Origin of the sequence: Amycolatopsis sp. NPDC059235 (genome assembly GCF_042754125.1) — a bacterium.
Taxonomy (GTDB): Bacteria; Actinomycetota; Actinomycetes; order Mycobacteriales; family Pseudonocardiaceae; genus Amycolatopsis; species Amycolatopsis albidoflava.
In genome coordinates this window covers 1-56,149 of the sequence record NZ_JBHZAG010000002.1, presented here as the reverse complement: position 1 = coordinate 56,149, position 56,149 = coordinate 1, and the positions used below count along the sequence as shown (strand labels likewise).

Sequence of the window (56,149 nt, the reverse complement as noted above, 5' to 3'; positions counted from 1 at the left end):
CCACTTTGTACAGTGCCCCGCCGTAGTAGCCCAGGTAGATCGAACCGTGGAAGTAGGCCATTCCGTAGTTGTTGAACCCGTTGCCCGATCCCGGCCCGACGACATGCACCGCCTGAGTCGTCGTCCCGGTCGCCGGGTCGAGCCGGTAGACGTAGGTCGAACCGCCGTAGGAAATCCCGTAGTACGCGCCGCCGTCGGCGTCCACGAACAGGTCGGGCACCAGCGATCCGCCGAGGAAAACCGGATCGTTCGACGGCACCGGCGTCAGGTTCGAGCCCCTGGTCCAGACGGTCGTCGCGCCGGTCGCCAGGTTCATCCCGAACAGCTTCGGCGCGCCGCCGTTCTGCGCGCCGAAGAGCATCCCGGTGTTCGGGTCCGCGGTGATGCCGCCCCAGTTCACCCCGGCGGGCAGGTCGCGGGTCTGGCCGGCCGCGATCTCGTCGGTGGCCCGGTCCGTCCCGGAAACGTGTTTGTACAGCTTCCGGTTCGCGCTCGTGTAACTGGAATAGAACGCCGCCGGACGGCCGGTGTCGGGATCCTTGCCGAGCGCCATATTGGTCGACCAATAATCCGGCAGACCGCCGCCGGCCCGTTTGCTGATCACCGTGTTCTGGATCTCGGCGTCCCCGGCAGCGTCGGTGCGGAACTGCATGCCCGAGCGGAAATTGCTGTAATAAAGGTGGTCGCAGTCGAATGCGGACGGACTCTGCTCGCCTTCCACCGGCCACGTCTGCGCCGACGCGGGAGCCGCACCGCCGACCACCACGCCCGATACGGCGACCGCCGTCACGAGAACCTGCACGGCTAACCGCCGGACCGCTTTCCCGCTCCCACCCGCCCAGCGCACCATGATCGCATCGAATCAACGCGCACCCCGGGCGACAACTCGAAAGCGCGGCGGGGCGCACAAGTCACCCGCTTGAGTTCACCCGGAATTGCCCGGCCGCGAAAAACAATCGGGCGGATATTTCCGTTACCGCGAGACGGTCGCCTGGATCAGCTCGTAGGCCAGGTCCATCTGGACGCCGTCGGGATTGGCAAGCCCCTTCTCGTCGTACCAGGAGGCGTCGGCTTCCGGATGCGGCCCGCTGACGCCCACCCGCCCCTTGCCGTACGGGGTGACGGCCACCGCGGGCGCCCCGTTGGTGTAGGTCGCCAACACCGTGGCGTTGGAGCCCTCGTCCAGCCGGAAGGCGGGCCCGTCCTGGAAATACATGTGCCGCGGCTTCCCGCGCCAGCTGACCTCGATGACGGTGTCGCGCTCGTCCGGAACCGTGGAGCCGGGAGAACCCGCGTACCCGTGAGTGTCGCCGGGCAGCAGGCCGAACCCCGGATCGCGGCCCGCGAGATAGCCGCCGAAGCACAGGCCGAGGTAGCTGCCGCCGTTCCGGACCCAGTCGCGGAGCGCGTCGGCGGAGTCGTCAAGGTCCTGCCAGGTCCGGTCGAGATCCTGACCGCCGCCCGGCTGGACGTACAACTGCGCCTCCGCCAGCACCGCCGCGGTGAGCGGCTTCCCGGTGCCCGGCCCGACGTACTCGATCCGGTAATGCTGCGGCGCCCGGCGCAGCAGATCAGCCACCGCGGGCCCGCATTCCGCGCACCCTTGCGGTCCGTTGTAGACCAGCGCGAGCGGCGCTTCCGCATTCCGCGCCGGAGGTTTCGCCACGGCTTCCGGCTGACCGCAGCCCACCGCCAGCACCGCGGCAGCCGAAAGCAGCCCGGCCAGCAGTCGCCGCCGCCCCGGAATCGCTGGACGACGGTCGGAGCTTCGGTCCGTACCGGGCATGGGTTTCTCTCTCCTCGCGGTGGCCGTTGCCGTACCATAGCACTAACGATTAGCTTTTAATTACAGTCACACTTTCGAGCCTGATAGGGTCAGCGCCGACCTTTCGCCCGTAACCGATCGTGCCGCAGGACCCGCTCGTCCTGCCACTCCGCGAGGAACTCCATGCCCGCCTGGCCCGCCACCGAGGCCGACGCTCTTGCCGAACAACACCGCCTGCGCGCCCTGGTCGACCCGACCGGCCCGGCGCTTGCCGACGGCGCGCTGGTCGCGGGCGTCGACGTCGCTTATGACGACGAACGAGACGTGGTCGTCGCGGCCGCCGTGGTCGTCGACTTCGCCTCTCTCGAGACCGTGGAAGAAACGACCGCGGTGGGACGGGTCAGCTTTCCTTACGTGCCCGGCTTGCTGGCCTTCCGCGAACTCCCGCCGGTCCTGGACGCCCTGTCCGCACTCCGCCATCGCCCAGACCTGGTTCTCTGCGACGGTTACGGCCTCGCACACCCGCGCCGTCTCGGTCTGGCCAGCCACCTCGGAGTCCTGACCGGACTCCGCACCGCCGGAGTCGCCAAAACGCCGTTCACCTTCACACACGACCAACCCGGCCCAGCACGCGGCGATTGGTCCCCGCTGCTCGACGGCGCGGAGATCGTCGGCCGCGCCCTGCGCACGCAGGCTGGGGTCAAACCGGTCTTCGTTTCAGTCGGCCACCGGATCGGCTTGGCCGAGGCCAGCGACGCGACGCTGGCGTTGGCACGGAAATACCGGCTCCCGGAGACGACTCGGCGGGCGGATTCCTTGTGCCGTCGGGCGTTGGCGGAGCACAAGGTTTCAGAATGACCGCAGCCACTCGCCGATGACCACCAAATCCTCCTCCGCGAGACCGCGATCCGGAGCGACGCGGTGCAGCAGCGCACGACCGGGGTGACGAGCCCGCACCCACTCCTGATCTCGCTCGGTGATCTCGTCGTCGACCCAGACGAAGGGACGTCCGTCCGCCCATTCGACCAGCGTCCTGGTCTTCCAGTGCACACCGAACCACCGGTCTTCGCGTTCCTCCGCCGCCGAGGGCTCCGGCCAGCGCACGACCGGCAGCGACGGCAAGCCGCGACGCGATCTCGGTGTTGGCTTCGTCCTCCCACGTCGTGGCCCACACCAATTCCGCAGGCAGCGCGGCGAGCCGGATCCCCCACCGCGGATCGAGCCGATCCAGCAGCGGACCCGGCCCGAGCGATTCGCCGCCCGGGGCAGCACCGAACGGCAGCAGCGTTCCGTCGATGTCAAGGAAAACCAGCGGGCGACGGGAAGATCCGGTCGATTCCATTGCGCTGCCAGCATATCGAGTTGAGCCGCCAAGCCCGCGCGAGCTACCTTCACCCGACGCAAGCCTGGAAGGAACCCCGTTGACCGTCATCGACAAGATCGCCTGGATCACGTTCGACAAGGGCCGGGTCCTCAGCACCCGTTCCCGGGGCAAGGACGTCTACTACCTCCCCGGCGGCAAGCGCGAACCCGGCGAGACCGATCTCCAGACGCTCGTCCGCGAGATCGACGAGGAACTCGCCGTCGCCATCGCGCCCGAGAGTGCCCGGCATTTCGGCACCTTCCAGGCCCAAGCCCACGGACACACCGCGGGCGTCGCGGTCCGGATGACCTGCTACACCGCCGACTACCGCGGAACCCTCGCGCCCAGCAGCGAGATCGCGGAAATCGTCTGGCTGACCTACGCCGACCGGGGCCGGGTCTCCCCGGTCGACCAGGTCATCTTCGATCACCTGCGCGAAGCCGGGCTGCTCGCTCAAGCTCCACAGTAGACAGTGGCCTCGCGGAAGCCCGACGACGCGCCGACTTCCGTTACTCCCCAGCAGGTGTCCCGTAGCCCCCTCCCCCGCCGGACTCGCACCGCAGCACATCCCCTCGCCGCACCCGAAGGCTGTTCACCTTCAACATCTCCCGCGCCTGCGGCGTCCCGGGGTTCAACACCACCCGCGGCGGCGCACCGGCCGACCCGCCGAAGAGCCCCCAGGCAGGCGTCACCGAGCGTTCCCACCACAGCGACAGATCCTGGTCCGCCTCCATCACATACTCCCGGACCACCCCGTCGCCCCCGCGCCACCGGCCCGCGCCTCCCGAGCCCGCGCGGATCCGGTATTCGTTCACCCGCACCGGATACAGCGTCTCCACGACCTCGACCGGCAGATCCCGCAGCGACCCGTTGACGTTGTTGATCAGCGCCGTCTCCCCGTCGCCGCCTTCCCAGGCGCCCCAGCCGCCGACGGTCGCCTCCAGGGTCACGAACGGCTCCCCCGTCCGCGGATGATCACCGGCGAACTGCACGATCATCGAATCGCCGTAGCTGGCCGCGGCGACCCGGTCCGGCATCGCGGGCGCGAGGGCGGCCACGACGAGATCGATGAGCATGCCGAGGCTGGAGTAGTAGTACTGGCACGCCGCCGGCTCCCGCGCGCCGAGCATCGACCCGTCGCGGACCTGAACGTCCAGCGGCGCGAACGAACCGCCGTTGAGGCTCACCTGCGGCGAGATCAGCAGCTTGTAGCCGACCCGCGCCGCCGAAATCGCCTGGGAGCGGCCGCAGTTCACCGGACCGGTGGCCTGGTCGGCACAGTCGGTGAGGTCGATCGTCATCGACTCGCCCTCGACGACCACGCGCACGCGCACCTTCAGCGGCGTGTCCGGGTCGATCGCGTCGTTGTCCAGATACCCGGTCGCCTCGTACTCGCCGTCCGGGATCGCCGCGATACGTTCGCGTTCGAGCCGTTCGGTCTGGGCGAAGATCTGCTCGCGCGCGGCGTCGACGGTTTCCGCGCCGTAGCGGGCGAACAGCTCGCCGAGCCGCCGCACGCCCATCCGGGCGCAGGCGATCTGCGCCCGCATGTCGCCGAGGGTCACGTACGGGAACCGCACGTTCGTCTCGATCAGCCGCAGGATGTCGGCGCATTCGACCCCGCCGGCGACGATCCGCGTCGGCCCCATCCGGAGGCCTTCTTGGTAGATGTTCGTGGAATCCATCGAACCGCCGGGATCCTTGGAACCCATGTCGATCCAATGCGCGCGCGAAGCCGCGAAACCGACCAGTTCGTCGCCGACGAAAATCGGCGCGTACACCGTGCAGTCGTTGAGGTGCGTGCCGCCGATGTAGGAATCGTTGAGCACCCAGACGTCGCCCGGCCGCCAGACGTCCGCGCCGAACAGGTCCTCGGTGTGGCTCGTGCAAATCTCCAGGTTCCCCAGGAAAATCGGCAGCCCGGACGACTGGCCGAGGACGCGATGGCGACGGTCCAGCAGCGCGACGGCGCAGTCTTTGCCCTCGTAGATCGTCGGCGTGTAGGACGACCGGATCAGGGTCATGTTCATGTCCTCGGCCGCCTGGATCAGCGCCGAGCGGATGATTTCGGTGGTGACGGGGCTGATGCTCACGCGTGCTCCTCCTGCAGGTGGCCGGCGGCCGCGAGGGTGACGACCAGGAAGCCGTGGTCGTCGACGGCGAGTTCGGCGTCCGGCGGGACGACCGTGGTGGCGGTTTCCTCGTGCACGATCGCGGGTCCGGACAACCGGCTGCCGAGGGCGAGCGAGGCGCGCGCCACGATCGTGGTGGGCACGGCCTGTCCGGAGAAAACGACGTCGCGGACAACAGGCTCGGGTCGTTCGACGATCGCCTCGGCAGAAGCTGCGGCGCGGTCGACGACGCCGTGGCCGGTGGTGCGCAGCGCGACGAACTGCACTGGCGCGCCGGGGGTGGCGTGCCCGTAGCGCTGGTGATGGATTTCGGCGAAACGCGCCTCGACGGCGGGCAGGAAATCAGGACTGTCGACGGGATCGGAGTCCAGGATCGGCACGGTCAGGGTGTAGTCCTGGCTTTCGTACCGCATGTCGACGCCATGGGTCACCGACTGGCGGTCCTCGGCGATTCCCTGTTCCCGCAACGCTTCCAGCGCCTGATCGCGCAGCGAGTCGAGCGCCGTGCGCAGGGCACGGGTGTCGAGTTCGGCTCCATCGGCGAAGAACTGCATGGTGAAGTCCCGGCGGACGTCGGCTTCGAGCATGCCCCACGCCGAGAACGCGCCCGGGAACCGCGGCACGATCACCTCGGTGATGCCGATTTCCTGTGCGATGAACGCCGCGTGCATCGGTCCCGCGCCGCCGAACGCGAGCAGCGCGAACTGGCCCGGCTCGCGGCCGTGCTCGACGGTCAGCGTGCGGATCGCCTGTGCCATCTTGGCATTGCCCACGTCGCAGATGCCGGACGCCAGCTCGACCGGGTCCATGCTGAGCTGGTCAGCCAACGTCGAGACGGCCGTCCGCGCGGCGTCGAGGTCGAGCGGCATGCCCCCGCCGGCGAACGACTCGGGATCGACGCGGCCGAGCACGCAGTTCGCGTCGGTGACCGTCGCCTGCGTACCGCCGCGGCCGTAGCACGCCGGGCCGGGCACCGCGCCCGCCGATTCGGGGCCGACCCGCAGCGCGTCGCCCTCGGCGTAGGCGAGCGAACCGCCGCCCGCGCCGACCGTGTGCAGGTTGACCAGCGGCATCAGCAGCGGGAAGCCCTCCGCCTCGCCGTCCGGTGACACGTCGGCGGCGTAGTCCATCACCAGCGAGACGTCGAACGAGGTCCCGCCCATGTCGACGCAGATCAGGTCGGGACGGCCGAGCAGCTTCGCCGCCGCGACGCCGCCCATCGTGCCGCCGACCGGGCCGGACAACAGCGTCTGCAACGGATGCCGCCGCGCGAATCCGGCGTTGACCAGACCGCCGGAAGACTGCATGACGTGCACCGGGACGTGCAGGCCCTTCTCCGTGAACCGCGCTTCGATCCGGTCGAGGTAGCGGTGCACGGACGGGCCGGTGTAGGCCTCGAGTACCGCGGTCGACGTCCGCTCGTACTCCCGCCATTCCGGCGCGACCTCGTGCGACAGCACGACCAGCGCGTCGTCGCCAAGCTCGTCCCGCAAGATCTCCCCCGCACGGCGTTCGTGCCCGGAACCCAAGTAGGAGAACAGGAAACACACCGCGACGGCCTCGAAACCCTCTTCGCGCACGCGTTTCGCGACCAGCCGCACCGCGTCCTCGTCGAGCGGTTCGAGTTCGGCACCGGTGGCATCCAGTCGTCCGGCGACCTCCGCGACCGCTTCCGGCCCGACGAGCGGCTCGGGCTTGCGGTAGTGCAGGTCGAACAGCCGGTTCCGGTTGCCGCGCGCGATCCGGTAGACGTCGCCGATCCCCCGCGTGGTGAGGATCAGCACCTTCGCGCCGCGCCGTTCGAGCAGCGCGTTCAGGCCCTGCGTGGTGCCGTGCACGAAGAACTCGATCTCGGCGAACGGCAGGTCGAATCCTTCGAGCGCGCCGAAAACGCCGCGCGCGAGGTCGTCGGGGGTGGTGAGCACCTTGCCCGCGCGCAGCCGCTGCGTCGCGCCGTCGTGGACGACCACGTCGGTGAAGGTGCCGCCGATGTCCATGGCGACCCGGTAGGTCATGGGAACTCCTTGTCCGATAAGGGAAATCAGGTGAGCGCGCGACCCTCGGTCTCGGGCAGCGGAAGGACGGCGAGAAGCGCGACGACGAGGAAGGCGACGATCGACGCGACAGTCAGCGAGGACGCGACGCCGTGGTCCATCATCGCGCCGATCACCGGCACCGAAACGGTGTTGGCCAGCAGGATCGCCGACGTGGACCACGAGTAGCCGACGCCGCGCAGCCCGGTCGGCAGCACCTCAGCCGACCAGGTGTTCCAGATGCCCCAGGCGCCGAGCGAGAAGAACGCGAGGATCAGATTGCCCGCGTACAGCTGCGTGGAACCGGTGGCGAGGCCGAACAGCACGCCGCCGATCGCCGAAGCGAGCGCGAACAGCAGGAAGATCCGCTTGCGGCCGTGGCGGCGGGTCAGCCACGCGGCGAGCAGGTAGCCGGGGACGGACACGACCTGGGTCACCGCGACGAACCACAGCGCTCCGGACACGCTCAGCCCCCGGTTCTGCAGCAGCACGGGCAGCCAAGTCTGCAAACCCCAGTAGCCCCAGCTGAACGTGAACGACGTGAGCAGCAGCGGCAGGAACCGCCGCCGCACCGGCGACCGGAACAGGTTCCGCACCGCGCCTGCCTTGCGGTCGGCGTCCTCGACGGAAAACGTGGTGTCAGAAGGAATCTCCGCGCCAAGACCACGAAGCACAGTGGCAGCTTCCGCGTGCCGACCGCGCCGCGCGAGCCAGTACGGCGACTCAGGGACCCAGCGCAGCACGGCGAATGCCCACAGCCCGGCCAGCGCGGCGACCACGGCGACGGCGCGCCAGCTGATCATCCCGAGCGACTGACTCACGCCGATGCAGAGCAGCGTGCCGATCGGAAACCCGATGCTGAGCGCCACGGCGCCTTGGCCGCGCCGGGCGGTGGGGAGCAGCTCGAGAAAATACGGGAACGTGACCGCGTAGACCCCGCCGAACGCGACGCCGGAGAGGAACCGCAGCACGACGAACGGCCAGAACGCCGGCGACAGGCCCGCGGCCAGCGCGAGCACCGCGTAAATCAGCAGGCTCGCGACCGTGACGCGGCGGCGGCCGAGCCGGTCGATCAGCCCGCCCCACAGCAGCGCGCCGGGCACCATGCCGAACGCGACCGCGGACAGCGCCCAGCCGAGTTTCGTGTTGTCCACGCCGAATTCGTCCGCGATCCCGTTCGAGACGTAGACCAGCCCGACCTGTTCCCAGGCCTCGACGACGAACGCGAAGAACAGCACCGAGCCGGCCAGCCAATGCCGTCGGGTCAGCCGCATGCCGGTGCAGACGTCGCCGACTGTCGGCGCGGCGGCGGAGGTGGGCGGGGCGGGCTCGTGCGGGGCGGCCATGGCGCCTCCTATCATCATCAAAACGTTTTGATGAGCTTTCGCGGCATCAAACCCGCGCGCCGGTGCGGTGTCAAGCCCTCCTCCGCCGGCCGGTGGGCGATACTGGGCCGTCCGGAGGCAGGGCGAAGGGGTACGAGGAGTGGACACGGCGAGCGGCAAACGGCCGGTGACGATCCGGGAGGTCGCCGAACGCGCCGGAGTCTCGATCAGCACGGTTTCGCACGCGCTTTCCGGCCGCAGGCCCATTTCGGCGGCGACGAAGGCGCGGGTGCGCGAGGCCGCCGCCGAGCTGGGCTACGACCCGAACCCGAACGCCCGCTCGCTGCGCACCGGCCGGTCCGGGCTGGTCGGGCTCATCCTCCGGCCGCGCTACGCGGTGGCCGGCACGCCCGACCGGGCCGAGACGTTCAACCGGCTCGTCGGGTCGATCGCGACCGAGATGCTGCGGCACAAGACCGGCCTGATCCACGTGCCCGACCTGCACGACCCCGCGGTCGCGAGCGTGCCGATGGACGGCTGCATCGTGGCCCACCCCTACGGCGGCGACACGGCGCTGGCCGAATTGCTCGGGCGGGGCCTCCCCGTGGTGACCGTCGAGGAGGACCCGGAACAGCCGGACCTGCCGTGGGCGGTGCGGCTGGACTACCCGCCGGTGGTCGAGGCGCTGCTGGAGCACCTCTACGACCAGGGCGCGCGCGACGTGCTTCTGCTGTCCGGCACCGAGGACAACGCCTGGAACCGGCGGCCGCGCGAGACCTATCTGGCGTGGTGCGAACGACGCGGGCTGCCGGCGCGGACCGCCTTGCTCAGCGAAGGCCTGACCCCGCACGATGTGCCCGAACTGGTGCAGCCCCTGCTTTCCGGCCCAGACCGGCCAGACGCGATCGTCGTCGCGACCAGCGATTTCGCCCCGCTGATCGCCGAAGCCGCTGCCGCGCAAGGCCTGCGTATTCCGGACGACCTGCTGCTCGCCGCCTTGACTGACAGCGAACATGCCCGCACGAGCGCCCCGCCGATCACCGCGATGGACCTGACGCACGAAGCGCTGGCCGAGCAGGCGGTGGAGTTGATGCTGGCGCGGCTGTCCGGAGCCGAGACACCCGAGGGGCCGGTGTTTCTCGCGCCGGAGCTCCGCTTGCGGGAGTCGACTCAGCGGGGAAGGTAACTCGCTCGGTCAGAGATCTTCCGCGGACAACGCCAGCCACAGTTCCAGCCGATCCCTCGGCCGGTCGAGCCGCCGCCGCGAAACCCGCTCCGCGGTCCGCAGCCGGGTCCGCACCGTGTTCCGATGCACGCCCAGCTCCCGCGCGGTGGTTTCCAGATTGCCGTCCGCGTCGAGGTAGCAGCGCAGCGTCGGCACCAGCTCGCCGCCGGTGCGGCTGTCGTGTTCGCGCAACGGCCCGAGCACCGCGGCGGTGAACGGGGCCAGCGCCGCCGGGCGCAACGCCTCCCGCAGCAGACCCCACGACGACGCCTCGTCAGCGTCCACATAGGACGAATCGGCGGGCACGACGCCGGCGGCTCGCTGGATCGCCGCCGGGATTCCCGCGACGTCCGAAGCCCGGCTCGCGCCGCAGCCGACGGGGACGCCGGCCAGTTCCGCGGCCCTGGCCCGGATCCGCGCGCCCAGCCCGGCCGCCGCGGGCAGCACCGCCGCGAGACCGCCGGGGCGCGGGGTCAGCAGGAGCCGGTCCTGGTCGGTTTTCCCGGCCACGTCGGCGATCGCGTCGAGCACCGCGGCGAGCGGATCGTCGAGCGCCATCGCGAAAACCGCGACCTCGAACGGCGGCTCCGGCATCAGCGACGCGTCCGGTTCCGCGATCGAGGGCAGCAACCGCGCCCGCTGTTCGTGCAAAGTGCGGCGGAGCGCGCGGATGCCCAGCAAGGTCATGCCCAGCAACACCGCCGCGTGGCTGACCAGCAGCCGCTGGTGCGCGGGATCGCCCGCAGGGCAGTCGAGCGCGAGCCAGCCGCGCGGATGTCCGGACAGGCCGATGCTGTGCACGACCAAATACCGGCCCTCGTGCTCCTCCGCGCCCGCGGCCTGCCCTGGTCCGGCCATCGCGGCGACCAGGTCGCGCGCCCGGCCGTGCCACGGGCGCTCCCCCGCCGGATGCGCCGCGCGCGCCCTGCCCTCGACGTCCAGCAGCAGCGCCTCCCCGTCGACGCCCTTCGCCAGTTCGGCCAGGATCCCGCGGTCGCCGGAGCGCAGCGCCGCCCGCGCGATCGCTTCCTGCACCGCGATCGCGTGCCGTTCCGCGCGCAGCGCCGCCTCCGCGTGCCAGCGCGCGACGGCTTGGCCGACCGCGATGAACGGCGTCGTCCCCAGCACTCCCACCACCGGCAACCCGCAGGCCTCGGCTTCTTCGAGCACCTCCGGTGGCAACGCGTCGAGCACCTCCGCGGCGAATCCCAGCCCGGCCGCGCCCGCCTCGGCCAGCCGCCGCACGTACGCCCGCCGTCCCGGTTCGTCCGCGGGCAGCCCGAGCCCGATCGTCAGCACCAGCTCGCCGCCGCGCAGCCACGGGACCGGGTCCGCGACCTCGATCGCGTGCGCCCAGGACACCTCGCGGCCCAGCCCGGCCCGCCCGGCGAGCAAGCCCAGCTCAAGCCCTTCGAACCGGAGCACGCCGGCCACGGTCAGCACAGCTTGCCTCCCAGTGCGGTTCGCACAAAACGATCTTCGGCGAAGGACACATCGTACAGCGGGTTCCGGCCGCTCCCGCGGTTAGCGTTGCCCGAACCGATCCCCCGGAGCAGTGGGAGCCCCCATGACCGCATCCGTCTCGAGCGCCCGCCGCGCGGCCGCCGCGGCGTTCGTCGGCACCACCATCGAGTGGTACGACTTCTACGCCTATTCGACCGCCGCGAGCCTCGTGTTCGGGAAGCTCTTCTTCCCCGAAGGCACCAGTCCGCTGGTCGGGCTCATGGCGTCGTTCGCGACCTACGCGGTCGGCTTCCTGGCCCGTCCGCTCGGCGGCATCGTGTTCGGGCATTTCGGCGACCGCGTCGGGCGCAAGGCCGCGCTCGTCACGACGTTGCTGATCATGGGGATCGCGACGTTCGCCACCGGGCTGCTGCCCACCTACGCCACCGCCGGGGTGCTCGCGCCGCTGCTGCTCGTCGTGCTGCGGTTCGCCCAAGGGCTCGCGGTCGGCGGCGAATGGGGCGGCGCGGTGCTGATGGCCGTGGAGCACGCGCCCGCCGGGCGCAAGACGTTCTACGGTTCGTTCGCGCAGCTCGGAAACCCGGCCGGGGCGCTGCTCGCGTCCGGGCTGTTCGGCCTGCTCGCCGGACAGGGCGACGGGGCGCTCGCCGCCGGCGGCTGGCGGGTGCCGTTCCTGCTGTCGGCGGTGCTCGTGATCGTCGGGCTGGTGATCCGGCTGAAGGTCGAGGAATCGCCGGTGTTCAAGCAGGCGGAACCGGTCGCCGAACTGCCGGTGCGGCTCGCGCTGCGCACGTCGTGGCGGCAGATCCTGCGCGGGATCGGCGCGCTGCCGGTGGCCGTGGGCGGCTACTACATCGTCACCACCTTCCTGCTCGGCTACTCCACGACCGATCTGCACGTGAGCGAGGAACTCGTGCTGACCGGGCTGAGCATCGCGTCTTTCGTGGAACTCGTCGCGACCGTCGGCGTCGCCTGGCTCGGCGACCGCGTCGGCGGACGGCGCGTCGTGATCGCCGGGCTGATCGGCGTCGCGGTGCTGGCCGCGCCGCAGTTCCTCGTGATGGGCAGCGGCAGCGCCGGGCTGATTTTCCTGACCCTGTCGCTGATGCGGCTCGTCATGGCCGCCACCTACGGGCCGATCGCGGCGATCCTCGCGCAGATGTTCCCCGCCCGCGCCCGCTACACCAGCATCTCGCTGTCCTACCAGGTCGCCGGCGCCGTCTTCGGCGGGTTCTCGCCGCTGGCCTGCACCGCGCTCGTCGCCGGGTTCGGCGGCGTCGCGCCGGTGATCGTCCTGCTCGTCGTGATGTGCCTGGTCAGCATCGCCTGCCTGCGCGGTGCGCCGCAGCTGTCCGACGACGTCCCCCAGCCCCACCGAACGGAGATCGCCCGTGGCTGACGTCCTGATCCACCGAGCCCGCGTCCTGACCATGGACCCGGACCTCGCCGGCACCGACGCGGTGCTCGTCCGCGACGGCCGCGTCGCCGCCCTCGGCGCGGCGGCGGTCGCGCAGGCCGCCCCGGAGGCCGAACGCGTGGACGCGCGCGGCGCGACGGTGCTGCCCGGTTTCGTGGACCCGCACAACCACCTGCTGTCCACCGCGGAATCCCTCGCCGCGGAAGACGCGAGCTACCCCGCAGTGTCCACTGTGGACGATCTGGTCGAGATGGTCGCCAAGGCCGCCGCTCGCACGCCGGCCGGACAATGGATCCGGGCGTTCGGCATGGACGACGCGAAATATCCGGAAGGCCGTCCGACCCGGCAGCGGCTCGACGAAGCGACGACCGAGCATCCGGTGATCGTCTACCACGTGTCCGGCCACCACGCCGTCGTCAACTCCGCGGCGCTGCAATGGCGGGGCATCGGCAGCGACGTCGCCGACCCGGCGGGCGGGCAGTTCCTCCGCGACGCGGCCGGGCGGCTGACCGGAATGGTCCTCGACTCCGCGATGCAGCTGCTGTTGCCGGTCGCGGTCGAAATCGGCTGCCACGGCCCGAATTTCCACACCGACCTGCCGTTCGAACAGCTGTCCGGCTGGCTCGGCGACGCGGGCAGGCACTACGTCGAAGCCGGCTTGACGACCATCGCCGACCCGCAGGTGTCGGCGCGGGAACTCCGCGTGTACCGGGCGGCCCGCGCGGCCGGACGGCTTCCGGTGCGGACAGTCGCGATGCCGTTGTCACACCAGCTCGACGCCCTCGCCGCGGTCGGCCTCGGCGATCCGTTCGGCGACGACTGGCTGAGCCTCGGCGCGATGAAGTTCTACTCCGACGGCACGCTCATCGGCGGCACCGCGGTGTTCAGCGAACCCTACGGCGAACACGGCGAATTCACCGGCAGCCTCTACTGGCCCGCCGACGACCTCACCGCGCTCGTCGAACGCGCCGCCCGCGCCGGGTGGCGGGTCGCCGTCCACACGCAGGGCGACCTGGCGATGGAGAACACGCTGCGGGCGCTCGAAGCGGGTTCCCGCGCGTACGGCGACGACTTCCGCCCCCGCATCGAACACTGCGGCTACCCGACCCGCGAGCACGTCCGCCGGTTCGCCGGGCTGGGCGTGATCCCGGTGAACCAGCCGAACTTCCTGCACGACAGCGGCGGAGACTTCCTGCGCCGCCTGGGCGACCGCGCACACCGCCTCCAGCCGGTCCGCGAGGAACTCGACGCGGGGCTGCGGCCCGCGCTGTCCAGCGATTCGTTCGTCTCGTCGTTCAAGCCGCTGCACACGATCGCGAACGCGATGCTCCGGCAGACCCGCGAAGGCGCGGACATCGGTGCGGAGCAAGCGATTTCGCTGCACGAGGCACTGCGCGCGCACACGCTCGACGCGGCGTACACACTCGGCATGGAGGACCGGATCGGCTCGCTGACGCCGGGCAAACTGGGCGATGTCGTGGTGCTGGACGCCGACCTCGAACAGACCCGCCCGGAGAACTTCGGCGACGTGCACGTCACGACCACGGTGCTCGACGGGCGGATCGTGCACCAGCGGTGAAGGGAACGGCCGGCCGCGACCGGCCGTCCCCCAACCCGCGCTGCTGCTAATCGACCGGCGTGACCTCGGCCATTTCCGACCAGGCCGCGCCGTCGAGGTTCTGGTAGTTGATCTCGGGCTTCTTCGCCACGACCGTCGACATGAACGGGAAGAACTCCTGCGCGTGCGCGGTCGCGACGTGCGCGTCCCCGGCGGCGCTGTCGGCGAAGACCTCGACCATCACGAATTCGTTCTCGTCGCCGCCGTTCTGGTAATAGTCGAACGACACATTGCCCGGTTCGCTCCGCACCTGCGCGGTGTAGCGCTCGATGCCTTCCAGCCATTCGGTTCGCTTCTCGGGGCGGATCTGTGCTTTGAGGACGATCAAAATCATGCGTCGAGTATCGCAGCTCAGGTCCCGCTCGGCACCGCGGCGAGCGCCGGTACGCCAGCGAGTTCGCGCGAGAACTTCCGCAGCAGCAACACCGCTGTCGCGCCGAACCCGACGCACAGCCCGAGCCAGATTCCGGGCCCGCGCAGATCCAGTGCGAAGCCGCACAACACCATCACCGGGGTTCCGATCAGCCAGTAGCCGAGCAGCGTCGCGCGGAAGCCGCTTTTGGTGTTGCCGAGACCGCGCAGCAGGCCGACGCACACGTTCTGCGCTCCCTTGACGTATTGCTGCGCGATCCCGAAGAACAGCAGGGTGTGCGCCAGCGCCAGCACTTCCGGCGGCGGGTTCCTTTCGAGGAACAGGCCCAGCACCCAGCCCGGCACCGCGAGATACAGCAAGCCCGCCGCGGTCATCGCGGTCGCCGACAGCGTCAGCGCCTGCCGCGCGGTTCTGGTCACCGCGGGCCGGTCGCGCTGGCTCACCGCGCGGCTGATCAGGATCGAGGATCCTTGCGACAGGCCGATGTTGACCTGGTACACGATGTAGGCGAGCTGGTTGACCATGCTCTGCGCGGCCAGCGTCGCCGGTCCGAAGCCGCCCATCAGCACGGTGGCGACGGACGTGATGCCCGCTTCGGAGCCGTAGGTCAGGCTGATCGGGATCCCCAGCCGGAGGATCTCGCGCGCCGCGGGCAGTTCGCCGCGCCCGAAGCCCGCCGACAGCAGCGGCGCGAGGTGCTCGTCGCGGCGCAGGATCAGCAGGAACGCGAAGCAGTTGAGGAACTGCACGATCGTGGTGGCCAGCCCGATGCCCGGGGCGCCGAGTTCCGGGAACCCGAACCAGCCGTAGCCGAATCCGCCGTCCAGCAGGATGTTGACGCCGACCGACCCGATGGTCACCCACAGCAGGGAGCCGGGTCTGCGCATGCCGACGGCGAACTGCCGCAGCACGTTGAGCCACAGCATCGGGATCAGTCCGGGCGCGAGCGCGAGCATCGTGGGACGGGCGAGCGCGAGAACCTCGGGATCCTGGCCGAACCAGGCCAGCAGGTAGCCCAGGCCGATCAGGATCAGCGCGGCGCCCAGCCCGACCGCTGTCGCCACCAGGAACGAAGCCCGCACCAGGTCGCGGACTTCGCCGCGCGCCCGCTCGTCCAACTGGTCGCCGCCGGTACGCGATTCGCCGCGACCGGCGGTGCTGGCGACCAGGTTGCCCACAGCCGTGACCGTGCCGACGCACATCGTGCGGACCTGGTTGTACAGGGTCAGCGCCAGCCCGCCCGCCGCGATCGCCCGCACGCTCATCCCGCCGAGCATCGCCAGGTCGGTCGTGGTGAGCGCGACTTGCGCGAGCTGGATTCCGGCGATCGGGGCCGACACCGCGAGCAGCGGACGGTACCCGGCGAGCCACCGCCTCACGACACCCACCGCAGGCCGATGTCCTCGTGCCGGCCGAGCCGTTTCCCGACCTCGGCTTCGATCTCCGGCGCGTGCAGCCCGTGGCGGCGCAGCCATTCGTCGTCGAACACGGTGTCGAGGTACTTCTCCCCCGCGTCGCAGACCAGGACGACCGCGGTGCTGCCCGGCCGCATCGTGTCGATCCGGTTCAGCGCCGCGTGGATCGCCCCGCCGGCCGATCCGCCGACCATCAGCCCGGTGTGCCGGGCCAGCGCCCGCGCGGTCGCGAAAGCGTCCACATCGGACGCCTGCACGCCCTCGTCGATCAACTCCCGGCACACGTTGGCGCCGACCGGGAATCCTTCCGGGCTGCCGCTGCCGGTCTGCCGGTACGGCCCCGGCGGCGCGCCGAAGATGATCGACCCCGCCGGCTCCACCGCGAGCGTCCGCGCCGGGCAGCGCAGCCGGCGCAGCTCGCGGACCGTCCCGCACAGCGAGCCGCCGGTGCCGATCGCACCGATCAGCCAGTCGACCTGGCCCGCGTCGGCGAGCAGTTCCCTGGCCAGTTCGCGGTAGCCGCCGCCGTTGCCGGGGTTGTTGTGCTGGTCGGGCCAGTACGCCTCGCGATCCGCCGCGACCAGCTCGGCCGCGACCCGGCGGCGTTCGACCGAACGGAGTTCCCCGCCGCCCTCCCCGCCGACGTAGACGAGCTCGGCCCCGAGCGCCGCCATCGCGCGCAGCTTGTCCTTGCTCGCGTGGTGGTCCACCACCGCGGTGAACCGGTAGCCCCGTTCGAGCGCGGCCAGCGCGAGGCCAAGGCCGGTGTTGCCCGACGTCGGCTCGACGATCCGCCCGCCGGGCCGGAGCTTCCCCTCGCGCTCGGCGTCGGCGATCATCTGCTCGGCCATGCGCACCTTCGCCGACCCGGTCGGGTTGAACTGCTCCAGCTTCAGCAGCAACCGGACGCCCGAACCGGTCACGCACACCTCGAACAACGGCGTCCGGCCGATCAGTTCCGACACGTGCGACACGATTCCGCGCCCCCGACGCGGGATGAAATCCCTCATCGGCCGTCCCCTCCTTCGATCCGCCAGCCCGCGCCGTCCACCACGACCCTGGCCGGGAGCGGGAGGCCGTGGAAGCGGGTTTCGTTCTTGTCCATCTGGTATCCGGCGGTGTTCGGGTACACGAGAAGGTCGCCGTGGCGCGGCGGACGGGGGAACGGGATCTTGCGCCAGCTGAGCATGTCGTATTCGAGGCAGCTCGAACCGCCCACGCACGCGGCCACCGGTTCCCCCGGCCCCGCGGCGGGCCACAGCAGCGGATCCGGCAGGAATTCGCTGCCCTTCCATTGTTCGGACACGCTCATGCTCAGCCCCGCGACCGTCACGATCCCGTAGCCGTCGCGCATTTTGAACCCCTGCACCGGAAACACCGTGAACCCGGCCTGGTCCAGCAGCGCCCGTCCCGGTTCCAGCAGCAGCCGTGTGCCGGTGCGCGCGAATTCGGAGGCGACTGTGCCGCCGCGCAGCGGGCTCGCCAGCACGTCGGCCAGCATGTCCGCGCCGGTCGGGGCCTGGTGGTAGGGATAGAAATGGGTGAAGTTCTTGCCGTTGTGGAACCACGAGGGCCGGTACTCCTCGGTGAACCTCGTCCAGTCCGCCTCGTCCAGGTAGCTGGCCGCGAACCCGCCGCCGATCGACACCGACTCCGCGGGCAGCCCCGCCTCGCGCGCCCGCAGGCACTGCTCCAGCGCGACCTCCGCCATCCGGGCGCGCGACTGGACCTCGTAACCGCCGAGGTGGAAGGAAAACCCCTCCATCCGCACCGCGGCGCCCGCGCACCGGCGAAGCGCCTCGTCCACCTCGTCCGGGTTGAGCCCGAACCGGCTCCCCTGGTCCTTTTCCGGCAGCAGCCGCAGCAGAATCCGGATCGGCGGCGTCTGCCCGATCGCGAGCACCCGGTCGAGTTCGTCGAGCGCGTCGACGGCCACCACGCACCGGTGCCGCGCCGACAACCACAACAGATCCGCGCTTTTCGCCGCCCCGGTGACCATCACGTCCTCGCCGCGGACACCGCCCGCGAGCGCACCCACCAACTCGGGAACGCTCGCCACGTCCACACCGGCGCCGGCGCTCGCGCATTCCGGCACCCAGCACGCCGACCGGTTGGCCTTCTTGCCGAAATACACCTGCCCGGACACGCCCGCCGTCACCAGCGCGTCGGTGAACGCCACGAGGTTGTCCGCGAACTGGCGCGGATTCAGGACGTGGAACGGACCGCCGACCGCACGGGCGAGGTCGCCGAGCAGCCGGGGATCGGACTGCGTTTCACTGGCCCAGTCCGCCTGGCGGGCCGGCAGGGAAATGGTCGACGCCGTCAGCTCCACAGCCGCACCCGCTGTCCTCGGCCGGCCTCGATCGCCCGGGTCGCCAGCAGATGCGCCACCGGGATGTCGGTGATCACCATTCCGCTGCTGAACGCGAACACCCGATCCGAATCGCCGCGGCGGGCCGGCTTGCGCCCGGCAAGCACGTCCGGGAATTCCGCGTCGATGGTCGCTTTCCCTTCTCCATCGTCGAAACGGGAACCCGTCACACCCAACTGGCCCTCGCTCGTCGCGAGCGCGTAATCCGCGTCCCGCAGCGAGGAGGAGTCAACTCCCTTGCTGGACACCGAAATCAATAATCCGCCCGGTTTCAGCCAGCTCGTTTTCACCTTCGGATGCGCCGCCCGCCCCGACGCCGCCACCGCGATGTCCGCCTCGGCGACCGCTTCCGGAACGTCGTCGACGATTTCGACCTCCCGGTCCGGGAAATACCGGTGGAAGGTGTCCACGCAAGCCCGCAGGCCCTCTTTCGCGGTGCCGAAAAGCATCAGCCGCTCGAGACCGGGCAGCACGGTGAGCAGGTACGGAAGCGTGAGCTGCCCTTGCACGCCGGTGCCGATCAGCAACGCCGAGCGCGCGTCCGGCTTCGCGCACTCCTGCGCGATCAACGCGGTCGTCGCCGGGGTCCGGGACGCGCCGACGCGGTCGCAGTCCATCAGCGCGAACGGCATTCCGGTCGTGTCGTCGTAAAGGCTGAGCACGGTGTAGTACTTGTCCCGATTGTCGTTCCCCTGCCGGTAGGAGGTCTTGAACCCGACGTGTTGTGCGTTCGCGTCGAATCCCAGCATCGAATACGCCACCGCGTCCCGCGACTGGTCCGGCAGCGGCATCATCAGTTTCGTCGGACAGCGCGAATCCCCGGCGGCCAGCGCGAGATATCCCTGCCGGACCGCGGAAATCACCTCCTCCGGCGCCAGTTCGACACCGGCGAGATCGCTTCGGGTGAACACATGGAACTCTGGCTCCGCCATCTGAAGAAATCCTCACGAGAGAGAACGGGGAATCGCGCACTGGATCGGTTTTCGCGGCCGGAACGCGCCTGCCGGATGTTTCGGCCGCTGTCGCGCACCCGAGTCGGCCGCGTTGCCGAAACCGTAACGGAATCCGAAGACTTAGGCAAGGCTTGCCTTATTCATTCCCCGACGCGGGGGAGAAACCTCCTTGCCGGCCGACCCGGCGGCGAGCAGAACGTGAAAACCTTTGCAGCACAACGGGTCGGACGACCGCTCGAAGAGTCAGATCCGGTCGGCGATCGCGACGGTCAGCACGCCGTTGCCCGCCCGCTGCACGGTGCCGTCCACCTGGTAGACCTCGCTGAGCATCGCCGTCGTCAGCACCTCGGCGGGAGACCCGTGCGAATGCACTGTTCCGTTGTGCAGCACCACGATCCGGTCCGCGATCCGCGCCGCGAGCGACAGGTCGTGCACCACCGCCAGCACCGCGGCCGGCTGGTTCCGCGCGAGATCGCGCACCGACCGCAGCACCCGGAACTGGTTGCGCAGGTCGAGATTGCTGGTCGGCTCGTCCAGCAGCAGCACGCCGGGTCTCCGGATCATCGCCTGCGCGAGCCCGACCATCTGCCGCTGCCCGCCGGAAAGCTCGGACAGCCGCCGTCCGGCCAGCCCGTCCAGGTCCAGCGCCGCCAGGGTCTCCGCCACCCGCGCCTCGTGCTCCCGCCTGCCGCTGCCGGAGGCCCCGACCCGCCGGGCGACCAGCACCGCCTCGAACACCGTCAGCGAACTCGGCGGAGGAGGATCCTGTGGCAGGTAAAGGATCTCGCCGTCGCCCGACACTCGGACCCGCCCGCGCGCCCGGTGAAAACCCGCGACGCACCGCAGCAGCGTCGACTTGCCCGAACCGTTCGGCCCGATGACCGCCGTCACCTCCGCCGCCCGCACTTCCGGCAGCGTCACCTCGCGCAGCACCGGCGTCCGGCCGTACTCGAACCCGAGTCTCTCCACTCGCAGCGTCAAGTCCACAGTGTCCTCCGGGTCCTCCGGCGCGACAGGATCAGAGCGAGGAAAACCGGCACCCCGACAATCGAGGTGATGATCCCGACCGGAACGACCACGCCCGGCACGATCAGCTTCGCCGCCAGCGACGACGCGCACAGCAGGAACGCCCCGCCGGACAACGACGCCGCGACGAAATACCGGTGGTCCTCCCCCACCAGCATCCGCGCGACGTGCGGCCCGACCAGCCCGACGAAACCGATGCTCCCGGCGATCGACACCGCGGTCGCCGCCACCAGCGAAATCCCCGCCAGCACCACGATCCGCATCCGGGCGACCGGCACGCCGAGCGCCCGCGCACGATCGTCGCCGAGCCGCATCGCCGTCAGTTTCCACGACGCGCGCAGCACCAACGGGACCGCGGCGAGCACGACGACCGCGAGCATCCCGACCTGCGGCCAGGTCGCGCGGGTCAGGCTGCCCAGCGTCCAGAACACCACCTGTTGCAGCTGCGCTTCGGACGCGACGTACTGCATCAGCGAAAGCAGCGCGGTGAACAGGAACACCATCGCGATCCCCAGCAGCACCATCGTTTCCGTGTCCGGCCCGCGTGCCGCGCTGAACCCGATGATCACCGCGCTGGCCAGCAAGGCGAATACCCAGGCCGTCCCGGCCGTGCCGAGCACACCCAGCACCGGCACCGCCGAGACCCCGACCACCAGGCTCAACGCCGCACCGAAACTCGCCGCCGCCGAGACGCCGAGCGTGTACGGCTCGGCCAGCGGATTGTTCAGGATCGTCTGCATTTCCGCGCCCGCCAGCGACAACGCCGCGCCGACCAGAATGCCCGTCACGGTCATCGGCATCCGGATGTGCCAGACGATCTCCGTGTCCGCCGCCGGCGCGTTCCACGGCGCGAAAATCGCCCGCACTGTCTCCACAATGGACAGAGACTCGCCGCCGACCACCACGTCAGCGACGGCCACCACCAGCGCCAGCAACGCCAGCGCCGTCACGGTCAGCCGTTTTCGCCGCATCCGGCCGCGATGCGCCCGAACGACGTCGTGCGTACTCGGCTCGGCGAGGACGGGCGCGGCGGTCACGGAAGCTCCGCCCAGAACGTGCCCTCATACGGGATCGGCAGGAACTTCGCGTGCAGCTCCCGGATCGTCGCGTCCGGATCGACGTCCTGGAACAGGCTGGGATGCAGCCATTTGGCGAACCATTCCACCGCCAGGAAGTTGTACGGCGAGTCGTAGAAGTGGTGCCACGCCGCGTACACCCGATGCTCGCGAACCGCCTTGAGCCCGGAGAAACCCGCCTGCTTCTGCACGATCGCCTGCAACCGGGCCCGGGCGTCCGGCCCCTTTTCGCTGTACCCGAGCGGAATGAACTCCCCCGGTTTGGCCGACGTCCCTGGAGCCCAGTCCGCACCGGTCGCGATGACCACGTCCGGGTCCCGGCTCAGGACCGCCTCCGGGGAGACGGTCCCCTGCCGGGTTTTCAGGACGTCGTCGGCGAGGTTCTTCCCGCCCGCGAGGTCCACGAGCGCGGCGAGATTGGACTTCGCGAAACTGGAACAGCATTCGAAATACCCCGGGGCCCGCCACAGAAACGCCGAGGTCGGCGGTTCGTGCGCCGCCGCCAGCCGCGAACGGACCCGGTCCACCGCGGCCTGGTAATACGAGGCGAACGCCTCCGCCTCGGCCGTCTTGCCGGTCAACGCGCCCATCAGCCGCACCGACGGAACCGTGTTCTTCACCGGATCCACGAAATAGTCCAGCACGACGGTCGGGACCCCGACCCGGCTGAGCCGATCGACGATTCCGGAATCCTGCGCGGCTTTGTAGTTCGCGGCGCTGACGACATATACGTCCGGCCGGAGCTGGATCGCCGCCTCGATCGAAAACGACCCGTCGTACGCCTGCCCGGTGCGCTTGATCTTGTCGATCCCCGGGAACTTCGCCCGGTACTGCTCCAGCGAATCCGGGTCGTTCTGCTCGAGGTCGTTCGGCAGCCCGACGATCCCCGCCAGCGGATCCCGCTTGTCCAGCAACGCGGTCGTGTACAGCATCCGCGCCCCGTCGAGCAGAATTCTCTTGGCCGGCAACGGAACCTCGACCGTTCGCCCCAGCACGTCGGTGACCGGCCGCTTGGCCGCGCCCGGCTGTTCCCCTTGCGGCGCCGAACACGCCCCCGCCGCCAGCACCGCCACGACCGCGGCCGCACCCCATCGGCGACGGAGCGGACGCGAGCGGCGACGCTCCGCGAAGTTAGGCATGCCTCACCTTAGCAGCCGACCGGATTCACGCCAGGACAAGAATTGTGACTACGGCCACCGGGGCATACCGCAGCCCGACATTAATGCGTGGCCATTAATATGCCGCCAAACCGGACATTCCACCGCACTCGGAGCTGGACTGGAGTCCATTCGGAAATGGCGCGGTCGGCATTCACCCCCGGTGACCGCTGACTGCCGCGGAACGGATCACGCGTGCCCCGGCCACATACGTCACCGCCAACGCCACCCCTCCCCCGAAAACCGCGCTCCCCACGAACGGCCAGACACCGAACGCGGCAGCCGGGCTCCCTGTCTTGACAATCGAAAACGGCAGGACGGCCACCACCGAACCCATCACTGCGACGACAATCGCCAGCAGCGTCGCGGCCGCCGTTTCGCGCAGGAGCACGCCGCGGACCTGCCGGACAGTCGAGCCGATCAGTGACAACGTCGCGAACTCCGTCCGGCGGTCGCCGATCGCGGCGACCAGGTTGTTGGTCAGCGCGATCGCCATGAACAGCGAGATCAGGACGACGACCAGATAGTTGATCGACGCCAGCACCTCGGCCGTGCTGCCCGCGACGCTGTGCTGGTTTTCGATGCCCTGCATGGCCAACGTGCCCGCGGAGACGCCGACCAGCAGCGTAAGAAAGGTGACGATCGGACGGGCACGCTCCGGTGCCGCGCGCAGGTTCACGCCCGCCAGATGCGCCTCCGCATTCTTCGCACCGCGCGAAAGACGGCCGACGATCCGGTTCGCCGCGGCGATCAGTTCCGGAGCCAGGATCGCGAACCCGATCGAGCACAGCACCACGGCCGGCCCGGTCATCCCCGTCGTCGCGATGCTGTCCGCGGGCAAGGCAAGCACCGCGCTCGCCGAGCCGAAACCCGCCGCCAGCAACACAATCGCCGCGATCCGACGCGGCCGCGCCGACCTGACCCGGCGCGGTCCGGACTCTTCTTCGACCGGACTGCGCCGAGCCGGACCGCGACTGCCGATCCACGCCGCGAGCACTCCGGCCAGCAGCACGACCGCGACGCCGACCAGCGGCAGCACAATCCCAGGCGCGAACGACGTGCTCGGCGCGGTGAGCCCGGCGGAACGCACTCCGGTCAGGAGCAGGAGCCCGAGCAGGTAGCCGAGCCCCAGGCCGGGCAGTGCCGCCACGGCGGTGATCGCGAGGGTTTCCATCGAGACGAGCACCCGGATTTGCCGCGGCGCCGCACCGATCAGCCGCAACCCGCCGATCTCGCCGGACCGCGCGGCGAGCGTGACGCCGATCGTCGACACCATCGCGAACACCACGATCGCCACCACCCAGCCGCCCAGGATGAGCGGGAACTGAGTGAGGAATCCCCGATCGGCCGGTGCGGTGCTCCCGGAGCGGCCGGTGCCGAGCAGGGCGGTCATCGCGACCACCAGCGCCATCCCGACGAGCGCGACCAGGCCGGTGGCCACGGCGGCGGCGCGATGGTGGCCGAAGAGCCGCAGCGCGAGTTTCAGCATGTCAATTCCCCTTCCGCGGCCGCAGCAACGGCACCCGCACGGCAACCGCCGCCAACCGTCCACAATGCACGCTTCCCCATGTCACTTCCCTCTCCGCAGCCGCGGCAACAACACGCGCGACAGCAGCCGCCTACCGTCCACAAAGTGCACTTCCCCTCGGTCTTGTTGTCCGGTCCCAAGCGCGCCAGCTCACCGGGCACCCACCGCATTCGCCGCCCGCTCCGCCGATTCGACAAGCACCGTCATCCGGTTCGCCACCGCCGCGGCGGTCGGCCGGGCCAGCTGATCGACCACCAGCCCGTCCGCCAGGAACAACACCGCGTCGGCGTAGGACGCGGCCACCGGATCGTGCGTCACCATCACGATCGTCTGACCGCGATCGGCCAAGGACCGCAGCAAGCCCAGCACTTCCCGCGCGCTGCGGATGTCCAGTGCGCCAGTCGGTTCATCCGCGAAAACCACCTCCGGATCCGTGACCAGCGCCCGGGCCACGGCCACCCGCTGCTGCTGCCCGCCGGAAAGCTGACCCGGCCGGTGTCCCCCGCGCTGCGCCAGGCCGACCTGCGCCAGCAAGGCCGCGGTGCGCCGCGGGTCCGGGTTGCGGCCGTCCAACCGCAGCGGCAGTTCGATGTTCTCCTCCGCGGTCAGCGCGGGCAGCAGATTGAACTGCTGGAACACAAAACCGATCCGCTGACGTCGCAGCTCGGCCAGGCGCGGTTCGTCCAAAGCAGACAGATCGGCACCGTCCAGTTCGACGGTGCCTTCGGTCGGGGTGCGCAGACCAGCCGCGCAGTGCAACAACGTCGTCTTCCCTGAGCCCGACGGACCCATGATCGCGGCGAAAGCGCCGCGCGGGACGTCCAGGTCCACTCCGCGCAGTGCGTCGACCGGGCCGCCCTCTCCTTCGAAACGGCAGCGCAGCCGTCTGGTGCGGATCGCGGGTGCGGTCATCTTCCAGTCCTTCCAGTGATGTGAATGAACGTTTAAAACGAACGTTTACATGATACGGTAGCACGTGTGGGACACCGCGAGAACTTGATCACCGCCGCCCGGGAATGCCTCCTCAAAGCCGGTTACGCGCGCACGACGGTGCGCGACCTCGTCGCCGCCTCCGGGGCCAACCAGGCGTCGATCAACTACCACTTCGGGTCGAAGGAACAGCTGCTCACACAGGCGTTGTTCGACCTCAACACGGAGTGGGGCGACATGCTGTTCGCCGTCCTCACCGACCCGGCCGACGAGGAGGCCGGGCCCGAGCGGCGCTGGGCGCGGATCATCGAGTCCATCCAGCAGCATCGCGAGCTGTGGTTCGTGAACTTCGAGAGCGTCAGCTACCTGCAGCACGACGAGACGATCCGGAAGATCAACGCGGAAGGCCAGCGACAGGCGCGCGTCGCGCTCGCGAACGCTTTCGGCGACCTGGGGCCGGACGCCGACCCGAAGGACGTCCACGCGATCGGCGCGCACTACTACTCGCTGCTGGTCGGGACCGCACTGCAGTGGCTGACCGATCCGGACAACGCTCCCTCGGCGGCGGACGTCGTCCGAGCCGACTGGCGATCCCTCTGAGCCGGTACCGAACCAGCGCCCCACCAGCACTGGGCCAGCACACGTCACGCTGAAGTCACAGATCCCCGGACCCCGCGACAGCTCCGTTGACACGTCCACCATCCGGGTGACATGATCCCGGCACCGCTTGGAAACGTTTCCAAGCCATCCAGTCCGCAGACTGGAAACGTTTCCAACAGCGGTATCCGCACCGTTGCCCGCTGTGTCCGACTGGGAGGGACGATGACGTCAACCCGAGCCACGCTGATCCAGGTGGCCGAGCGCGCCGGCGTGTCGCTGGCTTCGACCTCGCGCGCGCTGCACGGGACCGGCGCGAGCAAAGCGATGGTCGAGCGCGTGCGGGCGGCCGCGGCGGAACTCGGGTACAGCGCGGACGCGATCGGGCGGTCGTTGCGGCTGAAGAAGACTTCGCAGATCGCGTTCGCGGTGGCCGACATCGGCAACCCGGTCTACGTCGAGATCATGCGCGGCATCCACGAAGTCCTGGCACCGCACGGATATCGGGTCGTGGTGATGTCCACTGGGGACACCGCGGCGTCGACGACCGAGCTCATGCACAGCCTGCACGGCGGGTTCGTCGACGGCATGATCGTCATCCCGCTGCGCACCGACGACGAGCTGATCGAGCAGATCGGCCGCGCTCCCGTGCCCGTCGTGGTGATCGGCCGCGCGATGAGCGACCGCGGGATCAGCTCGGTCTCCACGGATTCCGCCGCCGGGATCGGCGCGGCGATGCAGCACGTCGTTTCGCTGGGCCGCCGCCGGATCGGCTTCCTCAACGGGCCGCTCGACACCACACCGGGCTCCTCGCGACAGCGCGGATTCGATGAAGCGGTGTCCGCCAAGGACTTTGCCGCCAAGACCGACGTCGAGGTCGCGGCCGATTTCACCGTCGCGGCGGGGATCGAGGCCGCCAGGAAGCTGCTCGACCGTCCGCAACGGCCGGACGCCATCGTGGCGGCCAACGACCTGCTCGCCATCGGGGCCATCCGCGCCGCTCGGGAGCTGGGGCTGAGCATCCCGCGCGACGTCGCCGTCACCGGGATGGACGACACCGAACTCGGGCAGGTTTTCCTGCCCCGGCTGACCAGCGTGTCCCTCGGCTCGGCCGAACGCGGGCGCGCCGCCGCCCGGCTGATGCTCGGGCTCGCCGACGACGCGGACGCCCCGGCGCGGCAGATTTCGGTCGGCACCGAGCTGTTCGTCCGGGAATCCACTGTGGACCAGGACGCGGAGGACACGGAATGACCACCGCGACGCAGCCGAGGCGAGCCGCCCCCGCTCCACCGCCGCGCCCGAAGAAGACCACGCAGGCCCGCACGCGCCGGCGCGAGGCGATCGCGCTGGTGATGCCGTCGCTGATCCCGATCCTGGTGCTGTCGGTGGCCCCGCTGGTCATCGGCATCGTGCTAGCGTTCACCGACACGCGGCTGGTGCGGCATCCGGACTTCGGCTTCGCCGGGATCGACAATTTCGTCCGCCTCGGCGGGAACTCGCTGTTCTGGGACTCGCTGCGGATCGGTCTGATTTGGACAGTCGGGGTGACCGTCCTGCAACTGGCCGCTGCGATGGGGCTGGCGCTGCTGCTCAACTCCGGCCTCAAACTGCAGGGCCTCACCCGGGTGCTCGCGCTCATTCCGTGGGCGATGCCACCGGTCGTCGTCGCGATCATGTGGCAAATGATCTACTCCGCCAACGGCGGACCGCTCAACGCTTTCCTCGGCAGCATCGGGCTGCCGGACGGAATCAACTGGCTCGGCGATTTCAACACCGCTTTGCCCGCGGTGATCGTGGTCGGCGTCTGGGTCGGCATGCCGCAGACCACCGTGACGCTTCTTGCTGGCCTGCAACAGATCCCGGCCGAACTGCACGAAGCCGCGGCCGTGGACGGAGCCGGAGCCTGGCGGCGCTTCACCGCGGTGACCTGGCCGAGCATGCGCCCGATCGTCAGCTCCATTACTTCGCTCAACTTCATCTGGAATTTCAATTCCTTCTCGCTCGTGTACGTGCTCACCGCGGGCGGCCCGGGCGGCAAGACCATGGTCCCGGTGCTGTTCGTGTACCTCGAAGCGTTCAAGAACCGCGAGATCGGCTACGCCGCCGCGATGGGGCTGGTCCTCGTCATCGTGGTCGTCGCGCTGCTCGCGATCTACCTGCGGTCGCAGTTCCGCGGCGACCGCCCGGAAAGGGGGCGGTGATCGATGCGCTGGTCCGTGCGCCCCGCGCAATACCTGGCTCTCGTGCTGTACCTGCTGTTCCTCGGTTTCCCGCTGCTGTGGCTGATTTCCGCGTCGGTGAAGTCTTCGGCGGAGCTGAACTCGCTGTCGGTCAACCTGATCCCGAGCGAATGGCATTGGGACAACTACGGCGAGGCGCTCTCCCGGCAAGGCCTGCTGCATTCGGCGTTCAACAGCCTGCTGGTCGCGCTTGCCAGCACCGTGCTCGCGATCCTGATCTCGGTGCCCGCCGCCTACGTGCTGGCCCGGCTCAAGGGCAAGCTGCGCGTCGCGGGCGTCACCTGGATCCTGGTCAGCCAGGTGTTCCCGGTGGTGCTGGTGATCCTGCCGCTGTTCCTCGTGCTGCGGACGCTCGGCCTCGCCGACAGCCTCGTCGGGCTGACGCTCGTGCACACCACCTACATCCTCCCGTTCGCGCTGTGGATGCTGCAGGGCTACGTCGCGGCGATCCCGGTCGAGCTGGAGGAGGCCGGGGCGATGGACGGCGCGACCCGGTTCACCGTGCTGCGCACCATCGTGTTCCCGCTGCTGGCCCCCGGCGTGGTGGCGACCGCGATGTTCAGCTTCGTGTCGTCGTGGAACGAGTTCTTCTTCGCGCTGGTGCTGCTGCAGTCGCCGGAGAACTACACGCTGCCGATCACGCTCACCATGTTCATCGGCGGCGAGGGCAAGGTCGCCCTCGGTCCGCTGGCCGCGGGCGCCGTGCTCGCGGCGATCCCGAGCATCGCCTTCTTCAGCCTCCTGCGGAAGAAACTCACCGGCGGCCTCATGGCCGGGGCGGTGAAGGGATGAGCCCCACCCCATCGGAAACACCCTCGAAAGGTCGGTCGATGAAGACACGACGCGCGGCCATCGCCGCCAGCCTCGCCCTCACCAGCCTGCTCGCCGCGGCGTGCGGCAGCGGCGCGGACGCCGGCAGCGGGGACGCCGGACCGGTCACCCTCACCTTCCAGTCGCTGTCGGACCAGCCCGCCGCGATCGCCGCCACGAACAAGATCGTCGGGGCGTGGAACCAGGCGCATCCGGACACGCAGGTGAAGGTCGTCCAAGCAGGCTGGGACAGCGCCTACGACAAGCTGATCACCCAGTTCAACGCGGGCACCGCGCCGGACATCGTGCACTACGAGGCGGCCGGGATCGGCCCGTTCGCCGCCGACGGCTACCTCGCCGACCTCTCCTCTTACCTGTCCGAGCAGAAGCGCGCCGACATCCCGAAGGGCGTGCTCGACTCGGTGACCGTGGACAGCAAGGTCGTCGCCTACCCGACCGAACTGCAGTCCTATGTGGTCTTCGCGAACAAGAAGCTGCTGGAGCAGTCCGGCGCGCAGGTCCCGACCGGCGAGACGACGACCTGGGACCAGCTGCGCCAGCTGGCCAAGACCGCCACGAAGGACGGCAAATACGGCCTCGGCTGGGGCCTGTCGAGCCCGACCGCGACGTTCGTGGCGATGGCCCCGGCGTTCGGCGGCAAGTACTTCGAGGGCACCGGCGACCAGGCGCAGATCAGCGTCGGCCAGGGCGAAATGGCGCTGCCGCAGCTGGTGCACGACATGAACGCGACCGACCACTCGATCCTGCCGGTGACGCTGACCCAGTCCGGCGGCAAGGCGCTGGCCCCGTTCTACGCGGGCCAGGTCGCGATGACCGTGCAGGGCTCGTACCAGGCGGCGAACATCGAGAAGGACGCGCCGAAGGACCTCGACTGGGTCGCGCTGCCCCCGATCGCCGGCCCGGCCGGACCGGCGCAGGCCGCCAACCCGCAGACGCTGTCGGTCAACAAGGACTCCAAGCACGTCGAGCAGGCCGCGAAGTTCCTGGACTACTTCACGAACACCGAGAACCTGGCCGCGCTCAACGAGGCCGACACGCTGATCCCGGCGAGCAACTCCGCTCGCGACGCGCTGGACAAGAAGCTCGGCGCGAAGAAGGGCTGGAGCACCATCCTCGCCTCGGGCAAGTACCTGACCTCGGCGCCGTATCTGTTCGCCGGCAAGTACGCGCAGTGGAAGGACACTGTCGCGACGCCTGCCTACCAGCGCTTCCTGGCGAACCAGATCGACGCGAACACGCTGGCGCAGCAGCTGAAGGACGGCTGGAAGAGCGTCGGCAAGTGACCGCCGCGCCGGGGTCGTCGCGACCCCGGCGCGCACAACAGGCGCGGGCACGCTGCCCGCGGAACGAAGGGACGCAAGCCGGTGACCTGGCTGGAGGACCGCGCGGTGGCAGTAATCACCGGCGCGGCAGTGGGGGACGCGCTCGGCGGCGCGACCGAAGGGTGGACGCCCGAGCAGATCGAGGAGCGCCACGGCGGCCGGGTGACCGGCATCGTCGGCCCCTGGTACCCGAACTGGCGGGACGCGCGCCCGATCGCGCCGTACCACAAGGGCGACGGGCACATCACCGACGACACCTTGATGACCCGCGCGATCGTGGAGGTGTACGCGAAGCGCCGGGCGCATCTCGACGCGTACTCGATGGCCGAGGACCTGGTGCCGCTGATGATCGGCGAGCCGCGCTGGGTGCCGGAGCTGGAGTCGACGGCGTTGTTGCTGCAGCGGGTGTTCCTCGCCGAGAAGTGGATCGTCGCGAAGCTGCACTACGGGCATGTGGACCCGCGCGAGGCGGGCGTCGGCAACATCGTGAACTGCGGTGCGGCGATGTACATCGCACCGGTCGGCGTCGTGAACCCGGGCGATCCGCAGGCGGCGTACGCGGAGGCGATCGATCTGACCGCGCCGCATCAGTCCAGCTACGGCCGCGAAGCCGCCGGGGTGCTGGCCGCGATGGTCGCCGCGTCGGTCACGCCCGGCGCTGGGCTGGACGACATCGTGCAGGCCGCGCTCGCGGTGTCCCACGACGGGACTTTGGCGGCGCTGCAGGCTGTGGTCGAAGCCTTCGAGGGGTGGAATGCCGCGCCCAAGACCGACGACGAAGAACGGGCGCTCGCGCGGAAGATCCGCGAGGTCGTCGCGCCGTTCGATTCGGTCGGGCCGGAGTACCGGCAGATGTCGATGGACGCACGGCGGCCGTCGCGGACCAAGGCGATCGAGGAATTGCCTGCCGCGCTGGGGTTTGTGCTGGGACATCAGGGCGATTACCGAGGTGCGGTGCTGGGTTCGGTGAACTACGGCCGGGACGCGGACTCGATCGCGTCGATGGCGGGCGCGCTCTGCGCGGGTTTGGGCGGGGCGGCTTCCGTGCCGGACGAGTGGATCGATCCGATCGGCGAGGCCAGCAAGATGGATCTGCGCGAGACCGGGCTGCTGCTCGCGTCCGCCGCGACGGACATCGTGAAGGCCGACCGGGCGCGGACCCAGGCGCGGCTCGCCGCTCTCGACGCGCTGGCCGCCGCATGAGGCTGACCTGGGCTCAACCCGAAGACCTGCTCGCGCACGAGTTCGTCCAGTCCGCAGTGGAGGGCAAGGACGTCGCCTCGGTGCGGGAGCGCTGGATCGCCGCCGGCGGCGATCCGGTACCCGCCGTGAGCGGGGCAGGACCGCGGCCGGCGCCCCCAGCGTTGCGGGCGCTGGCCCGGACGCTGCTGGAGGAACTGGCCGCGCTCCCCGGTCCGGCCGCGCCGCACGAGCCGGACGACTGGGACGCGATCGCCGCGCTGCTTCCGGCCGCGCCGGTCCTCCCCCGGCCCGCCGCGGACCGCACGCTCGGCGCGTGGACCGGGCGGGCGGCGGGATGCCTGCTCGGGAAGCCGGTCGAGAAGATCCCGCGCGAGGGCATCGAGGAGATCCTGCGCGCGACCGGACGCTGGCCGCTCGACCGGTGGTTCACCGAGGTCGGGCTGCCCGAGGACGTCGCGGCGCGGTGGCCGTGGAACCGGCGTTCGCGGCCGACGTCCCTGGAGGAGAACATCTCCGGGATGCCGGAGGACGACGACCTCAACTACCCGATCCTCGCGCTGACGCTGCTGGAACGGCACGGCCGCGAGTTCACCACCGACGACGTCGCGCAGCTGTGGCTGGAGCAGCTGCCCGCCGGGCGGGTGTTCACCGCCGAGCGCGCCGCGTACCGGAATCTGCTGGACGCGCGGCCGGTGCCGGAAACCGCGACGCATCTCAACCCGTTCCGCGAGTGGATCGGCGCGTTGATCCGCACCGACGTCTTCGGCTGGGTCTCCCCCGGTGACGTCCGCGGCGCCGCACGGCTGGCATGGATCGACGCGCGGCTCAGCCATACTCGCAACGGCATTTACGGTGCGATGTGGGCGGCTGCGCTGGCGTCGGCGGCGATGGTGTGCGACTCCGTCCACAGTGTCCTCGACGCTGCGGAAACTGTTCTGCCGCCTTCGAGTCGTATTGCCTCGGCGGTGCGGTTCGGGCGGGAAGCCGCTGCTTACGACGACGGTCTGGACCGGTTGCATGCCCGATACGGCGACCTGCATTGGGTGCACGTGCTCAACAACGCGGCGGTGATCGCGTACGCGCTGACTCGCGGCGATGGTGACTTCGGGCAGAGCATCTCGCTCGCAGTCACGGCCGGCTGGGACACGGATTCCGCGGCCGCGACGGTCGGCGGGGTTGCCGGTGCGCTGCTGGGGGTGGACGGGATCGGCGAGCAGTGGACTAAGCCGCTGGACAACCGGATCGCGACGTCGTTGCCGGGCGGCGAGCAGCGCATCACCGACCTCGCCGCGCGGACGGCCGGGGTGGCGCGATGACCGGGCGAGTTGCTGTCGTCGGGTCGGCGAATGTCGATCTGGTGGTCGACGTACCGCGGCAACCTCACGGGGGCGAGACCGTTCTCGGCGGGGACGTACGGCGCAGTCCCGGTGGCAAGGGGGCCAATCAGGCCGTTGCCGCATCGCTCGCCGGCGGGGCGGAGACGACGTTCCTCGGGGCGTTCGGGGACGACGACGGTGCCGAATTTCTGTTGGCGTCGTTGACCAATGCCGGGGTGCGGACAGACCTTGTGTCGCGAGTGGACAGTGCGACCGGGACCGCGTTCATCATGGTGTCGCCGGACGGCGAGAACTCCATTGTGGTCGCGCCTGGGGCCAACTCGCGGCTCCAGCTGGGGCAGACACAGCTGGAGCGGATCGCCGCCGCGGACGTCGTGCTCGCTCAGCTGGAAGTTCCGCTGGAGGCCGTAACGGCTGCCGCGGCGGCCCGGCGGACTGGCGCGCGGATGGTGCTCAACGCCGCGCCGTCCCGGCCGCTGCCTGATCTTGATCTTGACGTGCTGATCGTCAATGAGCATGAAGCCGCGGACCTGGCCGGGACGTCCGGCACTCCCGAAGAGCTGGCTCGGATCCTGCAGCGACGCGCACCCGCTGTGGTGATCACGCTCGGGGCGGCCGGTTGCGTAGTCGCTGAGCGGGAAATCGAGCACCTTCCTGGTTTCCGAGTGTCCCCTGTGGACACAACCGGAGCCGGGGACACGTTCTGCGGCGTGCTCGCGGCGGCGCTCGCCGCGGGTCGTCCGCTCCGCGAAGCCGCCGAACGCGCCGGGGCCGCCGCCGCGCTCGCTGTCACCCGTCCCGGCGCGCAGTCCGCCGTGCCGACCGCTGTGGAGGTCGCCGAGTTCGCTGAGTTCGCGACCGGAGGAAACGCCTGATGACGTACGTGTTCGACCCGCTCGTCCCGCGCCCGATCGACCGGCCGACCGAGATCCCGCTCGACGCTCCGCTGTCGGCTGAGCAGCTCGTCGCGCTGGACGAGGCCAAGATCTTCGTCGGCCCGGCGGATCCCGCCGACCGTCCGGAGTGGCGGGCGCGGCTGCGGCAATGGCGCGCCGACGCGCACGAACGGCACGGCTATCACGGCCGCGCCTACGACCGGCCGGAAGCCGCGTGGGCCGCCGGATGCCACACGGTCGCGCAGGTCTGGCTGTGGGACGAATTGCTGTATTCGTTCGAGGAGCACCGGTTCACGCCGGAGCGGTTCCTCGCCGACGCGCACCAGCGATTCGGCGGCCTCGACGCGGTCGTGCTGTGGCACGCGTATCCGGTGATCGGCCTCGACGACCGCAACCAGTGGGATTTCTACCGCGATGTGCCCGGCCTCCGCGAGCTGGTCGAGACGTTCCATTCGGCGGGCGTGCGGGTGTTCGTGGACTACAACCCGTGGGACGTCGGCACGCGCCGGGGCGAGGACGACGCCGCGGAATTGTCCGCGGTGCTGGCGGATTTCGGTGCGGACGGCGTCTTCCTGGACACGTTGAAGAAGGCCGATCCGGCGCTGGTCGAGCAGCTCGAACGCGCGCGGCCCGGGGTCGTGCTGGAGGGCGAGTCGAAGCTGCCGGTCGAGCGGATCGAGGACCATTCAGCTTCGTGGGCGCAGTTTTTCGCCGATTCGCCGGTGCCGGGCGTGCTGCGTTCCCACTGGTACGAGCGCCGGCACATGCAGCACCACGTGCGGCGATGGCACCGCGACCACACCGAGGAACTGCAGTCGGCGTGGCTGAACGGCGTCGGCGTGATGGTGTGGGAAGTCGTGTTCGGCGTGTGGGTCGGCTGGTCGCAGCGCGACGCCGCGACGGTGCGGCGGATGGTGACGGTGCAACGGGCGGCCGGTGACCTGCTGCGCGAGGGCGAGTGGACGCCGTTGGCTCCGCTCGCGCCGGAAGCCGAGGCGGCTGGGGTTTACGCGTCGCGCTGGGAACTGGGTGACTGGACACTGTGGACGGTCGTCAACCGCGGCTCCGTGGATTATGTCGGTCCGGTCGTTGACGGGCCGGTGATCGATCTTTTCGCCGACGGGCGGGTACCCGCGCACGGGATCTCGGCGCTGCTGCGGGTCGCCGAGGGTGCGGCGGAGCCGTCGTGGCTGTCCCGGGTGGCGACTCTCCCCCACGATCCGGACGCTCGTTTCCCGCACCGGCTCGCCGTGCGCCGGCAGCCGGAACCGTCGCACGGTCAGCCGGAAAGCGACGCGGTCGTGGTGCCTGCCGGACCGTACGTGCTGACGGTGCGCTACCGCGGGCGCGAGACCGGGATGTACCAGGGCGCGCCGTATGTCGACGAGTGGAAGCCGTTGCCGCCACGACTGCACGACGCCCGGACGCTGCAGCGAGACGGTTCGCTGGCATCGCCGGTCGCGGTCGCCGCTGCCGAGGTGACGAACGGCCAGTTCGCGGAATTCCTTGCCGCTGCTGGATATCAGCCGGTCGAGCCCCGTCGGTTCCTCGCGCATTGGGCCGATGGCCTGGTCGAGGACGAGCCGGTGACCTTTGTGGACCTCGACGACGCCCGTGCGTACTGCGCGTGGCGCGGCGGCCGGTTGCCGACCGAGGACGAATGGCAGCTCGCCGGGGAGACCGGCGGGCTGCGGCGCGGCACGCCCGCGGTGTGGAACTGGACCGAAAGCGAACACTCCGACGGGAGGACCCGGTTCGTGATGCTCAAGGGCGGCAGCGATTACCGCGCCGAGGGTTCGGAATGGTACGTCGAGGGAGGCCGGCACGAGCCGGACTACAGCGTGAAGCTGCTGTTGCCCGGGCTCGGGCTGGCGCGCGGCGCGACTGTCGGGTTCCGGTGCGCGTGGGATGTGACGCGATGACTGTGGCGAGGGAAGCGTCCGCTGGGGCGCTGGCCGGGCTGCGGGTGGTGGACGCGTCGACGTTGTTCGCCGGGCCGATGGCCGCGATGCATCTGGGCGACATGGGCGCCGAGGTGATCAAGGTCGAGCACCCGTCGCGGCCTGACCCGTCGCGCACGCACGGGGTGGCCAAGGGCGACGTCAACCTGTGGTGGAAGACGTTGGGGCGCAACAAACGCACCGTCACCGCGAACCTCAGCAGCGACGGCGGGCGCGAGGTGTTCCTGGCGCTCGCCGAGACCGCGGACGTGGTGATCGAGAACTTCCGCCCGGGCACGCTCGAACGCTGGGGCCTCGGTTACGAGGAGCTGTCCGCGCGCAATCCTGGGCTGGTCCTGGCGCGGGTGACCGGGTTCGGCCAGCTCGGCCCGTACCGCTCGCGGCCCGGCTTCGGCACGCTCGCCGAGGCGATGAGCGGCTTCGCGGCCGCGACCGGCGAACCGGACGGGCCGCCGACGCTGCCGCCGTTCGGGCTCGCCGACGGGGTCGCGTCGCTGGCCACCGCGTACGCGATCATGGTCGCGCTCGCCGGGCGGACCGCCGGCGGACGCGGCCAGGTGGTGGACGTCGCGATCATCGAGCCGATTCTCGCCATGCTCGGACCGCAGATCACGCGCTGGGACCAGCTCGGCACGGTCCAGCCGCGCACCGGCAACCGGTCCACGAACAACGCGCCGCGCAACACCTACCGCACGTGCGACGGGCAGTGGGTGGCGGTGTCGACGTCGGCGCAGTCGATCGCGGAACGCGTGGTGCGGCTGGTCGGCCGTCCGGAACTGGCCGCCGAACCGTGGTTCGCGACTGGCGCGGACCGGGCGGCCCACGCGGACGAACTGGACGAGGCCGTCGGCGGATGGATCGCCCGGCACACGCGGGACGAGGTCGTGGCCGCGTTCGAGGAAGCGCAGGCCGCGGTCGCGCCGATCTACGACGGGGCCGACATCGTGGCCGACCCGCAGTTCCGCGCGCTGGGCACGATTCACGAGATCGAGGACCCCGAACTGGGCACGACGTTGATGCAGGGACCGCTCTTTCGGTTGTCGGACAACGACGGCGTCATCGGCTTCACCGGACGACCGCACGGCGCGGACACCGACGACGTGCTCGGCTCGCTGGGCTTCACTCCGGCGCGGATCGCTGAGCTTCGTGCGGAGGGAGCGGTATGACGCCCGCGCTGACCCTGCTCTACGTCCCAGCGGACCGGCCCGACCGCGTCGCCAAGGCGCTCGCCTCGGACGCCGACGTCGTGCTGGTCGATCTAGAGGACGCCGTCGCGCCCGCGCAGAAGGACGCCGCGCGGGACAACGCGATACGGCTGTTGGCGGAGGTGCCCGCGTCCCGTCCGGTGCAGGTGCGGATCAACCATCCGGACACGCCGTGGCACGAGGCGGACGCGGCCGCGGTCGCCGCGCTTCCGGCGTGGGTGGGCGCGCGGTTGCCGAAGGTCGAGAGTTCGGTCGACGTCCGGTCGCACGCCGATGCGTTGCCGGGCCGGGAATTGCACCCGCTGATCGAATCGGCGCTCGGGGTGGAACGGGCGCTGGAGATCGCGCTCGCTTCCCCGCTAACGGCGTCGCTCGGGCTTGGCGAGGCGGATCTGCGGTCCGACCTGCGGCTCGCCGACGAAGCCGGGCTCACCTGGGCGCGCAGCCGGATCGTGAACGCCGCCCGCGCCGCGCGCCTGCCGCCGCCGGCGATGTCGGTGTACGCGAATGTCCGGGATCTCGACGGGCTCGCGGAAAGCTGCCGGGTCGGGCGAGCACTCGGGTTCCGGGGCCGGACGGCGATTCATCCGGTGCAGCTGCCGACGATCCGCGCGGCTTTTCTGCCGACCGCGGAGGAAATCGCCCGGGCGCGGGAGGTGCTGTCCCGAATGGACGGTGCTACGGAGGCCGGAGTGGGCGCGATCGCTCTTGCCGACGGGACGTTCCTGGACGTCGCGATGCGGGACCAGGCGTTGGCGGTGCTGGCGCTCGTCTCCGATTAAGCCCTGTCCGCGGAAACCAAGCGCAGCAACGGATCGAAGCGAACCGGGCCTTCCTCCGTCAGCTGCACCGGACCCGCGACCGGCTGATATCCGGTCACGACGACGGTGTACTCGCCGGGGAACAGATCGTCGACGGTGTAGTGCCCCGCCTCGTCCGTGACGGTCACCCGCTGGACTTGGCCCTCGGCGTCCAGCACCGCGACCTGCGCGCCCGGGAACGGGCCCCGGATCGCGTGCACGGTGCCGGTGAGCCGGACCGACCGCGCCAGCTCGACGTCCTCGCGCACCGGCTCGGCGCCCACCCGCACGTGCCGGGCCACCGGCTCGCGGCCGCCCGCTTGGACCAGCAGCAGATACGTGCCCGCCGGGGCGTCCAGGGCGAAGCTGCTGTCCGCGCCGGTGGTGGTGCGGCGAACTTCATGGGTTTCCAGGGACGTCAGGGACACTGCGGCGGTTTCGTCGGGAGCGAGACCGCTCACCGCGCCGGAAATCGCCGCAGGCTTGCTTTGCGTGGTGCTGCGGCTTTTCCGGGTCCGCGACAGCAGCACGTCGACGACCCCGAACAGCAGCGCGAGCACGACCAGCGCGGTCGAGCCGATCAGCCCGAGCGCGGTCGCGGAGTGGTAGTCCCCGTGCGAACGGCCGAGCTCACCGAAGAACAGCGACCCGCCGAGGGCCGTGCCGACCGCCGAGCCGATCCGCTGCCCGGTCTGCAGCACTCCGGCCGCGGTGCCGCCTTCCGCGGGCGGGACTTCTTCCAGGGCGAGCGTCGAGTTCGGCGAAATCACCAGCCCGCTGCCGAACCCGCCGACGAACAACGGCGCGGCCAGCACGAACGCGGTGTTCGCGCCGGAGTAGTCGCGCACGAGCCACGCGGTGGCGGCGAGCCCGATCGCCACGAGCAGCGTGCCGAGGACGACCATCGGCCTGCCGAACCGGTGCACGAGCCGCCCGCCGATGGTCGGCGAGATCGCCGAGCCGATCGCGAACGCGAGCATCGCCGCGCCGGCCTGCAGCGCCGTGTAGCCGAGGCCTTGCTGGAAAAACAGTGTCAGGACAAGGAAAATCCCGGTGAATCCGGCGAAATAGACCATGCCGAGCGCGGAACCCATGGAGTAGCTGCGCACGGTCAGCAGCTTGAGGTTCACCAGCGGCTGCTTGCCGCGGTTGCCGAGCCAGCGTTCCCACAGCACGAACAGCACGAGCAGCCCGGCCGCGACGCCCATCAGCCACCAGCGCGGCGACGTCGCCTGTTCCTCTTCCTCGATCAACGGCAGCATCACCAGCACGACCGCCACGCCGAGCAGCACACTGCCCACCAGGTCCGGCGTCCGCTTCCGGCCGCTGCGCGCGTCCTTCGGCAGCAACCGCAGCCCGAACAGGATCGCGAGAATCCCGATCGGCAGGTTGACGTAAAACACCCAGCGCCACCCTTGGTCGACGCCGATGCCCTGGATCAGCAACCCGCCCAGCACCGGCCCGATCGCGGTGGACAGCCCGACCGTCGCCCCGAACGCGCCGAACGCCTTGCCCCGCTCGCGGCCGGAGAAGAGCTGCTGCATCAGCCCGATGATCTGCGGATTCAGCAGCCCGCCCGCGACGCCCTGCCCCAGCCGGGCCACGACGAGCCAGGTCGCGTTCGGCGCCGCACCGCACAACACGCTGGTCGCGACGAACAACGCCAACCCGAGCAGAAACATCCGGCGGCGTCCGTAGTCGTCGCCGAGCCTCCCCGACGGCACCAGCGCGAGACCGAACGTGAGCGCGTACCCGGAGACGACCCACGAGACGTCCGCGGGCGTCGCGCCGATCCCGTGCTCCATCGAGGGCAGGGCGACGTTGACGATGCTGACGTCGAGCAGCGTCATGAACCCGGCGATGAGGCACACCCACAAGGCGCGCCAGCGCTGCGGATCGGGCTCGGGGGTAGCGGAAGCGTGCACAGACCGTCCTGAGATTCGAGACCGGTAAGATAATTACTGGTGTTAGAATACTCGCCCATGCCAGCGGAGCGGGACCACGTCGACGGAGTCATGGCGCAGATCACCGGCGTGCGCGAGGAAGACCGGGTCAGCAAGGCGCTGAGCTTCCGTTTGCTGCGCGCGGCTCGGCTGCTGGAAACGGAACTGCGCCGGGAGTTCGACGCTTTCGGGGTGGGTTTGTGGGAAGTCGAGCTGCTGGGCGCGCTCAAGCGGGCCGGTCCTCCGTACCGCCTGTCGGCCGGGCAACTGCTGGACAGCATGCGCCTGACGTCCGGCGGAGTGACCAAACGGGTGGCCGGACTGGAACGCAAAGGCTGGGTCCGCCGCGACATCGACCCGGACGACCGCCGGCAGATCCTGGTGAGCCTGACCGAGGAAGGGCTGGCCCGGGCGCTTGAGGTATTCGGAATGAAGACGCAAACCGAGGCGCGGCTGCTGGGGGTTTTGTCGCATGCGGAACAGGACCGGATGAACGCCGACCTGCGGGAGCTGCTGCTGGAGTGGGAGGGGCCGGACGGGCGGGCTTGAGGTTCTGGTGTTTTCGGAGCGCTGCTGGGGCGGCCGAACGCCTGTCGAGACCGATCCCGCGCCAGGCTGGACGATCGCGCCGCGGCTCAGGATTATCCAGCAGACGGTGCCACAGCCCGTTGTGGCAATTCCGAGGACGGGCTCGACAGCCGCGCACAACTACCCCGGCAACCCGCGCTGTCCGGCGACCTCCCCCGCGCGGTGGCAGGCGATTCCGCCGTGGCGGATCCTGCGGCAGGCCGCACTCACCGTGGGCGAGCTCCCGACAATAGTTCCGCCACCGCCGCCCATCGCAGAACCGGACCACCGCGCTCAACCCCCGGCCGACTCCCAGCAGGTTTGGGCCGCCACTGCGCGCCGGACCAAACCTGGCCGCCGCACTCAAACTCCAGCCGACTCCCAGCAGCCAATCCCGTCACAGCCACCACGCACCGAGCCGGTCTACCGCAGCCAATCCCCGGCAGACTCCCAGCACGCAAGTCCCGCCACGGCCACCCCGCGCCAAAACCAGGCCACCGCGATCAATCCCTGGCGAACTCCCAGCACGTCGCCCCGTGCGGTTCCTCCGACGCGACTCCCACCGCACGTCGCAGGGTGAGGCGGTACAGGTGCCACGGCGGCGGGCCCGCGCTCGGTGCGCTGAACGGTGCCGTCAAGGCGTCCCCAGCCGCTTCCGCTGGCCAGCCGCCGGAGCGGTAGACCTCGGCCAGGTGCGCCACGGTGTCGACGTCCGTGACTCGGTGCGCATCGCCCTCCAGCACCAGGTCCAGGCCGCGCAGCCGGACCGAGATGCTGCATGCCGGGTTGGCCGCGAGGTTGCGGGAGCGGCGCGTGTCCGGTCCACCGACGAAGTACAGGGCGTCGTCCACCCAGACTGCGCCTACGCCCGCCGAGTGCGGGCGTCCGTCTGGGCGGACGGTCGCCACGAAGAACGTCAGGTCGGCGGTCGGGGTGTCGGCTGCGAGGACGTCGCGGGCACGGTCCCACGGCAGCGGGGCGTTTCCGTAGCGGTCGAGGTTGCGGGTGGTGGTCGGTTCGTAGTCAGTCATACCCATACGTCGAACGGGGTGCCGCCGAATCGACACTGCACCCAGAAGACGACGGGTCAGGCGCCTCCTGTCGAGGTCGGGCGGTAGCGGAAACCGTCGCCGTGCGGGGTGATTCGCCCGATCGGGAAGTGCGCGGGAAGGAGGAGCGCGTCCCGTTCGACGGCCAGTTCGCACAGGGTCCGCCGGGATTCCGCGGCGGCTACGGGGTCTGCGTCGCCGCCTTGGGCCAGGGTCAGGTTCGCGAACTGGAACGGGTGGTGCAGCACATCCCCGCTCACCAAGGCGTGCTGATCGCCGCTGCTGAGTTCCGCGATCAGGTGGCCGGTGGTGTGGCCGGGCAGAGCGCGCAGGGTAATGCCGTCCGCCACCTCGTACGGGAGGTCGATCAACTCGACCAGGCCTGCCTCGACGACCGGCAGCACGCTGTCTTCGAACGTCCTGGCCAGGTCGCCCGCGACGCCGCCGTCCGGTGCCGACGCGTGGACCTGCTGGAGCCAGGCGTATTCCTCGCTCGGGATCAGGTACCGGGCGCGCGGGAAGGTCGGATCCCAGGAACCGTCGACCAGGGTGGTGAAGCCGCCGCAGTGGTCGGGGTGCAGGTGGGTCGCCACTACGACGTCGACGTCCTCCGGCACGACGCCGGCCGCGGCCAGGCGGTCGAGGTACGGCGCGTCGAAGTGGTGGTGCGCCAGCAGGACCGGGCGTTCCTTGGCGTTGCCGTTCCCGGCGTCGAGGAGCACGGTCTGGTCCGGCGTGCGCACCAGGTACGTGGTGATCGACAGGTCGAGGTCGCCACGGTGCTCCCCCAGGTGTTCCGGCATGACCGCCGGGAACAGGTCGGCTGGGGCGAACGGCCAGTGGTCCAGTTCGGCTACCGGGTCGATCCGCAGCTGTCCGAGAGTGATGGTCATCGGGCTTCCTGTCGTTCCGAGAGCAGGTTCATCGGGGCACCGCCGCCATCGCTTCGATTTCCACGAAGAGCTCCGGTTTCGCCAGCGCGGACACGACGATCAGCGATTGCGTCGGCCAGTCGCTCCCCGGGAACCACCGGCTGAACACGTCGCCGGTCGCCGCGCGGAAACCGGGCAGGTGCTCGGTGCCCGCGACCATGCTGAAGACCTTGACCAGATGCTCCGGCCCGGCGCCCGCCGCCGCGAGCACGCGTTCGATGTTCGCCAGCACCTCGCGCGTCTGCGCTTCCGCGTCCGGGCCGGCGAGCGTGCCGTCCGGCCGGGCGCCGATCTGACCGGCCACCACGAGCAGCTCGTGGCCGGCGGGAATCTGCGCGAGGTGGCTGTAGCGGCCGACCGGCGCCGCGACCGTCCCGGGATTCCAGCGCTTGCTCATCAGGTGTTCCCCTCCCTTGGTTCGTGTCCACAGTTCACCACGAGGCACCGACAAAAAATCACCGGCCGGGTCAGCCGATCGCGACCACCAGCTTGCCGAACTGGTCCCCCGACGCCAGTTCGGCCAGCCCGCGCGGCCCGTCCGCGAGGTCGTAGACGTGGTGCACCACCGGCCGCAGCCGGTGTTCCGTGACCAGCTCGACCATCCGCGAGAACTCCCGCGCGCTGCCCATCGACGTGCCCAGCAGGCTGATCTGCCGGAAGAAGAGGTTGCGCAGCGACAGCTCGACGTCCGGGCCGGTGGTCGCGCCGAGCGTCACCATCCGGCCGCCGGAGCGAAGCACGGAGAGACACGCGTCGAAGGTCGCCGAGCCGATGCTGTCGACGACCAGGTCCACCGGTTCGCCGAGTTCAGCGGCCCAGTCGCCGCTGCTGCCGATCGCCCGGTCGGCGCCCAGTTCCGTTGCCCTGGCGAGCTTTTCGGGGCTGCGCGAGGTGACGCTGACCGTCGCGCCCACGGCTTTGGCCATGGCGAGGGCGAACGTCGCGACCCCGCTGCCGATGCCGGGCAGCAGCACGTGTTCCCCGGCGGTCAGCCCGCCGCGAGTGAACAGCGCCCGGTACGCGGTGAGCGCGGCCAGCGGCAGCGCGGCGGCCTCGGTCCAGCTCAGGTGCGCGGGCTTCGGCAGGACATTGCCCGCCGGGACCACCACGTACTCAGCCAGCGTGCCGTTCGTCGGCACCCCGAGGATGGCGGGGACTTCCGGCACCACGTCCGGCTCCGCCCACTCGAGGGACGGGTTGATGACGACCTCGGCACCCACCTCGACAGACGTGTCCGCGCCCGTCGCCACGACAACTCCGGCGCCGTCCGAGCCCAGCACGGCCAAGGGACCGGCCGGATCGCGACTGTCCACGATGAACAGATCCCGGTGGTTCAACCCGGCCGCTTTCAGCTGGACCAGCACTTCGCCCGGCCCCGGTTGCGGCACCGGGACCTCCGCGACCCGCACCCCGCCGACTCCCGCCGCGCCTTCGTGGACCACTGCCCGCATCGCTTTTGTTGTCACGTCCGCGAACCTAACAGCCGGGACCGTCCGCTGCCGCGCCCGGGCGAATCCCGTCACAGCGGGGAATTTTCGCGCCGGACCCCGTCGCGCTGACCAGAGCTGAGCCGATATTTTTCACTAGATAGTTTGGATATATGATTCCTCGATTCGCCGCCGCGACGCCGTTCGCCGCTCTCGGCATCGGGTGCACGGTCACCGGCGGTCTCGCGTCCGCGGTCATCGCCCCGCATCCGACCCCGCACGGCGCGTGGGCGGTCGCCTATCTGGTGCTGGTCGGCGGGATCGCGCAGATCGGCCTCGGGGTCGGACAGGCACTGCTCTCCCCGGCACCGCCCGCCCGGCTGCTGGTCGTCGCTCAAGTCGCGGCTTGGAACGCCGGAAATGCCGCCGTACTGGGCGGAACGCTCTCCGGCGCAACGCCCGTCGTCGACCTCGGCGGCGCGGTTCTGGTCGTTGGCCTGGCACTGCTGGTCCTGGGTGTGCGCGGCGGATCGCCGGGCGGCCGCGCGCGCTGGGTGCGCCACGGTTTCCAGGCCTTGGTCGTACTGCTGCTGGTCAGCATCCCAGTCGGACTCGTCCTCGCGCGGATCGGCCCGCGCTGAGTCCCACGTCACGTCCACCAGCCCGCTCTTTTACACTATTATTCTCGGAAATACTCTTTCCGGGAGGTTCCCGTGACCGGCGCGTCCGAGGTATACATCAGCGGCACCAGCACCGACCCGGCGCTCCGGGCCAGCCAGGCCCTCCGCGCCGAAGCCGGCCGGATTCTCACCGAGTACCGGGAAAAAGCCGCTGTGGTCACGGAACTTCAGCTCGACGGCAGCGCTCGCGCGGAGGCCAACGCGCGGCTGACCGCGTTCGCCACAGGCCCGCTGACCGGGTACCTGTCCGCCGCGGACCGCGCCCTCAACGCGACCGCCGCCGGAGCCCCCGCGACCCGGCTGCTGGTCCGGGCCCTGCGCCGGATCCAGGACTCCGTGCTCCACTCGGTCGACGAGCTGCGGCAAGCCGACACCTCAGCCCAGGTCAGCCATGCCGCACAGGCATTGGACGCGCTTCTCGCCGCCTACCTGGACGCCGAGACGAATGTCCTCCTGCCCGCACTCGCCGACCTGCCCGGAGCCGACCTCCCCGTCCTCGTCGACGACCTCCGCACCCTCCTCGACGGCGGCGAACTGGAGAGCCTGGAAATCCTCGACGTCCGCGAAATCCCGCACGGCACCCGGCATCCGCGCATCTTCGGCCGCTACGCGCGGCTCGCGCCCGGGGAATCGTTCGTGCTCGTCAACAACCACGACCCGAAGCCGCTGCGCCGCGAGTTCGCCGCCGCGCACGGCGAGGGTTTCACCTGGGAGTACGTGGAATCCGGGCCGGAGAAGTGGCAGGTCCGGATCGGGCGCGCCGCGGTCCCGGCCTGACCCCTGTGCCCGCGCCGACCCCCTTCGGCGCGTCCCCCGCGGCGGCCGGTCTCCCCCGCCCCGGCCGCCGCGGACCGGGTTCACGCCCCTGCCGCCGATCGATCGCGCGCGGCGGAGTCCGTGCTTCGGGTTTCGCCGCAGTGTCCGTCCACATCAGACAACTGGCGAGTACTCGGCGATCAGCTCGGTTCCGCATCCTGCAAGGTGAGGATCACTGCCGACAGAAGGTGATCCGCGTGCTCGATGACCTCGCCCCGCGCGAGCCACCCGGGAGCATGCGGCCACGGCAAGAGCCTAGCGACGACGTTTCCCCGCCGGTTTCAAGTGCGCCAAACACAACGACGGCTCTACAAACGCCTCCAGCCTCTCCGCGGTCAACGGCGCGCGCACCTCGGCCAGCACTCCGCGCATCAGCCCGAGATGCAAACCGCACACCACGTCGCGGCGTTCCTCGGCGATCTCCCGGAACGGGCAGTGCCGCAACCGGATCACCGGACGCTCCGAGTCGTCCACTGCGTCCGGGGCGAAGCCGGCGTCACTGAGCACAGTGGACAGTCGCCGGAGGCCCTCGGCCTCGTCGACGCGCCGGGTCGGGGGCGGGCGGTCGGCCAGGTAGCGGCCCCACGCTTCGCCTGCGGATTCCGCGGCTTTGCCGGGGTCGGCGACGTTTTCCGCGATCAGACCGGTGAGCATCTCCGCGAGCAACCGGTAGCTGCGCCGTCCCTCGGCGGCTTCCTCGGCGACCGCGACGTAGACCGTCCGCGGGCGGCCGGGGCGGGCGCGGTCTTCGATGCGGCGTTCGGCGAGGCCGGAGTCGACGAGGCCGTCCAGGTGGAATCGCGCGGTGTTGGGGTGCAGTCCTACCTGCACGGCGACGTCCTGCACCGCGACCGGACCGCCCTCCGAGCGCAGCGCGTGCAGCACCCGTGCCCGGCTCTCGCCCAGCGTGCGGGAGCCGGGCGGATCGGTCAGCGTCTGCTCGCTCATGCGAAACAGTTTAACTGAGTGGACTAGGGCAAACTACTGCTGCGCGGAAAGGTCCGGACGCGGCTGCCCGGCGACCAAGGGCGTGTCCACCCCGAGGTCGCCGAGTTTCGCCGCGCCGCCAGGACTGTCCAGCGGGGCGTCGCGGCCAGGCAGGGTTTCGCTGAAGAACCGGGCGTTGTCCCCGGCGTAGCCGCGCCAGCGCTCCGGAAGGTCGTCCTCGTAATAGATGGCCTCGACCGGGCACACCGGTTCGCAGGCGCCGCAGTCGACGCATTCGTCCGGGTGGATGTAGAGCGAGCGTTCGCCGACGTAGATGCAGTCCACCGGGCATTCGTCCACGCACGCCCGGTCCGTCACGTCCACGCACGGCTCCGCGATCACATACGCCACGGCCCGCTCCTTTCACCCTGGCTTTTTCACCAATGTACTCGGTAAAAGGGTCAAGCCAGCGGGATGGCGCGGAAAACTCCGTCCGGGTCGTAGCGGTGCTTGATGTCCCGCAGCCGGGCGGTGTGGGGGCCGAAGGGCTCGGCGGACGGCACGTCCGGGCCGAGCAGGTTCGCGTACGCGCCAGGCAGGGCGTAGGGGGCCAGCGCGGCGGACGTGGCATCCGCCCAGGACCGGTCGTCGGTGCCCTCTCCCAATCCGAGCACCTCGACCATCACATGGTCCTCCCGCAGCGGGAAAGGCGTGCTCGCCGCCGGGATCCGGGCGGCGACGCCGTGGAAGTGGTGGATCGACAGTCCGGACAACGGCGAGGTCCGGGATTCCGCCTGCGTGACCAGCACCGAGACGATCTCGGGGGTGAACGCCGGGAACGACCGCGTCCGGATGGTGACCGACCGGCCGCCGGGGAACATCGCGTCCCGGCGAGCGATCTCCTCCGCGTACGACGACACCGGCGCTATCTCCGCCGCGAGCGGCGTCCCGAGCCGGGCGAGGAAGCTGTCGGGATCGGCATTGCCACACCACGTCGGCCAGACCATGACGCACAGCGAACCGTCGGCACCGGCGAGCACACCGGTCTGCACGGTCAACTCGTCGGGCGCGCTGGCCTGGATTTCCGCTACCGCGGCGAAGACCCGGGCGGCGTCGGCCGCCGGGTACCAGACTGGGCCGGTGGTGATCTGCGGTGGCGCGTGCAATCGCACGCCCAGCGACGTCACCACGCCGAAGTTTCCGCCGCCGCCCCGCAGCGCCCACCACAGATCCGGCAGCCGCGAAGCATTGGCGAGCACCACTTCGCCGTCCGCGAGGACGATCTCGGCACCGAGCAGATTGTCCGCGGCGAGCCCGTATTTCCCCAGAAAAGGACCGTATCCGCCGCCGAGCGCGAGCCCGGCGAAGCCGACCGTGCCGATGGTGCCGACAGCCGCCGTCAGGCCGTGGACCTCAGCCGCGGCAAGCACATCGTTGGACTGCGCCCCGCCGCCGACCACCGCGGCTCGCCGTCCGGCATCGACCGCGACCCGGTTCAACGGACGCAGATCGAGCGTGATCCCGCCGTCCGCCAGCGCGCGTCCGGCCCAGTCGTGGCCGCCGCTGCGCACGGACAACGGCAGGCCCAATTCGCGTGCGACCCGCACCGAGGCTTGGACATCCGCTGTGCTCCGGCATTCCACGACCACGTCCGGCCGCGCGGCGACGGCGGCGTTCCAGACCGTCGCCGCCGATTGGTATTGAGGACCGGAGGTGTGCACTTGCCCGGCGGGCAATCGAGCCCGCAAAGCACGGGCGGCATCCTCGGCAGTCATGGGCGGCTCCCCTGCTCGTCGATTCCGACTCTAGGGCCGAACGAGCCGGAAAAGGCAGCCGCGCAAGGAAATTCAGTGATTCACATAAGTCGCCGACGCCTCGCTGAGCGCCTCCAGCGCCGCCCGGACCCCGCCGTGCGCCTCCTCGCCCGACCGGCACGCGGCGATGATCGTGCGGTTCAGCACCGGCCGGGTCGCGAGCATCCGGACGCCTTCGGGCACCGGTCCGCGCGCGAGCCGAGGGACGAGCGCGGCGCCGACGTTGCCCGCGACGAGCGCCAGCTGCGTCACGTAACTCCCGATGGTGCAACTGATCCGCGGCTCCAGATCCTGCGAACGGAGCACGTGCACGAGCCATTCGTAGCAGCCGGACCGGCCGGTCCAGCTGATCCACGACACGTCGTCCACCTCGGAGAGATCGACCGTGCGCCGGTGCGCGAGCCGGTGCCCGGCGGGCAGCGCCAGATCGGCGACGTCGGAGAACAGCGTGACCTGCGTGATCCCGGGCGGCACCACGGTCGGCCGGTCCGCCCAGCTTTCGAACACCGCGACGTCGAGGTCGCCGGCGAGCACCTTCGGCAACGTCTGTTCGGCTTCGCCCTCGCCCAGCGTCACGTTCAGCCGCGGGTGCTGTTCGGTGAGCGTCGCGAGCGCGGGCGGGAGCAGGGCGTGCACGCAGGTCGCGATCGAACCGATCCGCAACGGCCCGAAGACGTCCTCGCGCAGCCGTTCGAGATCCGTGCGCGCCTCGGCGAGTTGCGCCAGCACGCGCTCGGCGTGTCCGACCAGCACCTGCCCGGCGCGCGTGAGCCGCACGGTCCGGCCGCGCGGCTCCAGCAGCGCCAAGCCCGCCTCCCGCTCGAGCTTCGCCAGTTGCTGCGACACCCCGGACGGCGTGACGTGCAGCGCAGCCGCCGCGCGGGCGACCGAGCCGTGCTGCGCGACGGCATGCAGGGCGCGCATTCGCTCCACACTAAACACGGTAGTGATGCTACTGGATTTTCCGCAGGAACATTCACTTGTCCTTGATAGTTAGCGCCCCCACCATAGAAGGCATGACCACCGAATCCGCCCCGTTGCCGACCGCCGGTCCGATCGCCGCGCTCACCGGCCGCGCCGACCCTCGGCTGCTGGCCGCGGCCGGCTGCCTCTGCATCGCGCTGACCTCGGTGCTCATCAAGGTTTCCGGGGCCAGCGGGGCGACCAGCGCGTTCTGGCGCTGCGCCCTCGCGCTGCCGCTGCTCGCGATCCTGGCGTTCAGCGAGGCGCGGCGGACCCGCGTCGGCGCGAAGATCCTGCTGCCGCTGCTGGCCGGGCTCGGCCTCGGCCTCGACTTCGTCCTGTGGGGCGAGGCGATCCCGCGCGTCGGCGCGGGCGTCGCGACCATGCTGCTTTCGGTGCAGGTCGTGATCGTGCCGCTGCTCGCGTTCGTCTTCCTCAAGGAGCGCCCGGACCCGCGGTTCAAGTTCGTCGCGCCGACGCTGATCGTCGGCATCGTGCTCGCCGGCGGCGTGTTCGGCTCGTCGATGAGCGGCTCGTCGATGAGCGGCTCGAACCCGGTGCTGGGCATGGTTTTCGCGCTCGCCGCGGGCGCGGGCTACTCGGGGTACCTGCTGTTGCTCCGGCTCAGCAGCAGCCCCGCGACGCAGGTCCGCTCGCTGTCGCTGGCCACCGTGTCGGCGGGCTTCGTGTCAGTCGCGCTCGGACTGCCGTTCGGCCGCCTCGACCTCGCGCCCAGCCTCCCCTCGCTCGGCTGGTTCGCCGCGCTGGCCCTGGTCGGCCAGGTCATCGGGTGGCTGCTGATCGCCGGTGCGCTGCCTCGGCTGGCGGCCTCGACCGGCGCGACGATGATGCTGCTGCAACCGGTCGGCGCGGTCGCCTTCGGGTTCCTGCTGCTCAGCGAACGACCCGGCGCACTGCAACTCGCCGGGTGCGTGATCGTGCTCGGCGCGGTCTGCTTCGCCGGTCGCGGCGCGACAAAGCGGCCCGCGGGTCAGCCGTCGGCCAAGCTCAACCCGGCCGAGTCGAGCAGCCCCCGCGCCATGTCCCTGAACTCGTCCCGGCGGTGATCGACCAGGCCGTCCCCGCCGAGCAGCTCCGCGGCCAGTTCGCCGACCGGCCAGCGGACCAGCTTTCCGTGCCGTCCGAGCAGCAGTCCGACCTCGCGGATCCGGTACAGGTCGGCGACGTCCAGCCAGGCGTACAGCAGGATCTGCCACAGCCAGCGCCCGGCGCGGTCCGGGTCGCCGACGGTCAGCACGGTCTTCACGTCCAGCAGCGTGCCCTCGGCGATCCCCGCTTCCGGGTCGAGCTTCCCGAGCAGGAGGTCGCCGTCCGCCCAGCCGGGCACGATGGTCGGCCCGGCGACGCCGAGCGGATAGCCCTCGGGCGGCGCACCGGCGAGGCGGCGCAGTTCCCACAGCGCACCGTTGTCGTGTAAGCGTTTCGCGAGTTCCGCCAGCTCGGTCACCGCCGCGTCGGCGGGCAGGGCGCGCAGGTTCGCGATGGTGCCGCCGCCGTCGACGACTCGGGCGAGCCGGGGATCGATCTTGCCGGAGCGGTAGATGTCCTCGCACGCCGACAGCACCCAGTTCGTCCGCGCCAGTCCCGCTTCCGCGCCCGGCCCGCCGAGCACGCCGGGCGGGGCGTGCTGCGCTTGGTAGCGACGAGCGCGTCCCAGCAGTTCGCCCCACAGCTCCTCGGCGCCCGGAAGTGCTTCGCCGTGCGGCATTCCGTCGCCGAGGTCGAGCCAGGTCGCCGCCGCTGGACGGATGCCGAGCGCCCGTGCCCGGTATTCCGGCGGGAGCTCGTCGTGCGTCGGGTACTCCGCGGCTTGCGCGTGCGCCCACGGGCCGCTGCCCCACTGCGCACGCACCATGCCGAGCAGCGCGTAATACGGCGGCGCGGGCTGCACGAGGTCCGCGATCCGCTGGCCGAACGCGCCGCCGATCTCGGCCCAGTGCTGACGCGGAGGGCGCGCGAGCGTCGGGCGGATCGGGCGTACCCCGTTCGTCGCCTCCTCGACCCGGCGCGCGGCCGCGGCCGTGCCGGTGAACACCCGCGCACACCAGCGCGCGAGTGTCCCTCGCGGGTCGGCAAGCTCGGACGTCAACGACACCCGGCCAGTATCTCCCGGGACAGGAACGGCAGCAGGAGACCGAGGAATTCGCGCGGGCGGTCCAGCGGGATCAGGTGCCCGCAGTCCGGCAGCACGTGCCCGGTGAGGTCGTCGGCGATCGGGCGCAGCTGCTGCTCCAGGGCTTCGCCCACGGGATTCGCGCCGATCGCCATCGTCGGGACGGTCAGCCGCTTCTCCGCCGCTTCGGTCAGCTGACGGGCGCTTTCCGGCAGCGCCCGGTAGTACTCGAAAGCGCAGCGGAGCGCGTCGGTCCCGGTGTAGGCCTCGGCGAACGCTGCCTGGAGGTCCGCCGGAACACCGCGGCCGAGCGTGCCCTGGTCGAGGAACCAGCCGACGTACTCCGCTTCGTGTCCATTAAGGACAGTCTCGGCGAGGCCCGGCACCGCGTGGAAGCCGAACCACCACGGCGGGCTGGCCGGGAAACCCCACGGCAGCGACTCCATCAGCACCAGGCGGCGCACGCGCTCCGGCTGCCGCAGCGCCAGCAGCAACGCGCCCGCCACTGCCAGGTCGATCGCCACCACCTCCGCGTTCGGCTCTTCCAGCGCGTCGAGCAGGGCCGCGACATCGTCAGCAACTGTTCCCGCGTCGAAACCGCTCTCCGGACGGCTGCTCGCGCCAAGGCCGCGAAGGTCCGGCGCGATTACTCGGTACTGCTCGGCGAGCGTCGGGACGACCTTGTCCCACAGCCGCGAGGTGTGCGGGAACCCGTGCAGCAGCACCACCGCCGGACCGCTCCCGGAGACGGCGACGTTCAGCCGGACCCCGTTCGCCTCGACCTGCCGCACCGCGTTCATCAGACCTCCTGTGGTTACCATTGGTTACCAGCACACGGTAGGTAACTCCAAACGTGCCGCCAAGACGGCACTTTCCCGACAGGTGGTGAGCCCGAGGTGACCCCCTCCGCCCGCGGCGATCTGTTCGACCCGGCCTGCCCGACGCGGCGGCTGCTCGACCGGATCGGGACCAAGTGGACGTCGATGACGGTCAAGATCCTCGCCGAGGCCGCGCCGGACGAGGTGCGGTTCGCCGACCTGCGCCGCCGGATCCCCGGGGTGTCGCAGAAGATGCTTTCGGTGACCCTGCAGAGCCTCGTCCGCGACGGTCTCGTCTCGCGGCGCGTCGAGGCCACCGTGCCGCCACGGGTGCATTACCGGCTCACCGCGCTCGGCGCGTCGCTGGAGTCCGCGCTCGCGGTATTGCGCACGTGGGCGGAAGAACACATGGCCGACGTCGACCAGGCCAATCAGGAATCCGAACGGTAATTTTCCGCACACGGGCGAGTCGGTCAGCCACCGCGCGGCGAAAACGGCACACACTCACCCGCTGTGGAGTCGCCAACCGAACGGGACAGCAAACCCGCACGGCACGCAATCGGACAGTTCTTCGCGCATCCGCTCGCGTCGTTCCGGATCGTCACCGCGATCTGGGCGCTGCTGACGCTGCTCGGCGCGGTGATGGCGCTGTCCTCCTCGGCCGCCGCGGCCAACCCGACCGCGGGAACCGGCGTGTACCAAGCCTTTTTCCGGCATCTGACCTTCGTGGCGCTCGGCGCGGTCGCCTTCGTGCTCGGCCTGCGCATCCCGTTTTCCCGTCTGCGCAAGGCAGCCACCCCCGCGCTCGCCGCCGCGGTCGTGCTGCTGCTTCTCGTGCTGACCCCGCTGGGTTCCGACCACGGCGGCGCGCAACGCTGGCTCGCCGCCGGGCCGATCACCTTGCAGCCAGTGGAAATCGCGAAGGTCGCGCTGGTGTTCTGGGGCGCGCATCTGCTGGTGTCGAAGCAGCGGGTGCTGCACCATTGGCGGCATCTGCTGGTGCCGCTGATCCCGGTGACCCTCGCGTTGTGCGCGCTGCTGCTGGCCCAGCCGAATCTCAGCGGCACGGTCACGCTCGCTCTGATCACCTTGGGATTGCTGTGGTTCGCCGGCGCGCCGAAACGCTTGTTCGCCGCCATTCTCGCCGGCGGCGTCGTCGGAATCGTCGTACTCGCCCTTTTCGCCAGTTATCGCCTCGCGCGCATCCTTTCTTTTCTCTCGCCGAATCCCGACGCGAGCGGCAGCGGCTACCAGGCACAGCAGGCGCAATACGCCCTCGCCGACGGCGGCTGGTTCGGCGTCGGGCTCGGCCGGGGCGCGGCGAAGTGGAGCTACCTGCCGGACGTGCAGAACGACTTCGTCTTCGCGCTCGTCGGCGAGGAGCTCGGCTTCGCCGGCTGCCTCCTGGTGCTCGGGCTGTTCGGCTACCTCGCGGTGATCGGCCTGCGCACCGCGTCCCGGGTCACTGATCCGTGGGTGCGGCTCGTCGCCGGGACGACCACCTTGCTGCTGGTCGCGCAGGCGCTGATCAACATCGGCTACGTCGCGGGCGCGCTGCCGGTGACCGGCGTGACTCTGCCGCTGGTGTCCGCGGGCGGGACGTCGCTGGTGGTCACCATGCTGCAGTTCGGCATTCTCGCCCAGGCCGCGCGCGAGGAACCGGCGGCGCGGACGTTCCTCGCCGGGCTTCCGAAGAAGGCCTCCGGTACAGTCCGAGCGTGATCAAGAAGGCACTCTCCGCGACCTTCGCGGCTGTCGCGCTCGCCAGTCTCGCCGCGTGCTCCAACCCGACCGGCAAGTCGTGGGCGATCACCTACGAGATCACCTCCGACCAGCAGACCACGGCCACCGGCGTCACCTACGGCGAATCGGGCAACCGCTACGAAGACAAGGTCGCGCCGCACCAGCTCACCGGCCCGCTCGGGCTGCCATGGAAACAGGACGTCGTGGTCAGCGCCGGACAAGACGCCTCGGTCACCGCGACTCCCTCGACCGCCGCGACCCTGCGCTGCCGGATCCTGCTGGACAAGAAGAAGGAACTCGCCAAGGCCAGCGCCCCCTCGCCCGGCAAGCCGGTGGCCTGCAAGCACACCACCGACTCCTGACCCGTCCCGGAGAGTCCCCGCGGACTCACGGGGCGTCGCGGACTCCTCTCCGCCGCTCGGTACGCTCGTAACCTTCGGGTGAACGCGAGATGGCCGCCAGGCGAACCGGCGGACCGGGGAGGGGTTGTATGGCGACCACGGCCGGAGCTTCCAGCAGCGAGACGTACGACGCGATCACCCATTTCGCCCAGGCGATGCCGGGCTGGGTGCAGTCTCTCGTACTGGCGTACACGTCCTACGGCCTGGTCCTCGTGGCCCCGTTCTTCGCCTGGCTCTGGTGGCGGGCCCGCCCGACCGGCTCGCCCGAGCGGATGGCGGCGGCGCTGCTGGTGCCTGCGGCCACGGTGGTGGCGTACGTGCTCAGCGAGATCGTGAAAGCGTTCGTGCACGAGCAGCGGCCGTGCCGGGGACTGCCGCCGGAGGCGATCGTCGGCGTCTGCCCGCCGCCGGGCGACTGGTCGTTCCCCAGCAACCACTCGACCATCGCGGCCGCGGTCGCGCTCGGCGGGGCTTTCGCCTGGCGCAAGGGCGCACCGTGGCTCGCGGCCTTCGCAGCGACGATGGGCTTCTCGCGAGTGTTCGTCGGGGCGCACTATCCGCACGACGTGCTGATCGGGCTCGCGCTCGGGGCCGGGATGGCGTTGCTGCTGCAGCGGTACGCGCTGACTCCGGCGGCTGGGCTCGTGCGGCGGTTCTCGGGGAAGGTGCCGTTCGGGTTGCTGGGTGTCGCGCCCGAAGGTGCGGAGGCGACGACGGTGCTTCCTCCGGCGGAGAAGAAGGCTCGGGGATCTCGCGGTGGCCGCAGGGACGTCGATGTCGCGTCTGTTCGTCCCGAAGACGCGCCCGCCGATTCTCTGCCCCCGCGCAGGCCGGTCCGGCCCGCCGATTCAGCACCCCAGGACGCCAGCGGTCGCCCGGTTCGCCCGCGGAATCCGCAGCCGGAGGGCGGTGTCGCAGGGGGTCCGCCGCCGCGGAGGCAGAATTCGCAACCGATCCGCACCGCCGAACCGCAACCCGGTCCGGCCCGCCCGCGGCAGAATTCGCAGCCGATGCGCACCGCGGAACCCCAGCCCCGTCCGGCCGACGCGCCGCCGCAGAACCCGGGCCGTCCGCCCGAGCAACCACCGGCGCGCGGCGCCAACCAGCCGCCAGCCCGTCCGACGCGCTCGCAACAGCCCCGTCCGGCAGGCCCGCCGCAGTCGCGCGGCGCGGGCTCGCCGCCGCGTCCGTCGAATCAGGCTCCGGCCGGTCCGCCGCCGGACCTCAGCCCGGGAGATCGCCCGTCGCGGCGAACTCCAGGCGCTTCGCGACCGACACCGCCTGGTCGGCGAAACGCTCGTAGAAACGGGTGAGCAGGCTCAGCGCGACCGCGATCCGCTGGTCCTGCGTCCAGTCCGGCGCGGTGACCGTCGCCATCACCTGGGCGTGCAACGCGTCCACGCGCTCGTCGGCGCGGCTCAGTTCGGCGTAGCCGCCGCGGGCCTCGCCGTGCACGAGGTCGGCGAGCCGCTCGGCCATCGCCGAGGTGACCTCGCCGAGTTCGGCGAACACCGGCTCCAGGTCGGCGGGCACGGTCGGGTCCGGATGGCCGCGCCGAGCGGTGCCCGCGACGTGCGCCGCCAGATCGCCCATCCGCTCGATCTTCTCCGCGCAGTACACCGCGGCCAGCACAGCGCGCAGGTCTCCCGCCACCGGTGCCTGCAGCGCGAGCAGCGAATACGCCTCGTCCTCGCAGGCGGCGCGCTCGTCGTCGAGTTCGGCGTCGCCGCTGAGCACCTGCTCGGCCAGCGGCAGGTCAGTAGTCAGCAGTGCCCGGGTGGCCCGGCGCATCGCCTCGGCGGCCGCCTCGGCCATCGCCGCCAGACGCCCATCGAGCTGTTTCAGGTCGTCCTGGAAGCCTTCGCGCATGTCGAGCGACTTTACCGGCGGCCGGCGGACAGGCCCGCGTCGGCCAGCGACCAGGCCTCCTCGGGCTCGGCCAGCTCGTAGCTGTGGCTGCCCTCGTGCCCGCCGGGCACCCGGCAGAACACGCCCTCGTCGGACTCCGCGCCGCAGAGCGCGCGGGTCTCCAGCACCCGGCGGCCGGGCCACCAGCGCAGCCACATCAGCGGCTCCTCGCCGCGTCCGCCGACCTGGGTCGCGTGCTCGTGGCCGTGCCCGGCCTCCAGCTCGCAGAACAGCTCGGGCTCCGTCCCGCGGACCGCGACGCTCCGCAGGACCGAGCGCTCGCGCCCGGTCAGCTCCACCGGTTCGCGGCACAGCGCACCTTCGGCCATGCGGCCAGCGTAAACGGCCGCCGCCGATTCCGCGCGCAGGGCCCGGCCGCGAGCCGTGAAGGGCTCCTTGAGGGAATCTGATTCCCACAAGGAGCCCTTCACGGACAGCAAGCCGGCTGTCGCGCGGTGTTGGTC

54 protein-coding genes (1 of these 54 cut by a window edge) are annotated in these 56,149 nt (G+C 70.5%); 24 read left to right on the top strand and 30 right to left on the bottom strand.

Annotation, left to right across the window (positions count from 1 at the left end):
• Together ACFXI3_RS01645 and ACFXI3_RS01640 are read right to left on the bottom strand one after the other, a co-directional pair.
• A protein-coding gene (locus tag ACFXI3_RS01645) for an internalin (RefSeq protein WP_378397393.1) crosses the window boundary here: on the bottom strand, positions 1-850 show its beginning. Its footprint begins 4,100 nt before the window's first position; only the first 850 of its 4,950 coding nucleotides appear in the window; the start codon lies at positions 848-850; the stop codon falls past the left edge of the window.
• Positions 851-973: 123 nt separating this feature from the next.
• The gene (locus ACFXI3_RS01640; protein WP_378397392.1) at positions 974-1,786 is read right to left on the bottom strand and encodes a BPL-N domain-containing protein; all 813 of its coding nucleotides are present in this window, start codon (positions 1,784-1,786) and stop codon (positions 974-976) included.
• 162 nt (positions 1,787-1,948) lie between these two features.
• On the opposite strand from ACFXI3_RS01640, the gene ACFXI3_RS01635 reads away from it, so the two are divergent.
• Positions 1,949-2,623, top strand: coding sequence for an endonuclease V (locus tag ACFXI3_RS01635; RefSeq protein ID WP_378397391.1), 675 nt, complete (start codon positions 1,949-1,951; stop codon positions 2,621-2,623).
• On the opposite strand, the gene ACFXI3_RS01630 is transcribed toward ACFXI3_RS01635, so the two are convergent.
• On the bottom strand, positions 2,615-2,887 hold the full coding sequence (locus ACFXI3_RS01630; protein ID WP_378397390.1) for a hypothetical protein: 273 nt from the start codon (positions 2,885-2,887) through the stop codon (positions 2,615-2,617). The genes ACFXI3_RS01635 and ACFXI3_RS01630 overlap by 9 nt on opposite strands.
• A gap of 299 nt (positions 2,888-3,186) precedes the next feature.
• Here ACFXI3_RS01630 and ACFXI3_RS01625 point away from each other — a divergent pair, with 299 nt between their 5' ends.
• Positions 3,187-3,597, top strand: a complete 411-nt coding sequence (locus ACFXI3_RS01625; protein ID WP_378397389.1) for an NUDIX domain-containing protein — start codon at positions 3,187-3,189, stop codon at positions 3,595-3,597.
• A 40-nt stretch (positions 3,598-3,637) separates the two neighbouring features.
• Here ACFXI3_RS01625 and ACFXI3_RS01620 read toward each other — a convergent pair whose 3' ends face one another.
• The 3 genes from ACFXI3_RS01620 to ACFXI3_RS01610 are packed head-to-tail and all read right to left on the bottom strand — an operon-like array spanning position 3,638 to position 8,639.
• Positions 3,638-5,221, bottom strand: coding sequence for a hydantoinase B/oxoprolinase family protein (locus tag ACFXI3_RS01620; RefSeq protein WP_378397387.1), 1,584 nt, complete (start codon positions 5,219-5,221; stop codon positions 3,638-3,640).
• Positions 5,218-7,275, bottom strand: coding sequence for a hydantoinase/oxoprolinase family protein (locus ACFXI3_RS01615; protein WP_378397386.1), 2,058 nt, complete (start codon positions 7,273-7,275; stop codon positions 5,218-5,220). Before ACFXI3_RS01615 ends, ACFXI3_RS01620 begins: the two co-directional genes overlap by 4 nt.
• A 26-nt stretch (positions 7,276-7,301) precedes the next feature.
• The gene (locus ACFXI3_RS01610) at positions 7,302-8,639 is read right to left on the bottom strand and encodes an MFS transporter (RefSeq protein WP_378397385.1); all 1,338 of its coding nucleotides are present in this window, start codon (positions 8,637-8,639) and stop codon (positions 7,302-7,304) included.
• Positions 8,640-8,778: 139 nt separating this feature from the next.
• Here ACFXI3_RS01610 and ACFXI3_RS01605 point away from each other — a divergent pair, with 139 nt between their 5' ends.
• On the top strand, positions 8,779-9,804 hold the full coding sequence (locus ACFXI3_RS01605) for a LacI family DNA-binding transcriptional regulator (RefSeq protein WP_378397384.1): 1,026 nt from the start codon (positions 8,779-8,781) through the stop codon (positions 9,802-9,804).
• 9 nt (positions 9,805-9,813) lie between these two features.
• Here ACFXI3_RS01605 and ACFXI3_RS01600 read toward each other — a convergent pair whose 3' ends face one another.
• Positions 9,814-11,286, bottom strand: coding sequence for a PucR family transcriptional regulator (locus ACFXI3_RS01600; RefSeq protein ID WP_378397383.1), 1,473 nt, complete (start codon positions 11,284-11,286; stop codon positions 9,814-9,816).
• Positions 11,287-11,410: 124 nt separating this feature from the next.
• On the opposite strand from ACFXI3_RS01600, the gene ACFXI3_RS01595 reads away from it, so the two are divergent.
• The gene (locus ACFXI3_RS01595; protein ID WP_378397382.1) at positions 11,411-12,706 is read left to right on the top strand and encodes an MFS transporter; all 1,296 of its coding nucleotides are present in this window, start codon (positions 11,411-11,413) and stop codon (positions 12,704-12,706) included.
• Positions 12,699-14,303, top strand: a complete 1,605-nt coding sequence (locus ACFXI3_RS01590; protein WP_378397381.1) for an amidohydrolase — start codon at positions 12,699-12,701, stop codon at positions 14,301-14,303. Before ACFXI3_RS01595 ends, ACFXI3_RS01590 begins: the two co-directional genes overlap by 8 nt.
• A 46-nt stretch (positions 14,304-14,349) precedes the next feature.
• Here the strand turns inward: ACFXI3_RS01590 and ACFXI3_RS01585 are convergent, their stop codons facing one another.
• The 10 genes from ACFXI3_RS01585 to ACFXI3_RS01540 form a co-directional block, all read right to left on the bottom strand.
• Positions 14,350-14,676: a putative quinol monooxygenase gene (locus ACFXI3_RS01585; RefSeq protein ID WP_344276446.1), complete on the bottom strand. Its 327-nt coding sequence runs from the start codon at positions 14,674-14,676 to the stop codon at positions 14,350-14,352.
• A 17-nt stretch (positions 14,677-14,693) separates the two neighbouring features.
• A complete protein-coding gene (locus tag ACFXI3_RS01580) occupies positions 14,694-16,103 on the bottom strand; it encodes an MATE family efflux transporter (RefSeq protein ID WP_378397380.1) in 1,410 nt (469 codons plus the stop codon).
• On the bottom strand, positions 16,091-17,140 hold the full coding sequence (locus ACFXI3_RS01575; RefSeq protein ID WP_378397379.1) for a PLP-dependent cysteine synthase family protein: 1,050 nt from the start codon (positions 17,138-17,140) through the stop codon (positions 16,091-16,093). The genes ACFXI3_RS01580 and ACFXI3_RS01575 overlap by 13 nt, the downstream gene beginning before the upstream one ends.
• Positions 17,137-18,462 carry an alanine racemase gene (locus ACFXI3_RS01570; RefSeq protein WP_378397378.1) on the bottom strand — a complete coding sequence of 442 codons (1,326 nt, stop codon included), beginning with the start codon at positions 18,460-18,462 and terminating at the stop codon, positions 17,137-17,139. Before ACFXI3_RS01570 ends, ACFXI3_RS01575 begins: the two co-directional genes overlap by 4 nt.
• Entirely contained in the window at positions 18,453-19,433 is a 981-nt protein-coding gene (locus ACFXI3_RS01565; RefSeq protein WP_378397377.1) for an ornithine cyclodeaminase, read from the bottom strand. The genes ACFXI3_RS01570 and ACFXI3_RS01565 overlap by 10 nt, the downstream gene beginning before the upstream one ends.
• Before the next feature lie 264 nt (positions 19,434-19,697).
• On the bottom strand, positions 19,698-20,435 hold the full coding sequence (locus tag ACFXI3_RS01560) for an ABC transporter ATP-binding protein (protein ID WP_378397376.1): 738 nt from the start codon (positions 20,433-20,435) through the stop codon (positions 19,698-19,700).
• Positions 20,432-21,517: a FecCD family ABC transporter permease gene (locus ACFXI3_RS01555; RefSeq protein WP_378397375.1), complete on the bottom strand. Its 1,086-nt coding sequence runs from the start codon at positions 21,515-21,517 to the stop codon at positions 20,432-20,434. The genes ACFXI3_RS01560 and ACFXI3_RS01555 overlap by 4 nt, the downstream gene beginning before the upstream one ends.
• The gene (locus tag ACFXI3_RS01550) at positions 21,514-22,695 is read right to left on the bottom strand and encodes an ABC transporter substrate-binding protein (protein WP_378397373.1); all 1,182 of its coding nucleotides are present in this window, start codon (positions 22,693-22,695) and stop codon (positions 21,514-21,516) included. Before ACFXI3_RS01550 ends, ACFXI3_RS01555 begins: the two co-directional genes overlap by 4 nt.
• A 172-nt stretch (positions 22,696-22,867) precedes the next feature.
• Positions 22,868-24,202, bottom strand: coding sequence for an FtsX-like permease family protein (locus tag ACFXI3_RS01545; RefSeq protein ID WP_378397372.1), 1,335 nt, complete (start codon positions 24,200-24,202; stop codon positions 22,868-22,870).
• Between the two features lie 189 nt (positions 24,203-24,391).
• Positions 24,392-25,153: an ABC transporter ATP-binding protein gene (locus tag ACFXI3_RS01540; protein WP_378397371.1), complete on the bottom strand. Its 762-nt coding sequence runs from the start codon at positions 25,151-25,153 to the stop codon at positions 24,392-24,394.
• Positions 25,154-25,219: 66 nt separating this feature from the next.
• Between ACFXI3_RS01540 and ACFXI3_RS01535 the strand changes: the two genes are divergently transcribed.
• The 11 genes from ACFXI3_RS01535 to ACFXI3_RS01485 all read left to right on the top strand — a co-directional run bounded on the left by ACFXI3_RS01535 (position 25,220) and on the right by ACFXI3_RS01485 (position 37,545).
• Positions 25,220-25,771, top strand: a complete 552-nt coding sequence (locus ACFXI3_RS01535) for a TetR/AcrR family transcriptional regulator (protein ID WP_378397370.1) — start codon at positions 25,220-25,222, stop codon at positions 25,769-25,771.
• A gap of 222 nt (positions 25,772-25,993) precedes the next feature.
• Positions 25,994-27,019, top strand: coding sequence for a LacI family DNA-binding transcriptional regulator (locus ACFXI3_RS01530; RefSeq protein ID WP_378397369.1), 1,026 nt, complete (start codon positions 25,994-25,996; stop codon positions 27,017-27,019).
• The gene (locus tag ACFXI3_RS01525) at positions 27,016-27,969 is read left to right on the top strand and encodes a sugar ABC transporter permease (protein ID WP_344276481.1); all 954 of its coding nucleotides are present in this window, start codon (positions 27,016-27,018) and stop codon (positions 27,967-27,969) included. The genes ACFXI3_RS01530 and ACFXI3_RS01525 overlap by 4 nt, the downstream gene beginning before the upstream one ends.
• Positions 27,970-27,972: 3 nt before the next feature.
• Entirely contained in the window at positions 27,973-28,800 is an 828-nt protein-coding gene (locus ACFXI3_RS01520; protein WP_378397368.1) for a carbohydrate ABC transporter permease, read from the top strand.
• A gap of 38 nt (positions 28,801-28,838) precedes the next feature.
• Complete coding sequence (locus ACFXI3_RS01515; protein WP_378397367.1) at positions 28,839-30,122, top strand: ABC transporter substrate-binding protein; 1,284 nt, start codon at positions 28,839-28,841, stop codon at positions 30,120-30,122.
• Between the two features lie 81 nt (positions 30,123-30,203).
• Positions 30,204-31,364 (top strand): ADP-ribosylglycohydrolase family protein, encoded by a 1,161-nt coding sequence (locus ACFXI3_RS01510; protein ID WP_378397365.1) that lies wholly within the window; start codon positions 30,204-30,206, stop codon positions 31,362-31,364.
• Positions 31,361-32,680: an ADP-ribosylglycohydrolase family protein gene (locus ACFXI3_RS01505; RefSeq protein ID WP_378397364.1), complete on the top strand. Its 1,320-nt coding sequence runs from the start codon at positions 31,361-31,363 to the stop codon at positions 32,678-32,680. The genes ACFXI3_RS01510 and ACFXI3_RS01505 overlap by 4 nt, the downstream gene beginning before the upstream one ends.
• Positions 32,677-33,576, top strand: coding sequence for a ribokinase (locus tag ACFXI3_RS01500; RefSeq protein WP_378397363.1), 900 nt, complete (start codon positions 32,677-32,679; stop codon positions 33,574-33,576). The genes ACFXI3_RS01505 and ACFXI3_RS01500 overlap by 4 nt, the downstream gene beginning before the upstream one ends.
• Positions 33,576-35,519 carry an SUMF1/EgtB/PvdO family nonheme iron enzyme gene (locus ACFXI3_RS01495; RefSeq protein WP_378397362.1) on the top strand — a complete coding sequence of 648 codons (1,944 nt, stop codon included), beginning with the start codon at positions 33,576-33,578 and terminating at the stop codon, positions 35,517-35,519. Before ACFXI3_RS01500 ends, ACFXI3_RS01495 begins: the two co-directional genes overlap by 1 nt.
• Positions 35,516-36,724 carry a CaiB/BaiF CoA transferase family protein gene (locus ACFXI3_RS01490; RefSeq protein WP_378397361.1) on the top strand — a complete coding sequence of 403 codons (1,209 nt, stop codon included), beginning with the start codon at positions 35,516-35,518 and terminating at the stop codon, positions 36,722-36,724. The genes ACFXI3_RS01495 and ACFXI3_RS01490 overlap by 4 nt, the downstream gene beginning before the upstream one ends.
• A complete protein-coding gene (locus ACFXI3_RS01485; RefSeq protein WP_378397359.1) occupies positions 36,721-37,545 on the top strand; it encodes an HpcH/HpaI aldolase/citrate lyase family protein in 825 nt (274 codons plus the stop codon). Before ACFXI3_RS01490 ends, ACFXI3_RS01485 begins: the two co-directional genes overlap by 4 nt.
• On the opposite strand, the gene ACFXI3_RS01480 is transcribed toward ACFXI3_RS01485, so the two are convergent.
• The gene (locus ACFXI3_RS01480; RefSeq protein WP_378397358.1) at positions 37,542-39,488 is read right to left on the bottom strand and encodes a DHA2 family efflux MFS transporter permease subunit; all 1,947 of its coding nucleotides are present in this window, start codon (positions 39,486-39,488) and stop codon (positions 37,542-37,544) included. The genes ACFXI3_RS01485 and ACFXI3_RS01480 overlap by 4 nt on opposite strands.
• A gap of 57 nt (positions 39,489-39,545) precedes the next feature.
• Between ACFXI3_RS01480 and ACFXI3_RS01475 the strand changes: the two genes are divergently transcribed.
• The gene (locus ACFXI3_RS01475; RefSeq protein ID WP_378397357.1) at positions 39,546-40,055 is read left to right on the top strand and encodes a MarR family winged helix-turn-helix transcriptional regulator; all 510 of its coding nucleotides are present in this window, start codon (positions 39,546-39,548) and stop codon (positions 40,053-40,055) included.
• Positions 40,056-40,576: 521 nt separating this feature from the next.
• Here ACFXI3_RS01475 and ACFXI3_RS01470 read toward each other — a convergent pair.
• The 4 genes from ACFXI3_RS01470 to ACFXI3_RS01455 all read right to left on the bottom strand — a co-directional run bounded on the left by ACFXI3_RS01470 (position 40,577) and on the right by ACFXI3_RS01455 (position 43,520).
• A complete protein-coding gene (locus ACFXI3_RS01470; protein WP_378397356.1) occupies positions 40,577-41,104 on the bottom strand; it encodes a pyridoxamine 5'-phosphate oxidase family protein in 528 nt (175 codons plus the stop codon).
• Positions 41,105-41,160: 56 nt separating this feature from the next.
• The gene (locus ACFXI3_RS01465) at positions 41,161-42,015 is read right to left on the bottom strand and encodes an MBL fold metallo-hydrolase (protein ID WP_378397355.1); all 855 of its coding nucleotides are present in this window, start codon (positions 42,013-42,015) and stop codon (positions 41,161-41,163) included.
• A 28-nt stretch (positions 42,016-42,043) separates the two neighbouring features.
• Positions 42,044-42,451 carry a RidA family protein gene (locus ACFXI3_RS01460; protein WP_378397354.1) on the bottom strand — a complete coding sequence of 136 codons (408 nt, stop codon included), beginning with the start codon at positions 42,449-42,451 and terminating at the stop codon, positions 42,044-42,046.
• A 70-nt stretch (positions 42,452-42,521) separates the two neighbouring features.
• Positions 42,522-43,520: a zinc-binding dehydrogenase gene (locus ACFXI3_RS01455; RefSeq protein WP_378397352.1), complete on the bottom strand. Its 999-nt coding sequence runs from the start codon at positions 43,518-43,520 to the stop codon at positions 42,522-42,524.
• 134 nt (positions 43,521-43,654) lie between these two features.
• Between ACFXI3_RS01455 and ACFXI3_RS01450 the strand changes: the two genes are divergently transcribed.
• A complete protein-coding gene (locus tag ACFXI3_RS01450; RefSeq protein WP_378397350.1) occupies positions 43,655-44,122 on the top strand; it encodes a hypothetical protein in 468 nt (155 codons plus the stop codon).
• 72 nt (positions 44,123-44,194) lie between these two features.
• A complete protein-coding gene (locus ACFXI3_RS01445) occupies positions 44,195-44,938 on the top strand; it encodes a DUF2249 domain-containing protein (RefSeq protein ID WP_378397349.1) in 744 nt (247 codons plus the stop codon).
• Between the two features lie 294 nt (positions 44,939-45,232).
• Here ACFXI3_RS01445 and ACFXI3_RS01440 read toward each other — a convergent pair whose 3' ends face one another.
• The 4 genes from ACFXI3_RS01440 to ACFXI3_RS01425 form a co-directional block, all read right to left on the bottom strand.
• Positions 45,233-45,925: a helix-turn-helix transcriptional regulator gene (locus tag ACFXI3_RS01440; protein WP_378397348.1), complete on the bottom strand. Its 693-nt coding sequence runs from the start codon at positions 45,923-45,925 to the stop codon at positions 45,233-45,235.
• 33 nt (positions 45,926-45,958) lie between these two features.
• Positions 45,959-46,315, bottom strand: coding sequence for a ferredoxin (gene fdxA, locus ACFXI3_RS01435; RefSeq protein WP_344276535.1), 357 nt, complete (start codon positions 46,313-46,315; stop codon positions 45,959-45,961).
• Between the two features lie 50 nt (positions 46,316-46,365).
• The gene (locus ACFXI3_RS01430; RefSeq protein ID WP_378397347.1) at positions 46,366-47,679 is read right to left on the bottom strand and encodes an FAD-binding protein; all 1,314 of its coding nucleotides are present in this window, start codon (positions 47,677-47,679) and stop codon (positions 46,366-46,368) included.
• Positions 47,680-47,751: 72 nt separating this feature from the next.
• On the bottom strand, positions 47,752-48,642 hold the full coding sequence (locus tag ACFXI3_RS01425; RefSeq protein ID WP_378397346.1) for a LysR substrate-binding domain-containing protein: 891 nt from the start codon (positions 48,640-48,642) through the stop codon (positions 47,752-47,754).
• Positions 48,643-48,734: 92 nt separating this feature from the next.
• Here ACFXI3_RS01425 and ACFXI3_RS01420 point away from each other — a divergent pair, with 92 nt between their 5' ends.
• Entirely contained in the window at positions 48,735-49,748 is a 1,014-nt protein-coding gene (locus tag ACFXI3_RS01420) for a DMT family transporter (protein ID WP_378397345.1), read from the top strand.
• Here the strand turns inward: ACFXI3_RS01420 and ACFXI3_RS01415 are convergent.
• Both ACFXI3_RS01415 and ACFXI3_RS01410 read right to left on the bottom strand, forming a co-directional pair.
• Complete coding sequence (locus ACFXI3_RS01415; RefSeq protein WP_378397343.1) at positions 49,673-50,797, bottom strand: hypothetical protein; 1,125 nt, start codon at positions 50,795-50,797, stop codon at positions 49,673-49,675. The two genes, ACFXI3_RS01420 and ACFXI3_RS01415, sit on opposite strands and share 76 nt — an antisense overlap.
• Positions 50,788-51,615, bottom strand: coding sequence for an alpha/beta fold hydrolase (locus ACFXI3_RS01410; RefSeq protein ID WP_378397342.1), 828 nt, complete (start codon positions 51,613-51,615; stop codon positions 50,788-50,790). The genes ACFXI3_RS01415 and ACFXI3_RS01410 overlap by 10 nt, the downstream gene beginning before the upstream one ends.
• A 96-nt stretch (positions 51,616-51,711) precedes the next feature.
• On the opposite strand from ACFXI3_RS01410, the gene ACFXI3_RS01405 reads away from it, so the two are divergent.
• The 4 genes from ACFXI3_RS01405 (at position 51,712) to ACFXI3_RS01390 (ending at position 55,090) form a co-directional block, all read left to right on the top strand.
• Positions 51,712-52,083, top strand: coding sequence for a winged helix-turn-helix transcriptional regulator (locus ACFXI3_RS01405; protein WP_378397340.1), 372 nt, complete (start codon positions 51,712-51,714; stop codon positions 52,081-52,083).
• Positions 52,084-52,146: 63 nt separating this feature from the next.
• Positions 52,147-53,355 (top strand): putative lipid II flippase FtsW, encoded by a 1,209-nt coding sequence (gene ftsW / locus ACFXI3_RS01400; protein WP_378397339.1) that lies wholly within the window; start codon positions 52,147-52,149, stop codon positions 53,353-53,355.
• On the top strand, positions 53,352-53,738 hold the full coding sequence (locus tag ACFXI3_RS01395; RefSeq protein WP_378397338.1) for a hypothetical protein: 387 nt from the start codon (positions 53,352-53,354) through the stop codon (positions 53,736-53,738). Before ftsW ends, ACFXI3_RS01395 begins: the two co-directional genes overlap by 4 nt.
• Before the next feature lie 128 nt (positions 53,739-53,866).
• Positions 53,867-55,090 (top strand): phosphatase PAP2 family protein, encoded by a 1,224-nt coding sequence (locus ACFXI3_RS01390; RefSeq protein ID WP_378397337.1) that lies wholly within the window; start codon positions 53,867-53,869, stop codon positions 55,088-55,090.
• Here ACFXI3_RS01390 and ACFXI3_RS01385 read toward each other — a convergent pair.
• Positions 55,002-55,646, bottom strand: a complete 645-nt coding sequence (locus ACFXI3_RS01385) for a phosphate uptake regulator PhoU (RefSeq protein ID WP_344276563.1) — start codon at positions 55,644-55,646, stop codon at positions 55,002-55,004. The two genes, ACFXI3_RS01390 and ACFXI3_RS01385, sit on opposite strands and share 89 nt — an antisense overlap.
• Before the next feature lie 11 nt (positions 55,647-55,657).
• The gene (locus ACFXI3_RS01380; RefSeq protein WP_344276565.1) at positions 55,658-56,014 is read right to left on the bottom strand and encodes a hypothetical protein; all 357 of its coding nucleotides are present in this window, start codon (positions 56,012-56,014) and stop codon (positions 55,658-55,660) included.
• Positions 56,015-56,149: the final 135 nt, after the last annotated feature.

Excerpts from the sequence above, each read along its gene's own strand:
- ACFXI3_RS01490 (WP_378397361.1), top strand. The coding sequence starts at position 35,516 with ATGACTGTGGCGAGGGAAGCGTCCGCTGGGGCGCTGGCCGGGCTGCGG.
- ACFXI3_RS01410 (WP_378397342.1), bottom strand. The coding sequence starts at position 51,615 with ATGAACGCGGTGCGGCAGGTCGAGGCGAACGGGGTCCGGCTGAACGTC.
- ACFXI3_RS01635 (WP_378397391.1), top strand. The coding sequence starts at position 1,949 with ATGCCCGCCTGGCCCGCCACCGAGGCCGACGCTCTTGCCGAACAACAC.
- ACFXI3_RS01430 (WP_378397347.1), bottom strand. The coding sequence starts at position 47,679 with ATGACTGCCGAGGATGCCGCCCGTGCTTTGCGGGCTCGATTGCCCGCC.
- ACFXI3_RS01595 (WP_378397382.1), top strand. The coding sequence starts at position 11,411 with ATGACCGCATCCGTCTCGAGCGCCCGCCGCGCGGCCGCCGCGGCGTTC.
- ACFXI3_RS01545 (WP_378397372.1), bottom strand. The coding sequence starts at position 24,202 with ATGCTGAAACTCGCGCTGCGGCTCTTCGGCCACCATCGCGCCGCCGCC.
- ACFXI3_RS01540 (WP_378397371.1), bottom strand. The coding sequence starts at position 25,153 with ATGACCGCACCCGCGATCCGCACCAGACGGCTGCGCTGCCGTTTCGAA.
- ACFXI3_RS01585 (WP_344276446.1), bottom strand. The coding sequence starts at position 14,676 with ATGATTTTGATCGTCCTCAAAGCACAGATCCGCCCCGAGAAGCGAACC.
- ACFXI3_RS01425 (WP_378397346.1), bottom strand. The coding sequence starts at position 48,642 with ATGCGCGCCCTGCATGCCGTCGCGCAGCACGGCTCGGTCGCCCGCGCG.
- ACFXI3_RS01380 (WP_344276565.1), bottom strand. The coding sequence starts at position 56,014 with ATGGCCGAAGGTGCGCTGTGCCGCGAACCGGTGGAGCTGACCGGGCGC.
- ACFXI3_RS01390 (WP_378397337.1), top strand. The coding sequence starts at position 53,867 with ATGGCGACCACGGCCGGAGCTTCCAGCAGCGAGACGTACGACGCGATC.
- ACFXI3_RS01475 (WP_378397357.1), top strand. The coding sequence starts at position 39,546 with ATGCCAGCGGAGCGGGACCACGTCGACGGAGTCATGGCGCAGATCACC.
- ACFXI3_RS01465 (WP_378397355.1), bottom strand. The coding sequence starts at position 42,015 with ATGACCATCACTCTCGGACAGCTGCGGATCGACCCGGTAGCCGAACTG.
- ACFXI3_RS01495 (WP_378397362.1), top strand. The coding sequence starts at position 33,576 with ATGACGTACGTGTTCGACCCGCTCGTCCCGCGCCCGATCGACCGGCCG.
- ACFXI3_RS01385 (WP_344276563.1), bottom strand. The coding sequence starts at position 55,646 with ATGCGCGAAGGCTTCCAGGACGACCTGAAACAGCTCGATGGGCGTCTG.
- ACFXI3_RS01640 (WP_378397392.1), bottom strand. The coding sequence starts at position 1,786 with ATGCCCGGTACGGACCGAAGCTCCGACCGTCGTCCAGCGATTCCGGGG.
- ACFXI3_RS01420 (WP_378397345.1), top strand. The coding sequence starts at position 48,735 with ATGACCACCGAATCCGCCCCGTTGCCGACCGCCGGTCCGATCGCCGCG.
- ACFXI3_RS01565 (WP_378397377.1), bottom strand. The coding sequence starts at position 19,433 with ATGGCGGAGCCAGAGTTCCATGTGTTCACCCGAAGCGATCTCGCCGGT.
- ACFXI3_RS01520 (WP_378397368.1), top strand. The coding sequence starts at position 27,973 with ATGCGCTGGTCCGTGCGCCCCGCGCAATACCTGGCTCTCGTGCTGTAC.
- ACFXI3_RS01525 (WP_344276481.1), top strand. The coding sequence starts at position 27,016 with ATGACCACCGCGACGCAGCCGAGGCGAGCCGCCCCCGCTCCACCGCCG.
- ACFXI3_RS01575 (WP_378397379.1), bottom strand. The coding sequence starts at position 17,140 with ATGAGGGATTTCATCCCGCGTCGGGGGCGCGGAATCGTGTCGCACGTG.
- ACFXI3_RS01515 (WP_378397367.1), top strand. The coding sequence starts at position 28,839 with ATGAAGACACGACGCGCGGCCATCGCCGCCAGCCTCGCCCTCACCAGC.
- ACFXI3_RS01450 (WP_378397350.1), top strand. The coding sequence starts at position 43,655 with ATGATTCCTCGATTCGCCGCCGCGACGCCGTTCGCCGCTCTCGGCATC.
- ACFXI3_RS01460 (WP_378397354.1), bottom strand. The coding sequence starts at position 42,451 with ATGAGCAAGCGCTGGAATCCCGGGACGGTCGCGGCGCCGGTCGGCCGC.
- ACFXI3_RS01505 (WP_378397364.1), top strand. The coding sequence starts at position 31,361 with ATGAGGCTGACCTGGGCTCAACCCGAAGACCTGCTCGCGCACGAGTTC.
- ACFXI3_RS01610 (WP_378397385.1), bottom strand. The coding sequence starts at position 8,639 with ATGGCCGCCCCGCACGAGCCCGCCCCGCCCACCTCCGCCGCCGCGCCG.
- ACFXI3_RS01485 (WP_378397359.1), top strand. The coding sequence starts at position 36,721 with ATGACGCCCGCGCTGACCCTGCTCTACGTCCCAGCGGACCGGCCCGAC.
- ACFXI3_RS01500 (WP_378397363.1), top strand. The coding sequence starts at position 32,677 with ATGACCGGGCGAGTTGCTGTCGTCGGGTCGGCGAATGTCGATCTGGTG.
- ACFXI3_RS01550 (WP_378397373.1), bottom strand. The coding sequence starts at position 22,695 with ATGCCTAACTTCGCGGAGCGTCGCCGCTCGCGTCCGCTCCGTCGCCGA.
- ACFXI3_RS01615 (WP_378397386.1), bottom strand. The coding sequence starts at position 7,275 with ATGACCTACCGGGTCGCCATGGACATCGGCGGCACCTTCACCGACGTG.
- ACFXI3_RS01470 (WP_378397356.1), bottom strand. The coding sequence starts at position 41,104 with ATGACTGACTACGAACCGACCACCACCCGCAACCTCGACCGCTACGGA.
- ACFXI3_RS01440 (WP_378397348.1), bottom strand. The coding sequence starts at position 45,925 with ATGAGCGAGCAGACGCTGACCGATCCGCCCGGCTCCCGCACGCTGGGC.
- ACFXI3_RS01530 (WP_378397369.1), top strand. The coding sequence starts at position 25,994 with ATGACGTCAACCCGAGCCACGCTGATCCAGGTGGCCGAGCGCGCCGGC.